This is a genomic window from Allosediminivita pacifica (assembly GCF_003054175.1).
In the GTDB taxonomy this organism is placed as follows: Bacteria; Pseudomonadota; Alphaproteobacteria; order Rhodobacterales; family Rhodobacteraceae; genus Allosediminivita; species Allosediminivita pacifica.
Window position 1 is genome coordinate 1 of the sequence record NZ_QBKN01000035.1, and the last position, 45,246, is coordinate 45,246.

Consider the following 45,246-nt stretch of genomic DNA (forward strand, 5'->3'; position numbering starts at 1 on the left):
GGACTAACCGGCGCGACCTGCTGCAATGTCCTATCGGTGCGCCAAACCTGAAGCAGCCATCTGCGCATCCGCAGCGAATGCACCCTTTGTCCCGCGATCCTGCCGCTCGTGATGGCAGCGGCGAAGGTCCCATCAACCCCGCGTGCCGACGTTCATTGTTGATAGCCTTGACGTGCCCGCAGGCGCGTCGCGCCGCGGGATAAGGGCCAAACCGAAGCTGTCACCGGCTTGCGTAAGCCTTTTCTTATTCGTGCCTGTAAGGGTGCAGGATCACCAAGTACCGCTTTCGGTACGCGCCGGTAGATGAGGGTGCCGCCTTTTTTTGTTGTCGGTTATCCCGACCAGGCCCCGCGCGCGGCACCCTCCGCTGGCACTGACGGCGTCTCCACCGACAGGCGCCAGAGCTTGATCGCGAGCTTGCGAGCGACGGCGACAATGGCCTTCTGCCCGATCCCATGCTTCGCGAAATGCTGGTTGTAGATCGCTTTGGCCTCCGGGTCGCGCCAGCTCCACTGCCATGCCGCTTCGACCAAGATGCCACGCAGGCGTTTCTGACCGACAGGCCGCAGCTTTGCGCGGGCCGGGCCGTTGCCGCTCTGGCTGACCACGGGCGCAAGGCCGAGATAGGACGTGACCTCCTCCGGTCTGTCGAACCGTTCCGGGGAGAACACTTCGGCGAGGAAGTGCGCCGCCGCCGTCTCGCCCACTCCGGCAACCGCGGTCAGGCGCTTGAACCGCTCCGAATGCATCCGCCCCGTCGCTTCTCTGATCTCGGCCCGCAGCAGCTTGTCTTCGGACAGCAGGAACAGGTACTCGCGCACCATCGAAGCGAGCGCCGTGCGATGCTCGGGCGGTATCTCGAGGGCGGAAAGGTCCTTGGACGCGGCCAGTGTCCACGAGCGGAGACTGGCAGGTTCCGTGATCCCCGACGCCAGCAGGAAGCCTTTGATCTTCTGCTTGATCTTGGCCCGGCTCTCCGCAATCCGCTTCCGCCGCCGGACAAGCGCGCGATAGCCTTCCTGCTCGACGGTCGGCACCGCGACGGGGCGCAGCAGCCCTCTGGCGAAATAGCTCGCGAGCTTCACCGCATCGAGACGATCCGTCTTTGCGGACGCGGCGTAGCCGCGCGGGATGCGCGAGGCCGCAATCACCGAGACGGCGAAACCTGCCCTTTCCAGAGCGCGGGCCAGAGCGAAGCCGGTCGGCCCGGACTCATAGACGACATGCTCTATCCGGCAGCCGAGACCCGCAAGCTGCGCGGCAAGAGCATCCTCCCCTGCCGGACAGGTCCACGTCTCGACCAGACCGTCTTGCGGCTCAAAGATCGCGACCGAGTAGGTGTTCTTGTGAACGTCGAGCCCGACGAAGACCGGGCGATTATCTACTGCCGCAATGAAGCGCGCGATGCGCGTTGCCTTCTTGACCATGCTGAACCTCCTGAGGCTGAAGAACCCCAGCATCGCAGCCCGCAAGCGCAACGCCGTCCAGCATGGTATTTTTTGTTTGGACGTGTGGGTCAGCTGGCCGTCTGGTTGGCGGGCGCGCCGATCCGTTCGGCAAAGCGCACGATAGCAGATGCAGTCAGCTCAGGCTGCTCGGTCATGACGAAGTGCCCGGCATCGGGAATGATCTCCAGTTCGAAATCTTCGAGCCGTGCACGCATTGCGTCGATCAAGCCGGTGGAACTGCCCGGAGGCAGGGGGCGCCAGCGGAATTGGCTATCGAAAGTGGTGGCCTGGATGACCATCCCGGGGACGCGACAGGCGTCCAGGGTCGCCACCGCGTGGCGGGCGTCCCAGTCAACGGAATCAAGAAAGAAATCCCGTGCCAGCGCGTCGTCGACCGAAAGGGCGCGTTGCACCAGGAAGCGTCGCTGGGTTTCGGTTGTGTGCTCGGTGAACATCCGTTCGAAGAGTGCGGTGCGGAAAGCTTCCATTCCGGGTTCGAGCGCTGCCATGGCGTTGCTCAACATCGTCTCGCGGTCGCTGACATAGAGGCTGCCGTCGATCAGGATCAGCCCGGCAATTCCCTCTGGGTCTTGCCTATAGGCTTCGCGGATGATCTTGCAGCCCAGGCTGTGGCCGATCAGGATCGCGGGCCGGGTGCCGATGGCCTGACGGACGGCATTCACCGCCGCGCCCGCAATTGCCATCGAGGTTTCCTTAGCCGGGGTCTGGCCGTGTCCCGGCAGATCCAGCGCGATGCAGCGAAACCTATCTGAAAGACGTTCGATCAAGGGCGTCCAGTCAGTGTGATCGCAGAGGTATCCGTGAACGAATACCAGGTCAGGCAGGCTGTAGGCCTGACCTGTGATATTGTAGTGTGCAGGGGGCTGCATGATAGGTCCTCCTCCCGGAATCCGGGGCGGATCCAGCGGACCGCGCCCGGTGTTACCGCAATCAGGAAATTGTCAGGCCGGCATCGACCACGATTGTCTGCCCGGTGATTTTCTTTGCCTCGTCCGAAGCCAGGAAAAGTACCGCATAGGCAATTTCGCGCGGCTGGACCGTGCCCAGCAGGCTGCGCGCGGCAGTGGACATGGGACCGGGATTCGATTCCTCTAGGCGCTTGCGGACTCTTTCGGTGGTGGTCACCCCCGGGGCGACGGCATTCACGCGGATGCTGTGTTCGGCATATTCCACCGCCATGGATCGGGTGAGCGAGATGATGCCCCCTTTCGCTGCCGTATAGGCATCGCGTCCCTTGGTCCCCATGATCGCGAGGACCGAGGTAGCATTGATGATCGCCCCGCCGCCCGCAGCGATCAGGTGCGGGATGGCATGATGGCACCCCGCCCAAACACCGAAAAGGTCGGTACCGACCTTCTTCCAGAACTCCTCATAGGGGGTTTCGTGTACCTTGCCGTCCATCAGGGACGATCCACCAGCGTTGTTGTAGATGATGTCCAACCTACCGTAGATCGATACGGCCGCATCCACTGCGGCCTTGACCGCGTCCCCGTCCGAAACATCGGTCTGCACAAAAGTGCAGGCGAACCCTCGTTCGCGCAATGCGGCTTCGGCCGCCTTACCGGTCTCGGCGTCGTATTCGGCGACAATCACCGACGCACCTTCCTCGCAGAACACTTCCGCGCAGGCCTTGCCGATCCCGGCGCCTGCGCCGGTGATCAGGGCTACCTTGCCCTTGAGCCTCATGATGGTCTCTCCCTTGATGGTTCACCGCGGATAAGCCTGACCAGTTCCGCAGGTCATTGCTGCGGGGCGGTCGGTGTCGGTCGCAGGGTGAACGGTCCCCTTATTAATGGTCATACCAAAATGAATTCGTGACATCAAGTGCACGTGGAGCATCACTGTGCCGTGTTGTGGGCCGTAGTGCTTTGCTGGGCCGAAGCGGCTGGCGAATCCGAAACGCGATTGGTGTGGCAAGGCTCTCACGATTTGGTTCAAGCCCCGGAGATTTCTTGCCGAAGGTCGATCATGAACAGGATAAAATCACCTACCAGCAATGACTTGGTGATATTTCTCGTGATCGAAATTAAAGGTCGAACCATTACTTGACAGGATCGGCTTCGCTCCCTGATACTGCCCCCACGGATCGCGGCAAAACTGCCACTTGCCGCCTGGGAGAGCGGCATGATCCACCTAGGGAGGACAATCATGAACAATGCCATCAAAGTTGTGTGCGCATCATTTTTGGGTGCTGCTACCTTTGCCAGCCAAGCACAGGCGGAGACGTTCGTCGTGACGACGAACTTGCCACCGACCCACTGGGGCTCGACCCAGGGCGGGGTGCCCTACATGGACTGCGTGACGGAAGCGACGAATGGTGAAATCACCTTCGACTACTTTCACAGCGGCCAGATCGCGAGCTTCTTCGAATCTCTTTCTGCGGTGAACAACGGACTGGCGCAGATTTCCTACATTGTGCTCAGTGCCCAGACCGACAAGCTGCCCCTGACCGGGGTGACGTTGTTGCCGGGCCTGGGCAGCGGAGCGCTGGACACGACGATGGCGACCCGCCGCGTGCTGGAGGAACCGGGCCCGATCCATGACGAATATGCGGCCAACAAAATCGTCCCGTTGATGATCAATGTTTTTCCGCCCTACCAGATGATTTCGCGCGGGGAGCCCTTCGACAGCCTGGAGGCGCTGCAGGGCAAGCGGATCAGCACAGGTGGCGGTACGCTGATGGTGACGCTGGCCGCGACCGGGGCGACGGCGATCCAATCGCCTGCAGCCGACATCTACCTGTCGCTGCAACAGGGCGCAGTTGATGGCACCATGCTCTCGACTGCAAGTGTCACTCCTTACAGCCTGCAAGAGGTTTCCAAGTCGATCAGCGGCAACGGCAGCTTTGGCGTGGCGACCGGCATCTGGTCGATCGACGCGGATGTCTACGCGGGCCTGTCGGAGGAAAAGCAGGTCGCCATGCGTGATTGCGGCCTCAAGGTGGAGGGTGAGCTGGGCGCCTGGGCCGACAGCTGGACTATCGAACAGCAACAGGAACTGCGTAACGCAGGGATGGAGGTGTTCGATTATTCGGCCGAGGAGCTTGGTAAGATCGAAGAAAAACTGGCCGCCGCCCGAGCGGACTACGTACAGAGGCTCGAAGCGCGCGGCATGCCGGCGCAGCAGGCTCTGGATGACTATCTCGGAGCGATCAAAGAGTGATGTCCGCAGCTGAAATGGAAAGGCCCGGACTATACGGAGTGCTCGACAGAGCACTCCGCGTTCCGGAACTCATCGCCGCCTGTGTCGGCGGCGTGTTCATGGTTGCCGCGATGGTCCTGACTTCGACGGACGCGATCCTGCGATACTTCTTCAATGCTCCTCTGACCTGGAACGCCTATCTGACGACCTACTATCTGATGGTTGGTATGTTCGTAATGCCGATGGCTTGGGGCTATCGGACCGGCGGCTACATCCGGATCGTTTTTCTGGCCAGCCTGCTCCCGCACGGGATGGCATTTTCGCTCCTGCGTCTCGGCAAGATTATCGGCGCAGCGTATTTCGGCACCCTCGGCTGGCTCGCCGGAGAGCACTTCTGGGAAGTCTTCCAAAGGGGCGATGTGGAAATGGGCCTGATCGATTGGCCCGTGTCCTGGTCCTGGGTCTGGATACCCATAGGGCTGGGCCTTCTCAGCCTGCGGATGCTGCTGATGGCCTTCGGTCCGTCGGAAGACCTTCACTATGCCGACTGGCTAGGTGAGAAAGACAAGCCCCAGGAGGGGGAACTATGAGCTTTGCATATGGTGTCGGCGTCCTTTTGCTGCTGATCCTGTTGGCGCTGCCGCTTGGCGTGGCGCTGGGGATGGCAGGGGTGATCAGCCTCTACTTCACGATCCCCGTCGGGTCGATCATGGCGCTGACCTCGAAGGTCGTGCACAGTACCACCGCCAGCACGCTTCTGATGACCATCCCGATGTTTGTGCTGATGTCGGAATTCCTGGCATCAAGCGGCGTCGCACAGGATCTGCTGCTGTCGTGCAACCGCGCGATGCGCAAGCTGCGCGGTGGCTTGGCCATGGCCTGTATCCTGGCCGGCACCGTGCACGCGGCCGCCACCGGATCCAGTACCGCATCGGCAGCCTCTCTGGCGCGCGCCTCCTTCCCGGCCATGACCAAGGCTGGCTATGCGCCCTCCTTCTCGGTGGGCACGATCGCCACGGCCGGGACATTGGCAATCATGGTGCCGCCCTCGGTTGCCTTCATCCTATTCGGGATCATGACGGAAACCTCGATCGGGCGGTTGTTCCTGGCCGGCGTGATCCCAGGCTTATTGACCTGCGTGGGCTACATGATCACCATCTCGATCACCCTCTGGCTGAAGCCCAGCCTGGGCCCCAGCAAAGAGCAGGAGGCGGAAGCGGCCAACTTCACCGTCGAAGAGGGTAGGGGATCGCTCTGGCCGATGCTGGCACTTATCACCGTGGTTCTGGGCGGGCTCTATACCGGGGTTGCCACCCCGACTGAGATCGCCGCCCTCGGGGCCCTGGGGGCCTTCCTGATCGCGCTCTATGGCCGCCGCATGAACACGCGCCGCTTTGCCGATGCCGTGGGCGGAACGATGCGGATCAGCTCGATGATCATCATCATTGTCTTCGGGGCCCATATCTTCGGCTATTTCATCTCATTCTCACGGATCACCGACACGCTGCTGACCTGGATCGGGCAAAGCGGCCTTCCGCCGACGGCGGTGATGCTGGGTGTGGTTTTCCTGTATCTTATCATGGGGATGATCATGGACCAGGCCGCGATCCTGATCCTGACCGCGCCGATCAGTACCGCGCTGATGGTGGGGCTGGGCTACGATCCGATCTGGTGGGGTGTCGTCATCATCAAGTCGGCCGAGATCGGAATGATCACGCCACCTTTGGGGCTGGTGACCTTCGTCACGTCCTCAGCCACGGGGACAGACCTGAAGGAAAGCTTCAAGGGTGTCATGCCTTTCGCCCTGGGGGAGCTTGTGATCCTGTCGCTACTGCTTCTCTTTCCATCGCTCTCGCTCTGGCTTGCCTACATGCAGTGACCGGTTGCGACAAGAAAAGGCGCGCGGACCGGCGAACCGGCCCGCGTTTTCGTGCAAGACAAGAGGCCTCCCGTGCTGAAGATCGATGCGCAGGTCCATATCTGGAAATCCGACCGCCCGAGCCGCCCTTGGGACCCGGAGTATCGCGCGCGCTACCGTGACCGACCTTCGTTCCTGCAACATGCGGGGCAGACCAATACCGTCGAAATGGCGCTGGAAGAGATGCAGGAGGCCGGGGTCGAGGGCGCGGTCCTCGCCACGCTCGGCGTCTACGGCCCACAGGACAATACCGAGGAGCTGGCGGCAGTGGCGCGCTGGCCCGAAAGGTTTCGCCTCACGGGGATTGTCGCGCCCGGGTCGGCGAATCTTTCCGTAGAGCTCGAGGCGCTGCGGCGAGGTGGCCTAATCGGGATCCGACTTCCCGAGCTGCGCTCGTCAGAGGCAATCCGGGCCGGCGCATTCGATCCCGTGCTGGCAGCATGCAATGACCTGGGGCTTGCGGTCATGCTGCCCTCGGTGAATGCCGCGCTGCCCGAGCTTCTGCCGCGTTTCCCGCACGTGACCTTCTTTCTCAATCACCTTGGCCTTGGCTCGGCGCCGCCGATCGTGGGCTATCGTGAAGCACACCCCTTCGCGCCCCTGCGCGAGGTGCTAGAACTGTCCGACCTGCCGAACCTGGCGCTGAAGTTGACCGGCGTTCCCGCCCATTCGACGGAAGCCTTCCCCTTCCGCGACATCTGGGCACCGATCCGTCAGGTCCTGGCCGCCTTCGGTCCGCAACGCCTGACCTGGGGCGGCGATTTTACCCGCACCAACGGTCTGCATAGCTATTGGGAGGCCGCGCATTATCTTGAAGAAATGCCGGGGCTAGGGCAGGAGGAACTGGAGCTTCTCTATGCCGGTGCCCTGTTGTCGCTTGTCGACTGGCCCGGACGCGCCTAACCGCCGCCGCCAGTCAGCGCAGTGACAGACGGCCTATTCCGCCACAGGTGGCACGACGCCGCGCTATGGCAAGCGGAGTTTGACGGAGATTGGCCACAGGCAGGCGGGGCGGCTTAATATTGGCTGAACCATTTGATTCGATGGTGACTTGCCTATAGGCTGCCCTTTCAGCGCGCCTGGGCAGAATGGCGTTGGAAGGCAACCGGAAGAGAGACTGAGACATGACGATTTCCAATGGTCTGGAACCCCTCGGGGAAGAGACGGGCGTGCGGTCTTCGGCACTTGCCCAGGCTCTCAAGGACAAGATCGTCAAAGGAGAGCTGAAGGTCGGGTCCTCTCTACCAAGCGAGCGGGAACTGATGGTTCAGTTCTCGGTCTCCCGGGCCACCATCCGCGAGGCCCTTCGTGCGCTTGGCGCCCAGGGGCTGATCGAGGTCCGCCGGGGCCGGCGCGGGGGCTCGTTCATCTGCGCGCCCAGCCACGCCCAGCTGAGCGATTCCATCGATCTTTTCATTGCCGGGCACGATATCCGCTTCGTAGATCTGCTGGCGGTGCGCGAGGCGATCGAGCCGGTGGCCGCCGCCCAAGCTGCCCTCTGCCGCACCGATGAACAGGTCGAGACCCTCGACCGGATCCACCGAGACTTCGCCGGCAGCATCGATGACCTGGCGATGTTCTCCAGCCTCAATGTCGACTGGCACTTGGCCATCGTCGAGGCGAGTGGCAACCCGCTTTTCTTGACCGTGATGCGGTCGATTTCTTCGGCGCTTTACTCTGCGACCAAGCGGGAGGAATTCGTGCGCCCTGTGCGCGAGATCGTGGTGAAGTCCCACCAAAGGATCAATGACGCGATCAGGGACAGGGACTTGGAAGGCGCGCAGCGGCGGATGTTGCGTCACGTTACCTCCTACAAGGAAAAGCTCGACTTCACCGCCGAGCACCAGCAACTGGGCATTTCCGAGTAGGCCGGGGTGTCCGGGACACCCTGGCTGGGTCCCGACGGAGCAGTCTGCTTGCCCGCAGGCACCGCCGCGCGGGCCACCGCGCGACGGACCGGCCCGCGCTCAGTTGAGGGCTGCTTCGTAGGCCCGAAGCGTTTCGCTGCCCGGCTTGCCGCGCCCGTCGAGGCGCGAGACATATGCCTCGATCACCGACCCGGTGCGCGCCTGTATGGCCGAAAGCATCTCGTTGGGGAATTCGAACAGGGTAATCCCCAATGCGGCGAACTCGGACTTCAGCTCTTCGTTCTCCTTGTCCAAGTACACGGCTGCAGCCGCCTCGATCTCGGAAGCGCAACTGTCGACGGCGGCGCGGTTATCTTCCGACAGGGTCTCGTAAGTGCCCAGATCCATGGTGAGGACCGTGCCGAACGACCCGAATGCCCCATTGGTGCTGACTGAGCGGACCTGTTCCTGCAGCGCGAAGGGCTTGACCGCGGACAGGCCGGAGAGCGCGCCATCCACGGTGCCGTTCTGCATAGCGACGTAGAGGTCGGTGATCGGGATCTCGGCCGCAGCCGCATCGAGGGCATCGATCGTCAGGGTCAGCGCCCCACCTGCCGAACGGATAACCCGGCCCGAAAGGTCCTCCATCGAGGTGATCGGATCGCCCACCAGCAGCAGTTGGTAGACCGAGAACATGCTGATCACTAGCGGATGCACGTCGTGGTCCGTGAACTCGGCCAGCATGGCGCCCTGCTGGTCGAGCACGTTACGGTAGGCGCCGGTCATCTGAACTGAGGAAGTGCCGAGCCCGGGCAACATCGGGATGCCGTTGAGCGGCATTTCGGTCGTATGGTAGCCGATGGCCACCGGAGTGATCGCGGTCAGCCCGTTGTTCAGCGCATCCAGCGCATCGGAATGACCGACAATCGTGCCGCCGGGAAAGTGGTCGAAGGTGATTGCCTTGTCGGTGCGCGTGCCGATGCAGTCCATCATCGGGCCGATAATCTGAGTATACCAGAAGTGGTTTTCGTTGAAGCCATGGGCGAAGGTCAGCGTCGTCGCCTGGGCCACCGGAGAAAGCGTCAGCGCAGAGGCGGCGGTGACTGCCGCAATCATATTTTTCATTCGGGGTCTCCTCCATGGGCCGGGCGGGGCATCCTCCTGCCGCGGGCCGGCCCGTCACGTGGTGGCGCCCGAACTGTCGAGGCAGCGGGCGCCCTGTCGTTTCAATCGTCTTCGCGTCAGTCTTCATTTTTTAAGGTCCGGCCATTTCGTCTGTCAAGCGACATTGCCGCCCGACAGTGCCTGGCCTGGCCGCGATCAGCGGTCGAGAGCCTGAAGGTAATCCTGATAGGCATCCTCGGCAGGCAGGCCGCGGGACGCAAGGCGGGCGACGTAGTTTTCCCGCGCCGCGGCAAGGTGTACGTCGATCTTCTCAAGCTCTTCCTGCGGGAAGGCGTAGACCTCGATACCCATGCCGCTCAGATCCTCCAGGGTCTTGCTGACAAGTTCGTCGACCCAGGCCGCCAGGGCCTCCTCGGTTTCCAGCCCGCAGCCCCTCAGCGCAGAGCGTTGCGACTCGGTCAGTCCGTCCCAGACGCCTTTGTCGATCGACCAGATGCCCGTTGCGATGCCAAAATTCCCGTTGGAACTGACGGATTTGATCACCTCGTGCAGGTTGTAAGGCATGATGCTGACGGTTGAGAGCATCGTGGCATCCACCGTGCCCTGCTGCATCGAGAGGTAGACGTCGCCCGTGGCGGATTCGACCGGCGCGGCGCCCAGTTCGGCCAAGGTAACCAGCAGCGCGCCCCCGCCCGAGCTGATCGGAATGTTCTGCATGGCCGACAGGCTGTCTATCGGCCCGCGCCGCGACAACATCTGATAGGATGGATAGACGTTGATCAACAGCGGGACAATGTCGTTTGCCAGGTATTCGTCGCGGATCGGGCCTTCTTCCTCGAGCACCGCACGCGTGGCCCGGGTCGATTGAACAGTCGTGGTTCCAAGGCCCGCAAGCTGGCTGATCCCGGTCAGCGGCAGCTTGTCGGTCTGGGCGGGCAGCACGATCAGCGCCATCTGGGCCAGCCCATCGTTCACCGCGTTGAGTGATTCAAAAAAGCTGGCGAGTTGGCCGCTGTGGAAATAGTCGAAGGTGATTTCGCCCTCGGTTCGCTCTGTGACGCAGGCCATGAAGGGCTCTGCGCCCATGGTCGTCCCCCAGTGATGAGGGGCGAGGTTGGTGCTGACGATCAGCTTTTCGGCCACGGCCGGCGCCGCGAGGCAAGCCAGCATTGTCGCCGACGTTGCCAAAATTGAACTGCGAAATGAAATACCCATGTAAGCCTCCCTGGGTGCTGATTTGCCGCCGCCAGCTCCTCCACCGACGGGCCACAATGGGCTGACCATTTGTGTGAGACAGGCGTTTGTCAAGATAAGGTCGAACCTTTAAGTGCAGGCCGAGGGGCATTCGGGAGTAGCCCACGCTGCTGCATTTGCCCCGCCGGCGGCAAGAATCTTGCGAAGCGCCAGCACGGCACGAAGATATCGACGGCGCCCACGCAGCTCATTCTGCGGGGTGATATTTTCGCGTGTGCGCCCCTGTCCGCGGTGCCTCACCTCGCAGAGAGGGAGGGCCATCGGGCCGGTGCGGAGAACCCAGAAACAGAGCATCTGCCAACCGAGTTTCGGAAAGTTATTGGTCCATCCATTATTTGATTCACCGTACCATCTGGTCTTGCCGATGATCGAGAGGTCGCCTGAAGGCGGCGGAAAAGGTTGGCGGCCTTTGCTGGAAAATACGGAAGTATCGGAAGGATAATGATTTGATTTCCAATGATTCTTTTGAGTTTCCCAGACTTGATTCCATTTCGCCGCAATCGCTCGCATCAGCGTAGCGATGGCGGGAAGACCCGGCCGGGGGAGGTGACCGTCGACACACTACGAGACGATGGCGGCCTGTAATCTGGCGACGTTGCCGAAACTGCTTGCAGTTTGAGGTCAGAGGAGCCGCCATCGGTTCATTTGCCCACGCGTTCGAAGCCGTAAAGCTCACCGCACCAGGACGATATTCCTCACTGCAGCGTTTTTCAGCGGCTTGATACATGTTCGACGAAGGGTCGAGCGTGGCTACTTTGATTTCGGGCTTCGGCGGCGCCATCGGGATCTGGGCGACCAACCTTGACCGGTGGAACGGCCTCACGCCCGAATAGCATTCCGCCTTGAATAGCTACGGGCGCGAAGTGGAAAAAGGGTCTCGCAGCCACGCCCTCGCGCCGGGCCTCGCCGGATTTCCAGTGCGCATGGGGCAGGTAGATCTGGCGCAGATCCTCCAGGTCACCTAAATCGGAGATCACCGGGATGCGTCCGGCCATCGCCTCAATGGCACCTTAGTCGCAGTGTTTGCTGTCCGACAAGAATTCTTCTCCGTTGCTTCCGTCACGTGAGCGTGGCCACGAAGGGCTACCTTTCGGGCCCGTAAACGATCTCGGGGGGGGCCGCCGCGAGTGCCCGTGTCGACGGCCGAAATTCGCGCCATTTCCGCATTTCTCAGCGAGAAGTCGAAGATCTCTCCATTCTCGCGGATACGGGTAGCGGTCACCGATTGCAAGATGATCGAATGATCCAGTTCGAGGTGCCATAACACGATAACCTGGGTGGCACTATTGCCGTGGGTCCACGCGATATCCAAGATCACCTGCTTCCTAAGCGGATCGCCGGTGAGTGCCCCGTCGCCCCAATAGTGCTGGATGCCGCTGATCGGCGACTAGGCTTAGGTGACGATGCCAAGCGATTCATGCGCCACATCAAGGCGAAAAAGGGATGCAGTTCGGTCTGGTTGACGGCTGGCACGATCTCATTGCCCGTCATTATCAGCCGACGCAGGCTGCTCCGGCGTGAAATTGCAGACTCCTAGGGGCCTGCACGCGGCCGTCACGCAGCAGGCCCTCGCTAACCTTCCAAGCCGCGCAGGTGATCGCGAAATGCAACGGGACGGGCCAGTGTAACGGGTAGAGGTCCAGCACCTGGATCTTAAGCTTGGACATCGACAGCTCGAATGCCGTCAAAGCCGCCTCTGGTCCATAGCTGGCGGGCTCCAGCTTGGTGGTGACGAAGACCTCGCCGCGGTCCAGCCCGCTTTTGCGCAAAGCCAGTCCAACCACTGCCTTGTTGCCATCGCTGCAGGTGGAATCGATGAGCCGGCACCCTTCGTCCAGTGCCGCGCGCACCGGCAACACCGTATCCGAGAGACTGCTCTGGTAGACGCCTAACCCAAATAGAGGCATCCGCACGCCGTTGTTCAGAGTGACATGGGGACCGATCCTTTGCGTGGAATTTTCTTCTCCAGTTGCTGAGGCGCCGTAGGGCTGGTCCGGCCGTTTCGACGGTAAAGGATCGCGGTCCTAACTATTAGGTTACGAGAGCAGGGAGGCGCGAATAATTGTTCGAGCTTTTCGCCCGTACCGCTCTCTGCGGTTGACAGGAAGGCAACGGAAAATTAAAGGTCCGACCAAATATATCAATAAGTCCATGGAGGAGGAAGGCGTGGGAGAGCCACTTGGAAAAATACTTGTGCCTGTGAAGCGCGTGATCGACTACAACGTTAAGGTTCGCGTGAAGGCGGACGGGAGCGGTGTCGATCTTGCCAACGTGAAGATGTCGATGAACCCGTTCGACGAGATCGCCGTGGAAGAAGCGATCCGCCTGAAGGAAGCCGGCAAGGCCGAAAAGGTGATCGCCGTCTCCATCGGCGTGAAACAGGCGCAGGAGACGCTGCGCACGGCGCTGGCCATGGGCGCGGACCGGGCGATCCTGGTGGTCGCCTCCGAGGACGTGCACGAGGATATCGAGCCGCTCGCCGTGGCCAAGATCCTCAAGGCCGTGATCGACGAGGAACAGCCCGGGCTGGTCATCGCCGGCAAGCAGGCGATCGACAACGACATGAACGCCACCGGCCAGATGCTGGCGGCGCTGACCGGCTATGCCCAGGCGACCTTCGCCAACAAGCTGGAGATCGAGGGCGACGCCGCCGTGGTCACCCGCGAGGTCGATGGCGGTTTGCAGACGATCAAGGTCTCCCTGCCCGCGATCGTCACCGCGGACCTGCGCCTGAACGAGCCGCGCTATGCCTCGCTGCCCAACATCATGAAGGCAAAGAAGAAACCGCTCGATGAGAAGACGCCGGCCGATTACGGCGTCGATCCCGCGCCGCGCCTGCAGGTCATCAAGACCTCCGAGCCGGAGACCCGCCAGGCGGGCGAGATGGTGGGCTCGGTCGACGAGCTGATCGCGAAACTGAAAGAAAAGGGGATCGTGTGATGGCCGTTCTTCTGCTTGCCGAGATCACCGATGGCGCGCTGGCGATGGATGCCACCGCCAAGGCCGTGTCCGCCGCCGCCAAGCTGGGCGAGGTGACCGTGCTCTGCGCCGGCGCCTCCGTCGCTGCCGCCGCAGCAGAGGCCGCCACGATCGCCGGCGTCGCCAAGGTGCTGGTCGCCGAGGATGCGCTCTACGGTCACCGCCTGGCCGAGCCCGTCTCCGTGCTGGTCGCGGGCCTGGGGGCCGATTTCGATCACATCGTGGCGCCTGCCACCACCGATGCCAAGAACATCCTGCCGCGCGTTGCCGCGCTGCTGGACGTGATGGTCCTCAGCGACGTGACCGCCGTCGTCGATGCCGACACCTTCGAGCGCCCGATCTACGCGGGCAACGCGATCCAGACGGTGAAGTCGCTGGATCCGAAGAAGGTCATCACCTTCCGGACCTCGACCTTCGAAGCCGCCGGCACCGGAGGCTCCGCCGCCGTGGAGAGCATCTCTGCCGCGGCCGATCCGGCCCTGTCGAGCTGGGTCGAGGACAAGGTGGCCGAGAGCGACCGCCCCGAGCTGACCTCTGCCGGGATCGTCGTGTCCGGCGGCCGTGGCCTGGGCTCCGAGGAGAACTTCGCGCTGATCGAGAAGCTGGCGGACAAGCTGGGCGCCGCCGTGGGTGCCTCCCGTGCCGCGGTCGATTCGGGCTTTGCCCCGAACGACTGGCAGGTGGGTCAGACCGGCAAGGTCGTGGCGCCCGAGCTCTACGTGGCCGTGGGCATCTCCGGTGCGATCCAGCACCTTGCGGGGATGAAGGATTCCAAGGTCATCGTGGCGATCAACAAGGACGAGGAAGCGCCGATCTTCCAGGTTGCCGATTACGGCTTAGTGGCTGACCTCTTCGAGGTCGTTCCCGAGCTGATCGCGAAGCTTTGAGCAGCGCAGAGAGGACATCATGACACCGCATCCCAAGTGGACACCGGCACCGCACATGGCCTCCGGTTCGCAGATAGCGCGTTTCGGCGCCTTTCTAGGCAATCGCCTTCAAGCTGAGGTTCCGGACTCCGATGGGCTTGCTGCCCTCGCGCTGGCTGAGCCTGGTCCCTTCTGGGACGCCATCTGGGACTACTTCGGTGTACTGGGAGACAAGGGAGAGGGACCGGCCATCACGGGCGACGAGATGATGGAGACGCGCTTCCTGCCGGGGACGCGGCTCAATTATGCCGAGAATTTGCTGGGTCTGAGCGGCCCGCGCGCGCCGGACGCGCCAGCGCTACTATTCCGGGGTGAGGACAAGGTGGCACTGCAATGGAGCTGGGCCGAACTCGAAGCACATGTCTCGCGGTTGCAGCAGGCCCTGCGGGCCGAGGGCGTGCAGCAGGGCGACAGGGTGGCAGGCCTACTGCCGAACCGCCCCGAGGCGATCGCCGCCATGCTTGCCACCTTGTCGATCGGTGCGGTCTGGTGCTCGGCTTCGCCCGATTTCGGGGCGCGCGCGATCCTCGACCGCTTCGGTCAGATCCGGCCCAAGGTGCTCTTTGCGACCGACGGCTACTGGTATGCGGGGCGAGCGTTCGATGTCGCGCCCACCCTGAGAGAAGTAGTGCCGCAGCTGGAGGGGCTCTCACGCACCGTGGTTATCGACTATCTCGGCACTGCAGAGGCCGTCGCCGGGACGCTGCCCCGGACGGCAAGCTTCGCCGCCTTCGAAAGCACGGCCGAGAACCGTCCGCTGGAATTCACGCGACTGCCCTTCGATCACCCTGCTTTCATCCTTTTCTCCTCAGGCACGACCGGCGCGCCGAAATGCATCCTTCATCGTGCTGGCGGCGTCCTGCTACAGCACCTGAAGGAACATGCGCTCCATGCCGAGGTCGGCCCGGGCGACCGGCTTTTCTACTTCACCACCTTGGGCTGGATGATGTGGAACTGGCTCTGTTCGGGCCTGGCCCGCGGCGCGACCCTGCTGCTTTACGACGGCTCGCCGTTTCATCCCGGCGCCGATGTGCTGTTCGACTATGCGACCGAGGCGGGCATGACCCATTTCGGCACCTCGGCCAAATACATCGACAGCCTGCGCAAGGCTGAATTCGTTCCGGCTGCGACGCATGACTTAGGCGCCCTGCGGGCCATGTTCTCGACCGGATCGCCACTTCTGGCCGAGAACTATGACTATGTCTACGAGGTGCTCAAGCCCAACCTGCACCTGGCCTCGATCTCGGGGGGGACCGATATCCTTTCCTGCTTCGTGCTGGGCGATCCGACAGCGCCGGTCTACCGGGGCGAGATCCAGCGGGCCGGATTCGGCCTCGCCGTCGAGGTCTGGACCGAAAGCGGGCGGCCCGCCGGCCCGGGCGAGAAGGGCGAACTGGTCTGCACCGCCCCCTTCCCATCGATGCCGTTGGGGTTCTGGGGCGACACAGGAGGAGCTCGCTACCACGAGACCTATTTCTCGCGTTTCCCCGGTATCTGGTGCCAGGGCGACTTCGCCGAACGCACACCTTCGGGGGGGTTCGTCATCCATGGCCGCTCGGACGCGACACTGAACCCCGGCGGGGTACGGATTGGCACTGCCGAAATCTATGCAGAGGTGGCGCGTTTCCCCGAGGTGCTTGATGCAGTGGTCGTCGGGCAGGAGACCGGCGACGACAGCCGCGTGGTGCTTTTCGTCCAGATGGCAGGGGACTTCACCCTGGACGAGACGCTGATCGCTCGGATCAAGAGCGCGGTACGGCGCGGCTCCTCGCCGCGTCATGTCCCCTCGGCGGTGTTGGCAGTGAAGGATATCCCCCGCACCAGGAGCGGCAAGATCTCCGAGCTTGCGGTGCGCGATATCGTGAATGGCATCGAGGTGCGGAATACCGATGCACTGGCGAACCCCGAAGCGCTTGTGTGCTTCCGAGACCGGCCCGAGCTAGCTTTGGAGCCCGCCCGCCCATAGCGTTTGATGCCACGGTTTGATGGTGTGATCCCCCGGCTCGCGTAGCTTTGGGCGCAAAGCGCCAGATTGACCTCAACGCAGAGAGCTTTTGCTACGGCGTTGATGATCCATTTGCCGACACCAACACAGGCCACTACCCGTTTCGCCGGAGAACGTTGCACGATTTCGCACCTCCATCTATCGAAAGTATCCCTCCGGCGGAGGCCGTCTGACGGGATTTCGGCGTCGGTGCTAAGTCCGACCTTATGGCCGACCATAAGTTCAGACCCGAGATCGAAGTCCTCTCCGCCGCGGACGTGTCGCGCCGACGACACTAGGATGATGCGAACAAGCTCCGGATCGTAGAGGAGAGCTTTCTGGGGCACCGCCAGGTCTCGGCGACGGCGCGGCGGCATGGTTTGTCGCGCTCGTTGCTGACGATATGGAGGCGGCAGTATCGGGCAAGCGAACTTGGCGTCGATAGACCACCCGCTTTCATCCCGCTGGCGGTTTCGCCCATGACATCTGCGGCAGTGCCCTCCACCTCACAGGAGGCGCCGCGCGAGACGCCTGATATCCAGCTCGAGATCGTGCTAAGGAACGAACGACGGCTTCTCGCCCCTTCGTCGCTGGACCCGGAGGTTTTGGCGCGGCTGCTTCCGGCCCTGGAAGGCCGATGATCGCCTTCCCGGCGGGGGTGCACGTGTGAATCGCAGGCGGGGTCACCGATATGCGGCGCGGCATGAACACCCTGGCGCTGACGGTGCAGCAGGGGCTCGGGCGCGACCCGCATGCCGGCGAGATCTTCTGCTTCCGAGGGCGCAAGGGCGACCTGGTCAAACTGCTGTGGCACGACGGGGTCGGCATGTCGCTCTATGCGAAGCGGCTGGAGGCGGGGAAGTTCATCTGGCCGACGAGCGGGAGCGGCGAGGCCGTGCAGATCTCCGCAGCCCAGCTCGGGTATCTCCTGGAGGGGATCGACTGGCGCAATCCGCGCTGGACCCAACGCCCTGCAAAGGCAGGATAAATCAACCTCACTGGCCTTATTTGCATGGGCTTTCTGATGGCCGCATGGTAGGTTTCACCCATGTCAGATGCCGCTTCCGAGATCGCCAAGCTCCGGCGCGAGCAATACGGCCACAGCTCGGATCGTCGCGCCCGCCTGATCGACCAGATGGAATTGCAGCTCGAGGAACTCGAGGCCGCGGCCACCGAAGACGAGATCGCCGCCAAGAAGGTGGCGAAGACCACGACCGTCGCCGGGCTCAAACGTCGCCGTCCGGCGCGCAAGCCCTTCCCGGAGCATCTGCCGCGCGAGCGCGTGGTGATCGCGGCGCCCACGGCCTGTTCCTGCTGCGGCTCGGATCGCATCGTGAAGATGGGCGAGGACATCACCGAGGCGCTCGAGGTCATTCCCTGGCAGTGGAAGGTGATCCAGACGGTGCGTGAGAAGTTCACCTGCCGCCATTGCGAGAAGATCAGCCAGCCACCGGCGCCGTTCCACCCTACGCCCCGTGGCTGGGCCGGTCCGAACCTGCTGGCGATGATCCTTTTCGAGAAGTTCGGCCAGCACCAACCCTTGAACCGTCAGGCCGAGCGCTATGCGAAGGAAGGCGTCGAGATCAGCCTTTCGACGCTGGCTGATCAGGTCGGGGCCTGCGCCGCCGCGCTCGCGCCGATCCATGCGCTGATTAGGGCCCATGTTCTTGAGGCCGAGCGGCTGCATGGCACGGGTGTCGCGGCTGGCATTCGCGGCGCACCGATTGCACAAAGCGCAGCGCGGGTGGCACTGACGGGGCAGGGGCGGCTGAGCGTCTTTTCCGACATGACCGATCTGGGCACCGGCAGCTATACCGTTCTGGCGCAGACGGCAGCAGAGATGATGGGCCTGGCGATCGATCAGATCGATGTGCACCTTGCCGATACCGATCACCCCACCTCGACCGGCTCGCTGGGCCAACGGGGGGCGATCAGTTCGGCCTCGGCGGTTTACGCGGCCTGCGACAAGCTGCGGGCGAAGATCGCCGCGCATCTGGGGCTGAACCACGATAAGATGGCCTTCGAGGACGGAGGGATTACCGTCGCAGATCGCCGGATTTCACTTGCGGACCTGCCCGTCGGCCTCGGCGCCGAGGCTGAAATGACTTACGGTGATCTCTCAGAGCAATACGCGCACCAGACCTTTGCGGCGCATTTTGCCGAGATCGCGGTGCATGAGCTGACCGGTGAGATCCGCGTGCGCCGACTCAGCAGCACCTGCGCCTGCGGGCGGATCCTCAATCCCAAGACGGCGCGCAGCCAGATCCTCGGGGCACAGATTCAGGGATTGGGGGCTGCCCTGTTCGAAGGTTTGGATGTCGATACCGGCGCAGGGTTCTTCGTCAATCATGACCTTGCCGGATACGAGGTTCCCACGCATATGGATGCACCCCTTCAGGATGTGGCTTTCATCGAAGAAGAGGATGCGACAGTCTCGGTACTCAAGGCAAAGGGTGTGGGGGAAATCGGGATTTGCGGTGTCCCTGCTGCCATTGCCAATGCGGTTTTCGACGCAACGGGCATACGGTTTCGCAGTTACCCGATCAATGTCGCGGCGGTTACCGATATGCTCTGAACGCCAGGCCGTAGCCCTTTCGCATCTGGGACGGATAGGACAGGACCGCTATGCCGGTCAGCGCGATCCAGCCGGTTCGGCAAGAGCGCCGGTCCAGTCTCGAATGAGGTTGAGCGTATCGCGCTCGGCATCGCAGCGTTGGATGAAGGCGGGCTGCAGGTCCGCATCCGGAGCCAACCTCGCAAGCGTCTCCAATGCGTCGCCCGGTCCGTAACCGCCGTGGGTAATGCAGGGAAAGACGCGTCGCCCTTTCAGATCGGTTTGGGTCAGGAATGTCCGGATCGGGGCCGGTATGTCCTCGCCCCAGATTGGAAACGCCAGGAAAACGGTGCCATAACGGTCCGGGGTCTCGACCTCGGCCGTCAGGCGAGGGGTCGCTTTTGCATCCCGCTGTCGTTGCGCAAGGGCAACGTGCTCTTCGTAATCAGCGGGGTAGGGGGCTGCCGTGCGGATTTCAAATAAGTCTGCCTGAAAGTCCCGCGCAAGGGTTTCGGCCACAACTCGCGTGTTCCCGCTGCGGGTCGTATAGGCGACCAGAATGTCGGCCCCGGCGCCTGCTGTCCGCGCAGCCCGCACCTGACCGGCCACGACTGCAGGTGCAAGCAGCCCCATGAGCGTCTCTCGTCTGTTGAGATCATGGAAGGATGTCATTACCCGTCCTCCATCGGTCGCAACACGCCCTCGGGCAGATGACGCTGCCAGAAGGCCGCGGCCTCGGTGATCCATCCGTCAGCGCGAGTTCCCTGGCCCGCACCGAAGCCGTGCGCCACATCCTGTACGATGTGGAGTTCAACATCCGTTCCCAATGCACGAAGGGCCTCAACCCGTGGGCGCATATTGCCCGGCGGCGCGATCCCGTCTCGGGCGCCGACGATCGCATAGGTGGGCGGCTCTCGGTCGCCGAGGTCGCTGTGCGAGGTGTAGGCCATGACGACCGCTGCCGGGCGCTGCGTGGTCCGGGCGCCGAACCCATCCGGTCCGTGAGAGCCGATGAAGGCGGCCATGCGGGCTCCGGCGGAGCTGCCCCAGACCGAATAGCCTTCGCGCGCCACCTGAAACTCATCGGCGGCGTCCATGATCAGATCTATCGCCCGCGCCATGTCCGTTGTGGCAACGCGGCCGCCTTGCCCCGTGCGATAGGTCACGACGAAAGCATTGAAGCCCTGATCGGCAAGGGCCATCGCATAGGGGAAGCCTTCGTGAACCGAGCCGACATAGGAAAAGCCGCCACCCGGAGCGATCAGCGCGAAGGGCGCGCCCGGTTGCCCCGGAAAAAAGAACAGCCCCGCCTCGTTCAGCGATGGTGTCTCGGTCCGCTCGGCCTCGGTGTAGATCTCATGAAAGACCGGCACACCTGCCTGCTGCGCCGCCAGGATGCGATTGAGCCCCGCCAGCACGACATCGCTGCGCACCTCGCTGTGATAGGGCAGGAGCTGCGCCATCCTGCTTATCGGCATATCCGCATCATAAGCCCGGTCTGCCCAGGGCAACAGGCGGCGCGCATAGCCTGCGAATTCGGGCCGTGTCAGAATATCGCCAACACCATCGCCGAGAGTGAACGGTGCAGCTGCCTGCACGCTCCGCGCGACGGGGGCGCGTTCCGCCAAAGCCGTCGCAGCCTGAGACTGAGCCTCGGCTGCACCCGCCGAAAGGCAGAATGCCAGAGCCGTCAAATTGCGCCACGCGGGACGAGGGCGGGTCGGTACCATATCGGCCTCCGCTGTCAAATGATCAGGTGTCATTGCAGGAAAATAGGGGAACACAGGCCAAATGATTAGCGCGCGCGTCCCGCTAGGCACGATAAGCCTGCCCGAATAATGCACCTGGCGAACGGCTCCACTCATCGATGCAGGTGATAAAGCCAATCGAGACGAGCCACCTAATGGGCGGGGCTGCAAACAGCCACCTTCGTTGCACATATCGCAACAAGGGAAGACACATGACCCTCCACACCCTCCTCCTGACCGCCACTGCAAGCCTCGGGCTGGCTGCGCAAGCGTATGCCTTCGAGCCGTTGACGATCATCGATCAGGGCAGTTTCAGCGCGGGCGGCACGGTTCTGAGCGAACCTGGCACCTTCGACACCAAGAACCCGATGTCGACCGCCGGTCAGACTTTCCACGGCGATCATGCCTATGCGTTCTATCAGGTTCCCGAAGCGCCGCGTTCCCTACCGCTGGTGCTGTGGCACGGCGCCTTCCAGTCGGGCAAGAGCTGGGAGACCACCGCCGATGGCCGCGAAGGGTTCCAGACCCTCATGCTGCGTCGCCATTTCCCGGTCTACACCATCGATCAACCGCGCCGTGGCCGAGCGGGTAACAGCACTGCCCCGGCCGAGGTGTCGCCCACGAACTTCGACCAGCTCTATTTCGACATGTTCCGCATCGGCCAGTGGCCGAACTACTTCGACGGGGTGCAGTTCGATGAGAGCGAGGCAACGCTGGACGAATTCCTGCGCTCCGTGACGCCGAACACAGGTGCCTTCGACGTGGATGTGGTCAGCGATGGTGTCTCGGCGCTGGTGGAGGAGATCGGCCCCTCGATCCTCGTGACCCATTCGCAGGCGGGTGGCCCCGGTTGGCTGACCGCGATCAAGAACCCGAATGTGAAAGCCGTGATCTCCTATGAGCCGGGCAGCGGATATGTCTTCCCCGAGGACGAGATGCCCGAGCCGATGACCGGATCTGCAGGCACTCTGGAGCCTGTCGCGATCGCGGACGAGGATTTTGCGAAGCTGACGCAGATCCCGATCGTGGTCTACTACGGCGACAACATCCCCGAAGAGCCGACGGAGGATTTCGGTCTCGACAACTGGCGCACCCGCCTGGCGATGGCGCGTCTGTGGGTGGATGCCATCAATGATCACGGCGGCGACGCGACGCTGGTGCACCTGCCCCAGATCGGCATCACCGGCAACACCCACTTCATCTTCTCGGATACTAACAATGCGCAGATCGCCGATCTGGCGGCGGAGTGGATCGAGGAGAAGGGGCTTGGCGATCTGGCCGACTAAGCCCGCCGCCTGCGCCGCAGATCAGACCCTGTGGCGCAGGTGATCAATCAGCAGACGGAAGGCCGGGCTCATCTGGCGTCTATTGGGGTAATAAAGGTGATAGCCCTCCCAAATGGGCCACCAGTCTTCCAGAACCGGGACAAGCTGCCCGGCTTTCAGATAGGGCTCGACGCGATCAAAAGGCAGATAGCCGATGCCGATGCCATCGAGCGCCGAGGCAAGCCGCAGCGGCAGATTGTTGAAGGTCGCGGGGCCTTCGACACGCACGCGCGTTTCCTCGCCATCCTTCTCCAACTCCCATGCGAACACCCCGTTATGGGTGGGCAGGCGCGTGTTGATGCAGCGATGATCGGTCAGATCTTCCGGCGCTTTCGGTGTTCCGTGCCTTTCGAGGTAGCCGGGCGTTGCGATCATGCACATGCGGATATCGGCACTGATGCGCACCGCGATCATGTCCTTGGCGACCTGCTGACCCAGCCGCACGCCCGCATCAAAGCTCTCGGCCACGATGTCGATCATCCCGCCATCGACGCCGATTTCCACGGTGATATCGGGGTATGTTTCGAGAAAATCCGCCAGTTTCGGTTGCAGCACCGCGATGGCCGGGTGTTCTCCCGCACTGATGCGGATCGTCCCGCGTGGGGTCTGACGATCTGAATTCAGGGCCTCCAACGCATCTTCCATTTCGTCGAACTGCGGTCCAAGTCGCGACAGCAGCCGTTCGCCGGCCTCGGTCGGCGACACGCTGCGAGTCGAGCGCGTCAAAAGCCGCACGCCCAGATTTTCCTCAAGGTTCTTGACGGTTTGCGACAACGCCGATTGCGACATGCCCAGATGCGCCGCTGCGCGCGTGAAGCTGCGGTGCCGGGCTACCACGGTAAAGGCATAAAGCTCGTTGAAGGTTCGGCGCATTGATTATGCCTTTCCGCTTATGTCGGCATTCGTCTTTATCGACCTAATCGATCAAATGGTGCGGGTCTAGATAAAGCGCAACCCCGGCGAATGGCCGGGCGATCAAATCACGCGCAGATTTCATATCCGGACGCCCATGACACAGATATCCTCCACACACCGAAAGGCCGTGCTCGCACTGATCGTGTTGAGCTACGCCATGATCGTGCTCGACATTTCGATCGTGCTGACGGCCCTGCCGCGCCTCCAGTCGGACCTAGGCTTTACCGACGCAGGACTTTCCTGGGTCTCTTCCATCTACACGCTTTTCTTTGGCGGTTTCCTTCTGCTGGGCGGCAAGCTTGGCGACCTGTTCGGTCGCCGCCGCATGTACATGACGGGCCTTGGCATCTTTGCCGTGGCCTCGCTGGCCATCGGTCTTGCGCAAAGTGCAGGATTCATTGTCGCTGCACGGGCGGTGCAGGGCCTTGGCGCTGCCATTCTCGCGCCCTCCACACTGGCGCTGCTGCAGGTCACTTTTGACGCGGGCGAAGAACGCAACAAGGCCGTCGCCTGGTATTCCGCCGCGGCGGGTGTTTCGGCCAGCTTCGGCATGGTGCTGGGCGGGCTGCTGGCCGATCTGGTATCCTGGCGTGCCGGGTTCTTCCTGAACATTCCGGTTAGCCTTGGCCTGATGATCGTGGCGCTGCGCTTCGTCCAGGAAACGGAGACCTTCAAGGGCAAGGTCGACTTCGGCGGCGCGGTCCTGTCTACGCTGGGTCTGGGCGGGCTGGTCTTTGCCTCCGTGCACGCGGCGGAAACCGGCTGGGGCAACTGGGGCTCCATCGGGGTTCTGGGGGCGGGGGCCACACTTCTTGCGGCCTTTCTGCTGGTCGAAGCTCGGGTTCGCGAACCGCTGCTGCCACTGCGCCTGCTGGCCCATGCCGAACGCAGCGGGGCCTATGGCGCGCGCGTGCTGTTCCTTGGAGCCAATGTCGCCTTCTACTTTTTCGTCGCGCAATACATGCAGGAGGTGCTTGGCCTGTCTGCCGCGATGACCGGTCTTGCCTTCCTGCCCGCCACCTTCGTGAACTTCCTCGCCGCCATGAACGTGACCCGGATGATCGCGCGGATCGGGCGCGGGCCGGTGCTGGTTCTCAGCCTCGTGACCTGCGGCTGTGGCCTTGCATGGCTTTCATTGCTGGGCACGGACAGCAACCTCTGGACGCAAATCATGCTGCCGATGATCTTCGTGGGCTTCGGGCAGGGGGCTGCCATGGCCCCGCTGACCTCCGCCGGTATCGCAGAGGTCGAGCCCCGTGATGTCGGCGCGGCCTCCGGCACCGTCAACGTCGCGCACCAGATGGGATCGTCGCTCGGCCTCGCGCTTCTGGTCGCGCTGGCAACGCTGACCTCGGCCTCTGGCACCTCGGCTGCCGCCGTCGCGGAGCGCACCTCTCATGCGCTTCTGGGCGGGGCCGTTCTTGTCCTGCTGGCGCTGGTCATCTCCAAACTCTTCATCCTCCGGCGCCTCAACTAAACGATCGAATCGAAAGGAACTTTCCAATGCAACATCGTAAACTCGGCACGCTTGACGTATCCGCCATCGGCCTCGGCTGCATGTCCATGACCTCGGTCTACGGGCCCGCAGCCGATCACGGCCAGATGGTCCACCTGATCCGCGGCGCCGTCGACCGCGGCGTGACCCTCTTTGACACGGCCGAAGCCTATGGCCCCTTTGCCAACGAGATCCTTGTGGGCGAGGCGCTGGCGCCGGTCCGGGATCAGGTGAAGATTGCCACCAAGTTCGGCTTCGACATCAATCCCGAAACCGGGGAACGCGGCGCGGGCACCAACAGCCGCCCTGCCCATATCAAGCAGGCCGTCGACGCCATGCTGAAGCGTCTGGGTACCGACCGGATCGACCTGCTCTACCAGCACCGCGTCGACCGCGATGTGCCGATCGAGGACGTGGCCGGCGCCGTCGCCGAGTTGATCGACGAGGGCAAGGTGCTGCATTGGGGCCTGTCCGAAGCGGGCCTTGATACCATCCGCCGCGCCCATGCCGTGAAGCCGCTGAGCGCCGTGCAAAGCGAATACTCGCTCTTCTGGCGTGGGCCAGAGGCCGGGCTTCTGGATCTGCTGGATGAGCTGCACATCGGCTTTGTCCCGTTCAGCCCGCTTGGCGCCGGGTTCCTGACGGGGCAGATCACCATGGATACCGTCTTTGCCGAAGATGACTTCCGCAACTTCGTGCCCCGTTTCGCCCCCGAGGCGCGCGCCGCGAACATGGCGCTGGTCGATCTGGTCCGCACCGTGGCCGAGGAAAAAGGCGCAACGCCCGCGCAGGTCGCGCTGGCCTGGCTTCTGGCTCAGCGCCCCTCCGTCGTCCCGATCCCCGGTACGACCAAGGCACATCGGCTTGAGGAAAACCTCGGAGCGGCCGCGCTTGAACTCACGGCGGATGATCTCGCGCGCATCAAGACCGCTGCCGACGCGATCTCCGTCGAAGGCGATCGCCTGCCCGCGGCTGCGATGGAAATGACCGGTCACTGATCACGATGGCCCGGCCGTTGGTCGGGCCATTTTCGTTGCGATGCGACTTGCGATGCGACCTGCCGGGCATTTCTCACTTAATGTCCCGGAGCGCGGCGCAAGATTCCGCAAAACCCACCGGCACAATCGTCGCTCTCAGGCGCGAACTCTGCGATATGGTTCATCAATCATGCACCGCTGTTCTTTCGAACAGCCGTTTGCATGCAGAGTGACCCAGGAGACTTCCGTTGCCGAAACCAGAGTTTGCGAAGCTCAATGCCTTCATCACCGTCGCGGAGATCGGCAGTTTTCGTGGCGCGGCCAAGCAGTTGGGTCTATCGCCCTCCGCGCTCAGCCACGCGATCCGGACGCTTGAAGAAGATCTCAAACTGCGGCTCTTCAACCGAACGACGCGCTCGGTTGCGCTGACCGAGGCCGGCCAAGAGCTGCTGCAGCGCATCTCTCCGGCTCTGGACGATCTGGGACAGGCGCTGGACGACGCCAGCTCCAATGCGCGGCGTCCGAGAGGGCACATTCGGATCAGCGCGTCCGAGGAATCCGTGCAGATCCTGATGCAGGATGTCATTCCGGCGTTTCTGGCACAGCACCCGGACATCCATCTGGAATTCGCGACGGAAACGCGCATGGTCGACATCGTCAAGGACGGCTTCGATGCGGGCGTCAGGCTGCATGAGGACGTGCCGCTCGACATGGTTGCCGTGCCATTCGGGCCGCCGATGCGCATGGTCGCTGTTGCCACACCAGCCTATCTTGCCGCCGCGGGCACGCCCAAGGGGCCGCAGGATCTGTCTGCACACAGGTGCGTTCGCTATCGGTTTGAAAGCGGTGCGCTGGTCAAATGGGAGATGGTGCAGGGGCCAAGCAGCTATTCGCTGGATGTCACGGGTCCGCTGACGCTCGGCAATACCAACCTCATGCTGTCTGCCGCGCTGCAATCCATCGCAATTGCCTGGGTTCCTTACCTGAGCGCTGCACCGCATCTGGCAGAAGGCCGGCTGATCCACGTCTTGCCGGACTGGGCCCCGACCTACACAAGCGCGGCCTTGTACTACCCAAAGAACCGTCACCCGCCACTGGCCCTGCGGCTGTTTGCCGAAGCTGTGCGACACCGGTCCGATAAGCGCACCGATTGATAAGCCATATCGAACAAGCCGTGCGATATTCGGGATATTGTTCGGAATCATAGCCTGAAATATTTTATGTCCAACACGCCGATCCGCGCTTTTGCCGACCGGCGAGACTTAAAAGGACATGAAATTTGACTGAGGGTATCACCGGCAAAGTGGTCGCAATCACCGGCGCCAGTTCGGGTCTGGGCGCGGAAACGGCGCGGCATTTGGTTGCGGCAGGCGCCAAGGTTGTGCTGGGGGCGCGGCGGGTTGATCGGCTCGAAGCCCTCGCGGATGAACTGGGTCGTGAAAATGCAGCGCCGTTCCAACTGGACGTGACCGATGCGGCGCAGCTTCGGGCCTTCACCGCCTTTGCCGTCGAGACCTTCGGCAAGATCGACGTCATGATCAACAACGCTGGCCTGATGCCGCTGTCTCCGCTGGAGATGGGCCGTGTCGAAGAATGGGACCAGGCGATTGATGTCAACATCAAGGGTGTCCTCTACGGCATCCACGCGGCGCTGCCCTATTTCCGGGAACAGAGGAGCGGCCATTTCATCAATGTCTCGTCTGTCGCAGGCCACGTGATCAGCCCCGGCGGCGCGGTGTATTCCGCAACGAAATACGCCGTTCGCGCCCTGACCGAGGCGTTCCGCAAGGAGGCGAAGCCCTACAACATCCGAAACACCATTCTGTCACCCGGCGCAGTCGATACCGAGCTGCCTCAGTCGGTCAAGGCACCGGGCGTGTCGGAGTTCGTGGCCAAGTTCTACGAAGACGCGGCCATATCCGCCTCCAGCTTTGCGCGTTGCGTGGTCTTCGCCTTGTCGCAGCCGGAAGACATGGATGTGAACGAGATCCTCTTCCGTCCGACCTCTCAGGAACTCTGAGCCATTAGCGGCCTTGCGCCTTCGGCGCAGGGCCGACGCGCCATCCCCAAACAAGGATCTGTTACATGACCAATTCTCCGCTTTCCATCGCCCGCCGCTCAGTGCTCGCTGCGGCTGGCGGGCTGGCCCTGTCGCAACTGGCCCGCCCCACTCAGGCCACCGCTCAGACGCAAAACGTCACGCGTGCAGGGGACTTGCCCAAGCGCAAGCTTGGTCAGCTTGAGGTCTCTGCCATCGGGTTGGGCGTGCAGAACATGCACCGCACCTATACGACCCTCATCCCCAACCGGAACGAGATGGTCGGCCTGATCCGCGAAGCGCATGATCGCGGGGTGACCTTCTTCGATACGGCCGAAGCATACGGCCCGCATGAGTGCGAGCGCATTCTAGGCGAGGCGATCAAGGGTTTCCGAGACGAGGTTGTCATCACCTCGAAGTTCGGCTTCGACATCGATTTCGAGACTGGCGAGCGGCGCGGGGGCCGCAACAGCCGACCCGAGCACATCAAGCGCGCAGTCGAGGGAATGCTGGAACGGCTCGGGACGGATCGCATCGACCTGCTCTATCAGCACCGCGTCGATCCTGAAGTGCCGATCGAAGATGTCGCCGGCGCCGTGAAGGATCTGATGGATGAGGGCAAGGTCCTGCATTGGGGCATGTCGGAAATGGGACTGCAAACGCTTCGCCGCGCCCACGCGGTCCTGCCGGTCACGGCCGTGCAAAGCGAATACTCCATGCTCTGGCGCGGCCCCGAAGGCGATGTCCTGGCCACCTGCGAAGAGCTGGGCATCGGCTTCGTCCCGTGGAGCCCGCTTGCCGTCGGTTTCCTCGCCGGTGCCATCGACGAACAGACCCGCTTTGCCGAAGGGGATTTCCGCGGCAACACCACCCGTTTTTCGCCGGAAAATCTGCCGCAGAACATGGCGCTGGTCGACGTGGTGCGCGACTGGGCGGGCCGCAAAGGGGCCGAGCCCGGCCAGATCGCCCTGGCGTGGCTGATGGCGCAGAAGCCTTGGATCGTTCCGATCCCCGGCACGACGCAGACGAACCATCTGGTGCAGAACATCGGAGCGACCGAGGTCTCTTTTTCAGCCGCCGAACTGGACGAATTGAATGCCGCCGTCCGGCAGATCGAGATGGCCGGCGCACGGTTGCCGAACGCGGTTCAGGTGATGTCCGGCGTTGAGGCGCCTACGAAGATCTAAGCTTTCACCCTGAAGCGGCCCGGTGAAACCACTGGGCCAACGCACCTCGAAATGATGACGAGAAAGTCCCAAATGTCCCAGCACCGCACCCTGACAACCGCCTCGGTGCTTGCGCTGATCCTCTCGATCTCGCCTGCTCTGTCGGATGCCCATACCGAGGACGGCGCCCTGTCAGCCCGCGAGCAGCAGGTTGTCGCCCTACTGAAATCTCTCGAAACCGTAGACGCGGCACCCGTCGCAGTCATCAGCCCGGAGACTTACATCCAACACAATCCCAGCGTGCCGGACGGTGTGGAGTCCTTCCGCGCCCTGCAATCCATCGTCGCCAATGGACTGTCTAAAGTGGACACGGTGAGGGTGTTCGAGGACGGCGATCATGTTTTTGCGCATACCGCCTATACCTTCGATGGCCCCATGGCGGGCTTTGACATCTTCCGTTTCGAGGGCGACCAGATCGTCGAGCACTGGGACAACCTTCAGCCGTTGGCGGACCCCAACCCTTCGGGTTACACGATGGTGGATGGCGCGACCGATCTGGCGGAACGGACCAGCAAAGACGCCAACAAGTCGCTTGTTCGTAGCTTCGTCGAGCAGTTTCTGGTCGACCAGAACTTCGATGCGCTGCTCGGCTTCTTTGACGGTGACACCTACGTCCAGCACAACCCGCAGGTGACCGACGGCCTATCAGGGGTGGAAAGTGCCTTCGCAGCGCTACCCGCTGCTGGCATCGAGCTGTCCTATGACACAGTCCACTACGTGCTGGGTGAAGGGAATTTTGTCTTGGTGGTAAGCGAGGGCAGCATTAACGGGCAGCCGACCGCGTTCTACGACATGTTCCGCACCCAAAATGGCAAGATCGAGGAACATTGGGACACGGTCGCGCCAATCCCGCCAGAAGGCGACTGGCAGAACGAGAACGGCAAGTTCTGAAGCCGCTCTCGCAGCAGGCCGAACACCTTCATTGCATTTTCAAGAACACGCGGCGGGGCGATCCAAAGGCCCTGCCCTTGCTTCGCACGACCAAAAAAAACAAGATAGGATCAAGATATGCGATCAACCAGAACTGCGGCTTTGGCACTGGCCATGGCCATCTTTGCCGCCGCAGCCCAGGCCGAAAACGACACGCTTCTTGCGGGGCCGGGCGTGGCAATTGCCCAAACCGAAAACGGCAAGGTTCAGGGTTTTGTCCGCGACGGGATCTTCACCTATCGCGGCATCCCTTACGCTACGGCCGCGCGTTTTCACGATCCCAAGCCGGTGTCGGACTGGGGCGGCACCCGCCCCGCGATGACCTATGGTGACATCTGTCCGCAAACGGCAGTCAATCCCTTGCGGAACTTCATGTTCTCCGGCCCGCATCTGACCCAGAGCGATGACTGCCTGAACTTGAATGTCTGGACGCCCTCGATTTCCGACGAGCAGAAGCGACCCGTCATGGTCTGGCTGCACGGCGGCGGCTTCTCGGGGGGCTCATCGATTGAAAGCTATGCCTATGATGGCGAGAACCTCAGCCGGACGGGTGATGTCGTCGTCGTGTCGGTCAACCACCGCCTGAACGTCATGGGGCATCTGGACCTATCGGCCTATGGCGAGGAATATGCGCGCTCCGCGAATGCGGGTGTCGAAGATCTGGTGGCCGCGCTTGAATGGGTGGAGGCGAATGCTGCCTCCTTCGGTGGCGACCCTGAGAACGTGACGATCTTCGGTGAATCCGGTGGCGGCGCAAAGGTGCTGACCTTGATGGCCACGCCTGCGGCTGAGGGGCTGTTCGACAAGGCCATTGTCGAAAGCGGCACCGTTGTGGGTATGGGGATGACCCTGCTTCCGCCCGCGGCGACGAAACGGGTCGGTGAGCTGACGCTGGAGAACCTCGAAATCGGGGCGAACAACCTCCAAAAGCTGAACACGTTGCCCTATCAGGCGATCGCGGAGGCCAGTCAGAAGGCGCTCGACCAAACCGCGCAGGAACAGCAGATCCAATCCGTCATGGGAATGGGCATCGGCCTTGCCTGGGCGCCCAGCACTGATGGCAGCTATATTCCTGCCGAACCCGTGGGGGAGGGCTTTCCCGGCCTCGCCAAGGATATCCCCCTGCTGATCGGCAGCAACATGACCGAATGGAACACGGTTTTCTCTCTGTTCGGCGATATCTACGGCGCGCAGACCGACAACCGGAACACATGGTTCGCCGAACAGATCGCCGAGAAACTGCAGGCGCAATACGGAGACGCGACCGGCGCCGTGACGGCCGCATTCGCCTCCGCCTATCCCGATCGCAATCCGGCTGATGCGCTTTATGTCGACAGCTTCCTGCGTGCACCCACGCTGAAGACCGCGAGCCTGAAAGCGGATCAGGGCGGTGTCCCGGTCTATAACTACCTGTTCGCATGGGACACGCCTGTCCTTGGCGGGTTTGCCATGTCCTATCACACCTCGGAAATTCCCTTCGTGATGAACAGCCTCACGCTCACCGAAACGGCCCACGGCAATGGCGACGAGGCACGGGCCCTGGCCAACAAGATGAGCGGCGCATGGGTCGCCTTTGCGCGAACAGGCAATCCGAACGTGTCCGACCTGCCTGACTGGCCCGCCTATACCCGTGCCAATGGGGCGACGATGATCTTCAGCAACCAGCCGGAGGTGAGAGAGCATCATGACGCCGACCTGATGCAGTTGCTGAACCCGGCCACCGAGTTCTGAACATCAGACCGGGGCCCTTCTCGTCTTGACGCAAAGTCCCGGTCCCATTTATCGCCCTGGCTAATGATGGCTATCCCGATTGCAGGTCTAATCGGATGACCGACCATGGCCCATTTTTATCTTTCACCTGCAACTCTCTCGGCCTTCGCCTGAGACCAATGACACCAAGGGATGTTCTCGATGAACAGATCAGCACTCACCCTTTCTGCCGGCCTCGGGCTTGCCGGAGCTTTCGCCATCGCCGCCTGGGCCGAACCCAACGAGGTCCGCTTTCCGACCGATGAGATGATCGCGGAGCTGGAGCACTACACCACCGTCACCCGCGGCAACGTGACCGAATATATGTACACCTCGCCCGAGGCGCTGGCCGCGCTGAACGCCGGCGAAGAGGTGCCCGATGGCACGCAGGTGATCTTGCAGGACTGGCGCGAGGGTGAGGTTTACCGGCTATTCGTCATGGAAAAGGGCGAAGGTTTCGGCGACGCATACACTGACGGCACGCGCACCGGAGACTGGCAGTTCCAATGGTACTGGCCCACCGGAGAGATCAACATGGACGAAGACACCGCCCGCTGCCGCTCCTGCCACATGTCGCGCGAAAGCCGCAGCTACATGTACACCTTCAATGACGCACGCCAGTACGAATGATGCCGTTCCGCTGGATTCGCCCCCTGCCGCGGCTGCTCCTCGATGGTGCGATGCTGATCTGCCTTGTGCTGGCTTTCGCCTACTGGTGGCTGGGCAACGGCGCGCATGAGGCCATCGGGACCGTCTTCCTGCTCGCCGTGCTGCGTCATGTGGCCAACAATCTCTTCTGGTGGAAGGGGTTGCGCCGGGGGCGGATGACGGTCCAGCGGGGGCTAAACGCGGTCCTCGGAGGGATGCTCGCGCTGGCGATCGTGGCGCTGCTGCTCACCAGCGTCGTCGTGTCGCGTACGCTGGCGCAATGGCTGCCTATGCCGCGTATCTTCGTACTGCAGGAAATTCACTGGTTTGCAGCCTACTGGGCTATCGCACTGGCAGCGCTGCACCTCGGCGTGAACTGGAACCGTATCTCGGCGCTGGTCCGCAAACTCTCGGGTCGTGCATTGCCAAAATGGAGCGGTCCGCTGCTCTGGGTCGTCGCGCTGGCCATCGCGGTGCAGGGCATGTTCAGCGGCACCATCCTCGGCTTCTGGCCCCGGCTGCGGTTCAGCTATTCCCTGTCCATGTGGGACTTTAACGCATCCGTGCTGCCGTTCTTCCTGCATTGGGCGGCGTCACTCCTCACGCTCGCAGTCGCAGCGCATGTTCTGTTGTCCATTGCGACCCGAAATCTGCAAATTCTTCCTGAGAAGAACAGTCGCTGATCCTGACAAAATAGACACCCGCAAGCTCTGCTACGGGCGTTTTGGTTCACCCAACTGGCGTGGTCGATAATCCAAAAAGAGTTCGCCTGTTTCTTTCATTGCGACAATCGGTGGTTGAAACCCATCGTCACCCAGATCAACCTCACCCGGTTCCGTCGTCTCCAGCACATGCTGATAATCGTAGGCTGCATTTCGCGCATCTTCCCTGATCCGGCCTGACGTTTCGTTCAGACAGTTCAGGTAGTCTTCGACCTCGCTGAAGTAGCGTCGAAACTCCGTCCGGACCTCGCCTCCGGAAAACCCAGCATCGAGAAGGTATGCAGCCTCTGGCCTGATGGGCTCGATACACAGCTCTTGGGCCGCCCCAGGAACCGTGAGGACCGCCACAATAGCCCCGGCTAAGATGAGTGGTTTCAATGGCGCCTCCTACTCCGCTCGTTCAGCCCGATCAGGCTTCCCATGATGTTCAGAGAACCAGTCCGCTGAGCCGCACCATCCCGCGCAGATAGGCCCCTGCGGAAAGGATGGTGACCTCCGGATCTGCAACCTTTGCATCGGTGATCAGCACGCAAAGCATCGCGGCATCCTCATCCAGCAGGCCTACCGCCTCCTCCCAGGCAGATGGGTGTATGCCCAGCTCAGGCAGACGTTTCTGCCCGGCGATTACGAAGGAATGGAAATCCAGCCTCCCCCGCTTTTGTCGCTCGATGTCGAGCCACATCTTCATCTCTTCGGAACAGAGGCCATATAAGCGATCACTGCCCAGGTTCTGAATGAATTTCGACTTGTGCGCCTCGCTGGCCGCCTCATCCTGTTTTTCCATGCAATGGACGCTGCCGTCAGGCTGCGGCTTATCAGTGATCATACGCGTGGGCTTGCCCACGCTCCGCGTATCGACGGGGTCGTTACAGATTACTTGGTTAGAATCTTGAGTTGTATCTTGTATATGGGACCGCTCGTTTTCGAGCGGTCGATCATGCATTTCATGCAGCAACTGAGACGCCGAAATCGTCAGCGCCTCGGCTTCAGCCTCATGGTTCTGAAGCTCTTCGAGCGACATCCGATGAAGCGCCTGGCCTGACGGCCACTCCACGAACGTCTGATAGATGCGCTCGACCGCTGCTGTCTGGCCCTGACATTCGATCAGCTCGCACAGGATGCCTTTCAGGTGCCGCTTGTGCGAACTGCGTTGGCCCCGGAGGCGGGCATGTGCCCTGCGATCTGCCTCGATCTCGTCGCGCAGAGACAGAAACTCGTCGACGCGCTTGATCGCCACGCCGAAGAAGACGCCGCAGCCGGAAAAGCCGGACCGCGCGCCATTCGCCATCGTCCGCTTCTCGATGAGCCCCGCGCGGACGAGCGCCGCTTCATGCTCTCGGATGCGGCAAGCAGTGACCCCACGCTTGTGCGCGATCTCGTTCTGGCTGAGGTAACAGCAGGGTTCATCCGGACCGCGCTTGAACGCGCTCGGCCTGGTCGCCGCGATCATGGTGCGAAAGGTCATCATCGCGGCAGCACCGATGCCAAGGCTGGACGCAACCGCATCGACAAGCGCAACGAAACCGTCGCGCTCCATGCCTCGTGGAAGCGTTGGCTTGACGGCCTCACACCGTCGGACAGGCAAGGCTTGGGGTACATGCATCTATTCGTTCCTCGTTCGGTTGAAGCGAGGCGGCGGCAGGCAAACGTCGACAGGTCGCACAAATGCGTTTTGACTTGCCTGCAAGGTTGGGAAGCTGATAGGCTAATTCCCGGTTACGGATGATTACGGGCTTGCCGGCCCTAAGTCCCTCAGCCCCCGTGGAAGGTTGCCGCCTTCGCGGGGGTTTTAATTTCTTAAGTCCTTGCTGCTCCTCTTCGTCACGGCTTTCGTGGCCGCATTCTTGTGCCCTTGGCGTACCGGGCATCGGTGATGCCGGTACCTGCGGTGATCAGTAATCCACCTGCTCGAACCCATAGTTGCCCTGGTAGTCGGTCCAATCGATGAAGACGGCCCTCCGGTAGAGGCTCGGGCAACCCTCGCCCCAACCGGCGAGACCTTTGAACGCGTCCGGCAATGATGCCACCGAACTGCCGGACCAGCTGAAGTCGCCCTGCACGCCATAGGTGCCGACACGGACCTTTTCGCTTCGGCGACAGTCGCCATCGCCGCTTTCTCGCTGCCGGGCATACTCGACGTTGTAGACTCGGATGGATCGGACGAAGTCATACTCGGCCCCGCTGATATCGACGTCGGCCACGCCATTGTCATCGGCATAATCCGCGATCAGGGACAGCATCTCATCCTTCTCGGGCCTCGGGATAAGCACCTCCTCCAGGACGGCCGGAAAAGGCCGCGGAACCGTGGGTCTAGGCCTACTGACCGCCTCATACAGGAGCGACAAAGCGTTCTCATCTTCAGGCGGGCGGTAGGTTACGCCCAAGGGGCAATTCCAGATCTGCAAGGGAGGCTCCACCGGCCAGGGCGTGATCCTGCTGATGAAAACGGATCGCGCCTCGTTGCACTCAGTGCTGCCGGGCCAGCCTCCCGCCAGACAGATCAGGATCGCGCAGTCTACTTGGTAGGCTTGGGCAACAGGAGGTGCCGCCAGGAGTAGGCCCGCACAGGTCAGGGCAGTCGCGGCACCGCGCTTCATTGCATGTCCAAAAAATAACATAGCTTCTGACACCCTCGGAACTTCACTCGGCATGTCCCCGCCGGCGCTCCGCTCTCAGGATGGTCACAGCAGGGTGATCATCCTATAGCCGAGGACGACGAGGATAGCGCCAAACTTCCAGAATAAGCGCTATTTGTCAAATGCGCTTGATGTCATCTAGGCGCTTGTATCGGATATAGGCGGGTTTATGTCTTTTGGCGCTTTTTTCAAATTTAGGCTTTAACGTTGAAAAAAGTCGTGATTCAAGGATACGCAGCACCTGTCCAGAAATTCCCAACGACAGGTGTCAGCCAATGTGGAACCCACGCGTGATTACGACTGATGCAGTGCAAAACTTCCTCGAGAAGGGTGGCAAGCTCGACTACCGCCCGATTCACACGCCAAAAGGATGGAACTGGGAGCTCTGGGCTGTTCAGCCGAACGGCGCGGCCAGCCCGGTCATTTCCTCGAAGACTGGTGAAGCCCGCGTTTTCAAGTCTTCCGACGCGCTGGTCAGCTTCCACATGCGCATTTTCCCCGACGCCGAAGGCGTTTGGGTGCCTGCACCGAAATCTGGACAAGACGAAGACACCGAGTGATCACCTCGGCGCTGCGCGCTGTCTGATCCTCCGGCCGCTCTGCGGTCCCCTCCTCTCCCTCTCGATCCTTTCCGCATTCACCGGCGGCTCACCGCGCCTCGCGCAGGCTGAGCCCATGAATGCCTCCGCGTTCCGGGCCGTCGCTGAGAACTGCGCGCCCGGTGTCGCCCCCTCCATCATGGAAAAGCTCGTCGCCGCCGAGAGTGGCTTCAACCCGTTCGCCATCGGCGTGAACGGCCCGGATCGTGCATCCTATGCGCCGCGCTCCGCCAATGAGGCCGCGCAGATCGCCGGCCGCCTGATCGCCGAGGGCAAGTCCATCGACATGGGCCTCGGACAGATCAACAGCGCCAACCTGTCCTGGCTCGGGTTGACGCCTGCCACGGTGTTCGATGCCTGCCGCAATCTTTCGGCGGCGGAAACCGTGCTGCGCGACGGCTATGACCGGGCGCGCGATGCCGGAGCAGACCGGACGCAGGCCCTGCATCAGGCACTTTCCTCCTACAACACCGGCTCTTTCACGCGTGGCTTCCACAACGGCTATGTGGCCCGCGTGCTGGGAGAGGGGTCCGTGACCGCCCCCTCAATAGAAAAGCGGTCATCCTCCCTGAGCGACGACAAGGACAGCGCGAAACGATGGGACGTGTTCGGCGCGACCACCGGATCGAACGCCTTGGTTTTCCAATAGAAGGACGCAACCATGAAGACCTTTCTGACCCGCCACCGGAGCATCGGCGCCCCGATGTTTCTAGCTGCGGTCCTGACCGCAGCGGCACAGCCCGCCGCCGCCGCAGGCTTCACCGACTTCCTGAACAACATCCTCGACGAGTTCGAAAGCGCCAGGCAACCCATTGCCCTGATCGCCCTCATGTTCATCGGCGCGGGCTGGCTCTTCAACTTCGTCGACCTGCGCCGGGCCGCGTGGGCCGTTGGCGGTGTCGTCCTGATCTACGCCTCCTCCGAGGTGCTGAGCATGATCACCGGCTGATCGGTAGGGAGGGCACCGCATGGAAAAGGTGAAGATGAACGAGGACGTGCTGTTCCTCGCCCTCACGCGCCCGGCGATGATCTTCGGCATCCCCGTCGAAGCCTTTGCCATGTGCTGCGGCATCGGCGGTCTGGCGATGATCGCCGCGGACTCGATCTTCTACCTGCCCATTGCGATCCCCCTGCTCGGCGTCTCTCGCCTGATCGTCGAGCACGATCAGAATGCTTTCCAAATCCTGTTTCGCTGGCTGGACACAAATGCCCGGTGCCGAAACCGGAGCCTCTGGGGGGGATCATCGACATCTCCCCTGCGTCTCCGCCGCCTCTACAAGATCGAGGAGGTCGACTGATGGGCCTGCTCGACAAGATCAAGACGGAGAACACGGCCGACCGCTACCTTCCCTTCATCCGCCATTCGGACGCGCACACGATCATCACGCGCAACCGGGGTGCCTTCCAGATGCTGAAGCTGGAGGGCGTCTCCTTTCGCACGGCGGATACCCAGCTCATCAACACGTTGCACAACCAGCTCAGCCATGCCCTGCGCAACATCGCGGACGACACAGTCATGGCCTATGTCCACGTGGTCCGGGCCACCGATGACGACTATCCGCCCGGCACCTTTGTCACCGACCTCGCCCGCTGGATCGACGAGAGCTACCGCCGCCGCATCGAAGCCAAGCGTCTGTTCCGCAACGATCTGTATCTGACCGTCTACATGCAGCCCCGCAGCCTGCCCGGTGGTCGGCTGGCACAGGGCGTCCGTCGCGCCCGCACCAGCCAGATCGAGGTGGACCAGGATCTTCTGGACGATCTCGACGACAAGACCACTCAACTGACCCGCAACCTCAGCCGCTTCCGTCCCCGGAAGCTCTCGATCATCCGGGACCACCGCGACCTGCTGATCTCCGAGCCTGCCAGTGTCCTGAAGCAATTGATCTCTGGCCGGTATGAGCCGGTTCCGCTGGTTCACGGGACCATCGGCAATGCGATCTACACCGACCGGGTGATCTTCGGGCGGGAGGCGCTGGAAATCCGCCATGCCGCCGCCAGCACCTATGGCGCGATGTTCGGCATCAAGGAATACCACGCCCGCACGCGCCCGAACATGTTCGACAACCTGCTGACGGCCCCCTTCCGCTTCGTTCTGACCCAGTCCTTCCGCTGCACGGCGAAGAACGAGGCCATGCGCCAGATGACCCTCAAGGAAGGGCGGCTGCGCAACGCGAATGACCCCGCCCTGTCCCAGGCGGACGGGCTGCGCGACGCCCGCGACGACCTGATGTCGGGCGAGTTCGTGATGGGCGAGCATAACCTGTCCCTGACCGTCCTGACCGAGGACGCCAAGGAGCTGAAAGCCCGCGCCGCCGATGCGCATAACCTGTTGTCGGAATCCGGGGCTGTCGTCGCCCGCGAGGACATGGGGCTTGAGCCGCAATTCTGGGCGCAGCTTCCCGGCAACCATGCGCATCGAGCGCGGGTCGCGATGGTGACCAGCCGCAACTACACGGCCATGTCACCGCTGCACAATTACCCGACCGGCCACCGGCACGGCAACGAATGGGGCGATGCGGTCAGCAAGCTCCAGACCAGCGCCGGAAGCCCCTTCTACTTCAACTTCCATGTCGGCGATCTCGGTCACACCTTCATCTGCGGCCCCTCCGGCTCCGGCAAGACGGTGGTGCAGACCTTCCTGCTGTCTCAGCTGGAAAAGTTCGGGGCGAAGCGCGTCCTCTTCGACAAGGATTACGGGGCCGAGATCTTCGTCCGCGCCTCGGGCGGCTCCTATCTCGATTTCCAGTCCGGTCGCCCGACCGGCTGCGCGCCGTTCATGGCAATCGAGCTTGATGCGGACGGCCAGGCCTTCATGGTCGAACTGGTGAAATCCATGCTGGGCGGCGAACGCGCCACCTTCTCGGCCGAGGATATCCGGCGGATCGAGATGGCCGTCGCGGGTCTCGCCAACCTGCCGCGCACTGGCCGCACCGTCTCTGCCCTGCGCGAGTTGCTGGGGTTCGGCGGTGGTGCCGAAGACATCGGCAACCGGCTGGACCGCTGGCTGAGCAACGAACGGCTCGGCTGGGTCTTTGACAATTCTGAAGACACCATCGCCTTCGATGCCGATCTGGTGGGCTTCGACATCACTGCCTTCCTCGACGATCCGGAAATCCGCAACCCGATCATGATGTATCTCATGCGCCGGGTCGAAAACCTGATCATCGGCCAGCGCATCGCGATCTTCATCGACGAGTTTTGGAAGGCCCTGTCCGACCCCTACTTCTCGGACTTCGTGAAGAACAAGCTCAAGGTCATCCGCAAGCAGAACGGCATCATCGTGGCCGGGACGCAGTCGGCATCCGACGTGGTACACAGCCCCATTGCCCGCACGATCATCGAGCAATGCGCCAGCCAGATCTTCTTTGGCTCCGAACGTGCCAGTCGCAAAGACCTGGTCGACGAGTTCGGCCTGTCCGAGCGCGAGTTCCATATCGTGCGCGACGAGCTGCCCCTCGGCCACTTCCTGATCAAGCAGGCGCAGAACTCGGCGGTCTGCGACCTCGACCTGTCGGGCCTCGATGACGTGCTGACCGTCCTGTCGGGCCGCACCGCCACCAACGCCATCATGCACACGCTGATGCAGGACCACCCTGCCCCGAAAGACTGGCTCCCCCGCCTGTTTCAGAAAAGGAAGGATCTCCGATGACAGAGCTTCTCATGTCCGCCGCTGCGCTGGCGCTGTCCCTTTCCACCACGGCCCATGCCCAAGGCGTGCCCGTGGTAGACACGGCGGCCATCGCCAACGCCAAGGCCGAGTTCGTCAAGGAAATCGCCCAGATGGTCGAAGAGCTGGAACAGGCCAAGGCGCTCTATGCCTCGATCAACGGCCTGACCGACATGGACTCCATCGTCAGCGCTCTGAACTCGCCCGATGTCCGCGAGCTTCTCGGGCCGGATGCCATGCAGATTGCCAGCGACTTCGACATTGATCTCGATGACCTGGGCGATCTGGCAGGCAAGGCGCGGGACGCGGCCGACTTCTCCGCGCTGGATGGGGCCAACATCGACGCTGACGATTTTTACCAGAGCGAACTGGACCGAATCCGCAACCAGTCGGCCCGCGACACCGCTGTCGGGGATCGGATCGTGTCGCTCTCCGATGACCGGCTGGCGGGGCTTGAGCAGCTGCGCAGCAAGATCGGCTCCGTCTCCACCCAGAAGGAGGTGGACGCACTGAACGCCCGGATCGCGGTGGAACAGGCCATGCTCCAGAACGACACCAACCGCATTCAGGGCCTCGCCATGCTCCAGCAGGCCCAGGCCAAGGTGGAAGAGCAGCGTCAGACCGAAGTTGCCGCACAACGCCGCGCCAAGGAAAGCGCGGCCTTCATCAGCATCTACGGCGACGACAGCTTCTGAGGAGACACTATGCACCTGCCCCTTCCCCTGATCATCACCCTTGCGGCTTCCGCGTTTCTCGCGGGCTGCAAGGAAGAGGCCGAGAACCACACGGTCGACTACTTCACCGCCAATCCCGCCGAGCGGGCCGCGATGCTGGAAACCTGCGAGGTGGCCGACCGCGCGATGGATGACGCCAACTGCGTGAACGCCCGCAAATCCGCCCAGAAAACCCAGACGCAGAAGGACCGTGAAGGTTCTTACCGTCTCTTCGGAGACCCGTCCTTCAACTGATCATCGCCGCCACCCGGAAAGGGCCGTCCCATGCTGCAAGCGCTCTACGACAATTTTGCTGACAGTCTCACCGACAAGATGAACGACATCAGCAGCACCATCTCTTCCGAGCTGACTGCACCGCTGACGGCGGCCCTAACGATCTACCTGTTTCTCTATGGCTGGGCGATCATCCGTGGTTCCATCCACGAACCGCTGATGGATTTCACTCTGCGCGGCGTGAAACTGGCGATCATCTGGACCCTCGTGTCCAGCGCCGGCGATTACTCGTCCTGGGTCGGGGACACGATCCTCAACGGCATCCCCGATTTCGTGGAAACGCTGACCGGCGGCTCGACCGACCTGCCCTCCGATCCCGTCATGGCGATGGCGGGCCGGATCAGCGCCGAGGTGCAGGATCAGTACGGCTCGGGCATCGCGGGCTCGATCTATGGCTATGTCCTGTCGATCGTCGTGATCATCGCCGCCGTACCCTTTGCCGCGATTGCCTTCGTGATCAGCCTTCTTGTCCATTTCGGACTGGCGCTCATGGCCGCGATCGGCCCGCTTTTCGTCGCCTTCGCCCTCTTTGATGTCACGCGCGGCTGGTTCTTCGCCTGGCTGGGTCAGGCCCTGAATTTCGCCCTGCTGAAGCTTCTGGTCATCGTCCTCATGCTGGTGGTGACCTCCTTCATCGGTGACGTCTATTCGAGCTTCAGCATCGAGGACGGCGCGGCGGCAGTCTCTGCATTCCTCGTCGCAATGGCCTGCGGCACGATCTTCTTTTTTCTGCTTCCCTCCATTGCGGCGGCGCTGAGCGCCGGGGCCGGTGCCTCGACCGGTGCCGCGCAGCGCTTCGTGGAGCGGAAGCTTCTGGGAAATGCGGCACCCCGGCAGGGAGGCAGCACGCCCCCTTCCGGCGGCTCCGCGACACGACAGAGCTGAGGCGGACAAATCCACCTCTTCCACGATTAGACTCCAAGGTTACGCGATGAAGAAACTTGTCCTCCTGATGGCCGTCCTCAGCATTTCGGCCTGCGCCACGACGACGCCGCTGCCGGATGTGAAGGGCTCGGTCGTCCGGCCCCTGAACCCGACCAAATGGGACTATCAGGCCGCTGTCCTCGAAAAGCAGAAGGAAATCGGCGTCACGCCCCGGATCGCGGACACGCGGGAGGGAGGCGACGCATGACGGTATCGCAGGACAAGGACCTTGCCGCCTATCTGAAGGAGGCCCGCAGCTTCGATTATGACAGCCGCCTCGCCGCCGAACGCTCCAAGCGGACGGCTTGGATCATCGCCGGGGCCGCCAGCGTCATGGCGCTGACCAGCGTGGCCGCTGTTGGCTTCATGGCTCCGCTCAAGGAAGTGGTGCCCTTCGTCATCCGAGTCGATCAGGCCAGCGGTGTGCCCGAGGTCATGACCCGGCTGAGTGACGGCGAAACCACCTATGACGAGGCTGTCACCCGCTATTTCCTCGCCCGCTATGTCCGTGAACGCGAGGGCTACACCTATGCCGAACGGGAGGCGATCTTCCACGAGGTGACGCTGATGTCCTCGCCCGAGGAACAGGCGCGCTTCTCCACCTATTATAACGGCTCCAACCCCAAGAGCCCGCAATACGCCTATGGCACCGACACCAAGGCCGAGATCAAGATCCGTTCGATCTCCTTCTTGAACGACGGACTGGCACAGGTCCGGTTCTACAAGACCGAGATCAACGAGCGGGAAAACCTGACGACGCAAAGCCTCTGGGTCTCGACCATCGGCTTCGATTTCGACGCCGATGCGGAGATCAGCACCGAAGATCGCACGATCAACCCTCTGGGCTTCATCGTCAGCACCTATCGGGCCGACCCGGAGGTGACGGAATGATCCTGCGCACAGCCCTTATCACCTGTCTGGCGCTCAGCGCCGCCGCGCCTGCCTTGGCGCTCGACATCCCGAACCCGTCGCGTTCCGACAGCCGCGTCCGGTCTGTCAGCTACAACGAATGGGACGTGGTCCGTGTCGTCGGCACCCTGCGGACCTCCGTGCAGGTCGTCTTCGCCCAGACCGAGGAAATCATCGACGTGGGCAGCGGCGACACCGTCGCCTGGGAGATCGTGCCACGCGGCAATATCCTCTACCTCAAGCCGCGCGAGGCCAACCCGCCGACCAACCTCCAGATCGCGACTATGCGTGAGGACGGCACCACCCGGACCTATTCTTTCGAACTGATCGTCCGGGACGGCGCGATCACCAACAACTCCAAGGATGTCTATTTCCAGATCAGGTTCGCCTACCCGACCGACGAGGCCAACCGCCGCCGAACTGAGGCCGCAGACCAGAAAGCACGGGCGCAGGAAGAGGCAGCCAAGGCAAGGCTGGCCGAATCCGTGGCAACCTCTGGCTCGAAGAACTGGCGCTATCTGGTCGCCGGATCGCATGACCTCCAGCCGTCGCAAGCCTACGACAACGGGGAAATGACGGTTCTGACCTTCTCGCGCATGAACCGGATGCCATCGGTCTTTGTCGTGGACAGCACCGGCACCGAGCGCATGGCAAACACCACGGTCCGCAAGAACCAGATCATCGTGCATGACGTGGCTCCCGAGATGCGCCTGCGCCTCGGGAACCAGGTCACCGCAATCTACAACATTGGGCTGGGATCTTCGTCTGGTGGCTACACCGGCACCGGCACCACCAGCCGCTCCGTGCAGCGCGAAATCATCGGACAGTGATCATGACGACTGAAGAGCAAGCACCGCAGGACGGTGCACCCGAACCCATTGAGAACGGCATCGAGGGCGAGCGCGGCATCTCCTCGATCACCAGCGCGAAATCCGCCGGGCTGAACGAGAAGAACAAGAAATTCCTCGTCGCTGCTGGCTTGGTCTTTCTTGGCACGATGGCCTTCCTCCAATGGCCGTCCGACGAAGAGCCTGCGCCGCCCGAAGAAACCGAGCGCCAGCAGACCACGATCCGGCCCGGGCAGAATTTCGAGCCTGCGGAACTGCCCCGAGAGCAGGAGCAGCAAGCCGAGCCAGAGGTGGCAGACCCTGAACCCGAAGCGCCGGTTGGCCCGATCGAGCGGGTCCGCCGGGAAGAACAACTGGCCCCTGCGGAACCGAGCGCGGCCGAACAGCTTTACGAGTCCTCAAAACGCGCGCCTGTCATGGCCTATCAGGGGAACCTGACGGGCCTTGCCGGATCGGCGGCCCAGGCAGGCACCGATGCCGGGGCCAATCTCTTCGGCGGCTCGGCCGAGGGCGCGGGCGGCAAGCTGACGGGACTGGCGGCTGAGCTTGTCACCAGCGACCGGCAATCGGAAAAGGCCACCGTTCTCGCCCATCCGAACCTGACCGTGACGCAGGGCACGACCATCCCCTGTTCGCTCGACACGGCGATGGACTCGACGGCCCCCGGCATGGTCCGCTGCACTGTGACCGACGATGTCTATTCGACCACTGGCGCGGTGATCCTGATGGATCGCGGCACCCGCATCGTTGGCGAGTACAAGGGCGGGATGCAGCGGGGCCGCAAGCGCCTCTTCGTGATCTGGACCCGTGCCGAAACACCGAACGGCGTGATCGTGAACCTGGGCTCGCCGGGTGCCGATGCCCTTGGTCGTACCGGTTTCGATGGCGACATCGACACCCAGTTGTGGACCCGTTTCGGCGGCACGATGATGCTGTCGATCATCGACGATGCCCTGATCGTCGCCACCACCTCCGGCGACGACGAGGATGACTCCTATGAAAACTCCCGCGCGGCGGCGCGCAGCCTCGCCCAGACGGAGCTGGAAAACACCATCGACGTGCCCGTGATCCTGCGGAAGAACCAGGGCGAAGAGGTGTCGGTCATGGTGGCCCGCGATCTCGATTTCTCCGGCGTCTACCGGCTGAAATGATGGAGAGGCCCATCCCGCCCCAAGACAGGCCCGTGCCCCCGGCACTGGCCTCTCACATGGCCCCGCTGTCGCCCTTCTTAGAGCGCCACGACGTTCTGGAAATCTGCATCAACCGCCCCGGCGAGGTCTTCGTCGAATATGCCCAAGGGACATGGGAGCGGGTCGAACTGCCCGACCTGACCTACGCCTTCCTGACCGGCCTCGTCGCGACCGTGGGCACCTTCTCCCGACAGAAGGTCAACGAGACGACGCCGCTCCTCTCCGGCTCCCTGCCGCAGGGCGAACGCATCCAGATCGTGCTGCCGCCTGCCGTACCGGCGGGCACAGTCAGCATCACTATCCGCAAACCGGCGCAGCGGACCTTCACGCTCGACGAACTATTGGGTCAGGGCATGTTCGAAGGCGTCACCAACGCCCCCTCTGCCTTGTCTGGCGAGGATGAAGCCCTTCTCGACCATCACCGCAAGGGCGACTGGAAGACCTTCCTGAACGCCGCCGTGCTGGCAAAGAAGAACATCCTTGTCTCTGGCTC

The 45,246-nt window shown here is 62.5% G+C and carries 45 protein-coding genes and 3 pseudogenes; 35 read left to right on the plus strand and 13 right to left on the minus strand.

The features are described from left to right. Positions 1-332: 332 nt before the first annotated feature. The 3 genes from C8N44_RS20080 to C8N44_RS20090 form a co-directional block, all read right to left on the minus strand. The gene (locus tag C8N44_RS20080) at positions 333-1,427 is read right to left on the minus strand and encodes an IS110 family RNA-guided transposase (protein WP_107978553.1); all 1,095 of its coding nucleotides are present in this window, start codon (positions 1,425-1,427) and stop codon (positions 333-335) included. A gap of 89 nt (positions 1,428-1,516) precedes the next feature. Next, the gene (locus C8N44_RS20085) at positions 1,517-2,338 is read right to left on the minus strand and encodes an alpha/beta fold hydrolase (RefSeq protein ID WP_107978554.1); all 822 of its coding nucleotides are present in this window, start codon (positions 2,336-2,338) and stop codon (positions 1,517-1,519) included. A 61-nt stretch (positions 2,339-2,399) separates the two neighbouring features. Further along, a complete protein-coding gene (locus tag C8N44_RS20090) occupies positions 2,400-3,155 on the minus strand; it encodes an SDR family NAD(P)-dependent oxidoreductase (RefSeq protein ID WP_210204197.1) in 756 nt (251 codons plus the stop codon). Between the two features lie 462 nt (positions 3,156-3,617). Here C8N44_RS20090 and C8N44_RS20095 point away from each other — a divergent pair, with 462 nt between their 5' ends. The 5 genes from C8N44_RS20095 (at position 3,618) to C8N44_RS20115 (ending at position 8,396) form a co-directional block, all read left to right on the plus strand. Continuing rightward, positions 3,618-4,631 carry a TRAP transporter substrate-binding protein gene (locus tag C8N44_RS20095; RefSeq protein ID WP_158274105.1) on the plus strand — a complete coding sequence of 338 codons (1,014 nt, stop codon included), beginning with the start codon at positions 3,618-3,620 and terminating at the stop codon, positions 4,629-4,631. A gap of 38 nt (positions 4,632-4,669) precedes the next feature. Then, the gene (locus tag C8N44_RS20100) at positions 4,670-5,200 is read left to right on the plus strand and encodes a TRAP transporter small permease (protein WP_158274106.1); all 531 of its coding nucleotides are present in this window, start codon (positions 4,670-4,672) and stop codon (positions 5,198-5,200) included. Further along, the gene (locus C8N44_RS20105) at positions 5,197-6,489 is read left to right on the plus strand and encodes a TRAP transporter large permease (RefSeq protein ID WP_107978558.1); all 1,293 of its coding nucleotides are present in this window, start codon (positions 5,197-5,199) and stop codon (positions 6,487-6,489) included. The genes C8N44_RS20100 and C8N44_RS20105 overlap by 4 nt, the downstream gene beginning before the upstream one ends. Before the next feature lie 72 nt (positions 6,490-6,561). Then, entirely contained in the window at positions 6,562-7,431 is an 870-nt protein-coding gene (locus tag C8N44_RS20110; RefSeq protein WP_158274107.1) for an amidohydrolase family protein, read from the plus strand. 221 nt (positions 7,432-7,652) lie between these two features. Next, a complete protein-coding gene (locus tag C8N44_RS20115; RefSeq protein WP_107978560.1) occupies positions 7,653-8,396 on the plus strand; it encodes a FadR/GntR family transcriptional regulator in 744 nt (247 codons plus the stop codon). A 99-nt stretch (positions 8,397-8,495) separates the two neighbouring features. Here the strand turns inward: C8N44_RS20115 and C8N44_RS20120 are convergent, their stop codons facing one another. The 4 genes from C8N44_RS20120 to C8N44_RS20130 form a co-directional block, all read right to left on the minus strand. Beyond that, positions 8,496-9,500, minus strand: a complete 1,005-nt coding sequence (locus tag C8N44_RS20120) for a TRAP transporter substrate-binding protein (RefSeq protein WP_107978561.1) — start codon at positions 9,498-9,500, stop codon at positions 8,496-8,498. A gap of 195 nt (positions 9,501-9,695) precedes the next feature. Further along, positions 9,696-10,715, minus strand: coding sequence for a TRAP transporter substrate-binding protein DctP (gene dctP, locus C8N44_RS20125; RefSeq protein WP_158274108.1), 1,020 nt, complete (start codon positions 10,713-10,715; stop codon positions 9,696-9,698). Positions 10,716-11,464: 749 nt separating this feature from the next. After that, entirely contained in the window at positions 11,465-11,749 is a 285-nt protein-coding gene (locus C8N44_RS23205; protein WP_146178883.1) for a hypothetical protein, read from the minus strand. 498 nt (positions 11,750-12,247) lie between these two features. Then, the gene (locus C8N44_RS20130) at positions 12,248-12,604 is read right to left on the minus strand and encodes an aldo/keto reductase (RefSeq protein WP_245413000.1); all 357 of its coding nucleotides are present in this window, start codon (positions 12,602-12,604) and stop codon (positions 12,248-12,250) included. A 316-nt stretch (positions 12,605-12,920) separates the two neighbouring features. On the opposite strand from C8N44_RS20130, the gene C8N44_RS20135 reads away from it, so the two are divergent. From C8N44_RS20135 to C8N44_RS23910, 7 genes and pseudogenes are all read left to right on the plus strand, one after another. After that, positions 12,921-13,694, plus strand: coding sequence for an electron transfer flavoprotein subunit beta/FixA family protein (locus C8N44_RS20135; protein ID WP_244641149.1), 774 nt, complete (start codon positions 12,921-12,923; stop codon positions 13,692-13,694). Further along, complete coding sequence (locus tag C8N44_RS20140) at positions 13,694-14,620, plus strand: electron transfer flavoprotein subunit alpha/FixB family protein (RefSeq protein ID WP_107978565.1); 927 nt, start codon at positions 13,694-13,696, stop codon at positions 14,618-14,620. Before C8N44_RS20135 ends, C8N44_RS20140 begins: the two co-directional genes overlap by 1 nt. Positions 14,621-14,639: 19 nt before the next feature. After that, entirely contained in the window at positions 14,640-16,625 is a 1,986-nt protein-coding gene (locus C8N44_RS20145; RefSeq protein ID WP_107978566.1) for an acetoacetate--CoA ligase, read from the plus strand. A gap of 329 nt (positions 16,626-16,954) precedes the next feature. Beyond that, a pseudogene (gene tnpA, locus C8N44_RS24205) lies at positions 16,955-17,284 on the plus strand (IS66-like element accessory protein TnpA); the annotation flags it as partial. Between the two features lie 29 nt (positions 17,285-17,313). Then, positions 17,314-17,631 (plus strand): IS66 family insertion sequence element accessory protein TnpB, encoded by a 318-nt coding sequence (tnpB, locus tag C8N44_RS20155; RefSeq protein WP_308421249.1) that lies wholly within the window; start codon positions 17,314-17,316, stop codon positions 17,629-17,631. Positions 17,632-17,709: 78 nt separating this feature from the next. Further along, positions 17,710-18,333: pseudogene (locus C8N44_RS23905) on the plus strand (IS66 family transposase); the annotation flags it as partial. Next, positions 18,334-19,218: pseudogene (locus C8N44_RS23910) on the plus strand (molybdopterin cofactor-binding domain-containing protein); the annotation flags it as partial. A gap of 57 nt (positions 19,219-19,275) precedes the next feature. On the opposite strand, the gene C8N44_RS20165 reads toward C8N44_RS23910, so the two are convergent. Then, positions 19,276-19,869: a flavodoxin gene (locus tag C8N44_RS20165; protein ID WP_107978567.1), complete on the minus strand. Its 594-nt coding sequence runs from the start codon at positions 19,867-19,869 to the stop codon at positions 19,276-19,278. Continuing rightward, the gene (locus C8N44_RS20170) at positions 19,869-20,927 is read right to left on the minus strand and encodes an alpha/beta hydrolase (protein WP_107978568.1); all 1,059 of its coding nucleotides are present in this window, start codon (positions 20,925-20,927) and stop codon (positions 19,869-19,871) included. The genes C8N44_RS20165 and C8N44_RS20170 overlap by 1 nt, the downstream gene beginning before the upstream one ends. A gap of 230 nt (positions 20,928-21,157) precedes the next feature. On the opposite strand from C8N44_RS20170, the gene C8N44_RS20175 reads away from it, so the two are divergent. Then, the gene (locus C8N44_RS20175) at positions 21,158-22,231 is read left to right on the plus strand and encodes an alpha/beta hydrolase (RefSeq protein ID WP_107978569.1); all 1,074 of its coding nucleotides are present in this window, start codon (positions 21,158-21,160) and stop codon (positions 22,229-22,231) included. 21 nt (positions 22,232-22,252) lie between these two features. Here C8N44_RS20175 and C8N44_RS20180 read toward each other — a convergent pair whose 3' ends face one another. Continuing rightward, on the minus strand, positions 22,253-23,143 hold the full coding sequence (locus tag C8N44_RS20180; protein WP_107978570.1) for a LysR family transcriptional regulator: 891 nt from the start codon (positions 23,141-23,143) through the stop codon (positions 22,253-22,255). Positions 23,144-23,279: 136 nt separating this feature from the next. On the opposite strand from C8N44_RS20180, the gene C8N44_RS20185 reads away from it, so the two are divergent. The 9 genes from C8N44_RS20185 to C8N44_RS20225 all read left to right on the plus strand — a co-directional run bounded on the left by C8N44_RS20185 (position 23,280) and on the right by C8N44_RS20225 (position 32,931). Continuing rightward, a complete protein-coding gene (locus C8N44_RS20185) occupies positions 23,280-24,662 on the plus strand; it encodes an MFS transporter (RefSeq protein ID WP_107978571.1) in 1,383 nt (460 codons plus the stop codon). A gap of 26 nt (positions 24,663-24,688) precedes the next feature. After that, the gene (locus C8N44_RS20190) at positions 24,689-25,678 is read left to right on the plus strand and encodes an aldo/keto reductase (RefSeq protein WP_107978572.1); all 990 of its coding nucleotides are present in this window, start codon (positions 24,689-24,691) and stop codon (positions 25,676-25,678) included. Positions 25,679-25,905: 227 nt separating this feature from the next. Further along, a complete protein-coding gene (locus C8N44_RS20195; RefSeq protein WP_107978573.1) occupies positions 25,906-26,811 on the plus strand; it encodes a LysR family transcriptional regulator in 906 nt (301 codons plus the stop codon). Positions 26,812-26,936: 125 nt separating this feature from the next. Continuing rightward, complete coding sequence (locus C8N44_RS20200; RefSeq protein WP_107978574.1) at positions 26,937-27,677, plus strand: SDR family oxidoreductase; 741 nt, start codon at positions 26,937-26,939, stop codon at positions 27,675-27,677. A gap of 65 nt (positions 27,678-27,742) precedes the next feature. Further along, complete coding sequence (locus tag C8N44_RS20205) at positions 27,743-28,882, plus strand: aldo/keto reductase (RefSeq protein WP_107978575.1); 1,140 nt, start codon at positions 27,743-27,745, stop codon at positions 28,880-28,882. A 72-nt stretch (positions 28,883-28,954) separates the two neighbouring features. Further along, positions 28,955-29,812, plus strand: coding sequence for a nuclear transport factor 2 family protein (locus C8N44_RS20210; protein ID WP_107978576.1), 858 nt, complete (start codon positions 28,955-28,957; stop codon positions 29,810-29,812). A 153-nt stretch (positions 29,813-29,965) separates the two neighbouring features. Beyond that, a complete protein-coding gene (locus C8N44_RS20215; protein WP_210204198.1) occupies positions 29,966-31,582 on the plus strand; it encodes a carboxylesterase/lipase family protein in 1,617 nt (538 codons plus the stop codon). Positions 31,583-31,762: 180 nt separating this feature from the next. Beyond that, entirely contained in the window at positions 31,763-32,230 is a 468-nt protein-coding gene (locus C8N44_RS20220; protein ID WP_107978592.1) for a cytochrome P460 family protein, read from the plus strand. After that, complete coding sequence (locus C8N44_RS20225) at positions 32,227-32,931, plus strand: DUF4405 domain-containing protein (protein WP_107978578.1); 705 nt, start codon at positions 32,227-32,229, stop codon at positions 32,929-32,931. The genes C8N44_RS20220 and C8N44_RS20225 overlap by 4 nt, the downstream gene beginning before the upstream one ends. Before the next feature lie 30 nt (positions 32,932-32,961). On the opposite strand, the gene C8N44_RS23210 is transcribed toward C8N44_RS20225, so the two are convergent. The 3 genes from C8N44_RS23210 to C8N44_RS23915 all read right to left on the minus strand — a co-directional run bounded on the left by C8N44_RS23210 (position 32,962) and on the right by C8N44_RS23915 (position 35,210). Continuing rightward, on the minus strand, positions 32,962-33,348 hold the full coding sequence (locus C8N44_RS23210; RefSeq protein ID WP_146178885.1) for a hypothetical protein: 387 nt from the start codon (positions 33,346-33,348) through the stop codon (positions 32,962-32,964). A gap of 49 nt (positions 33,349-33,397) precedes the next feature. After that, on the minus strand, positions 33,398-34,507 hold the full coding sequence (locus C8N44_RS20230) for a helix-turn-helix domain-containing protein (protein WP_158274110.1): 1,110 nt from the start codon (positions 34,505-34,507) through the stop codon (positions 33,398-33,400). Between the two features lie 355 nt (positions 34,508-34,862). After that, the gene (locus tag C8N44_RS23915; RefSeq protein ID WP_244641152.1) at positions 34,863-35,210 is read right to left on the minus strand and encodes a hypothetical protein; all 348 of its coding nucleotides are present in this window, start codon (positions 35,208-35,210) and stop codon (positions 34,863-34,865) included. 671 nt (positions 35,211-35,881) lie between these two features. Between C8N44_RS23915 and C8N44_RS20240 the strand changes: the two genes are divergently transcribed. The 13 genes from C8N44_RS20240 to C8N44_RS20300 all read left to right on the plus strand — a co-directional run. Continuing rightward, positions 35,882-36,166 carry a hypothetical protein gene (locus C8N44_RS20240; RefSeq protein ID WP_107978580.1) on the plus strand — a complete coding sequence of 95 codons (285 nt, stop codon included), beginning with the start codon at positions 35,882-35,884 and terminating at the stop codon, positions 36,164-36,166. Positions 36,167-36,281: 115 nt separating this feature from the next. Further along, positions 36,282-36,854, plus strand: a complete 573-nt coding sequence (locus C8N44_RS20245; protein ID WP_107978581.1) for a lytic transglycosylase domain-containing protein — start codon at positions 36,282-36,284, stop codon at positions 36,852-36,854. 12 nt (positions 36,855-36,866) lie between these two features. Continuing rightward, positions 36,867-37,154, plus strand: coding sequence for a TrbC/VirB2 family protein (locus C8N44_RS20250; RefSeq protein ID WP_107978582.1), 288 nt, complete (start codon positions 36,867-36,869; stop codon positions 37,152-37,154). Between the two features lie 19 nt (positions 37,155-37,173). Beyond that, a complete protein-coding gene (locus tag C8N44_RS20255; RefSeq protein WP_107978583.1) occupies positions 37,174-37,503 on the plus strand; it encodes a VirB3 family type IV secretion system protein in 330 nt (109 codons plus the stop codon). Next, positions 37,503-39,857 carry a VirB4 family type IV secretion/conjugal transfer ATPase gene (locus C8N44_RS20260; protein WP_107978584.1) on the plus strand — a complete coding sequence of 785 codons (2,355 nt, stop codon included), beginning with the start codon at positions 37,503-37,505 and terminating at the stop codon, positions 39,855-39,857. The genes C8N44_RS20255 and C8N44_RS20260 overlap by 1 nt, the downstream gene beginning before the upstream one ends. After that, entirely contained in the window at positions 39,854-40,570 is a 717-nt protein-coding gene (locus C8N44_RS20265) for a type IV secretion system protein (RefSeq protein WP_107978585.1), read from the plus strand. The genes C8N44_RS20260 and C8N44_RS20265 overlap by 4 nt, the downstream gene beginning before the upstream one ends. Positions 40,571-40,579: 9 nt before the next feature. Beyond that, positions 40,580-40,843, plus strand: coding sequence for an EexN family lipoprotein (locus C8N44_RS20270; protein WP_107978586.1), 264 nt, complete (start codon positions 40,580-40,582; stop codon positions 40,841-40,843). A gap of 30 nt (positions 40,844-40,873) precedes the next feature. Further along, a complete protein-coding gene (locus C8N44_RS20275; RefSeq protein ID WP_107978587.1) occupies positions 40,874-41,767 on the plus strand; it encodes a TrbL/VirB6 family protein in 894 nt (297 codons plus the stop codon). A 46-nt stretch (positions 41,768-41,813) separates the two neighbouring features. Beyond that, on the plus strand, positions 41,814-42,014 hold the full coding sequence (locus C8N44_RS20280) for a hypothetical protein (RefSeq protein ID WP_107978588.1): 201 nt from the start codon (positions 41,814-41,816) through the stop codon (positions 42,012-42,014). After that, the gene (locus C8N44_RS20285) at positions 42,011-42,697 is read left to right on the plus strand and encodes a VirB8 family type IV secretion system protein (protein ID WP_107978589.1); all 687 of its coding nucleotides are present in this window, start codon (positions 42,011-42,013) and stop codon (positions 42,695-42,697) included. The genes C8N44_RS20280 and C8N44_RS20285 overlap by 4 nt, the downstream gene beginning before the upstream one ends. Further along, positions 42,694-43,545, plus strand: coding sequence for a P-type conjugative transfer protein VirB9 (gene virB9, locus C8N44_RS20290; RefSeq protein WP_107978590.1), 852 nt, complete (start codon positions 42,694-42,696; stop codon positions 43,543-43,545). The genes C8N44_RS20285 and virB9 overlap by 4 nt, the downstream gene beginning before the upstream one ends. A gap of 2 nt (positions 43,546-43,547) precedes the next feature. Beyond that, complete coding sequence (gene virB10, locus C8N44_RS23920) at positions 43,548-44,714, plus strand: type IV secretion system protein VirB10 (RefSeq protein WP_107978591.1); 1,167 nt, start codon at positions 43,548-43,550, stop codon at positions 44,712-44,714. A gap of 32 nt (positions 44,715-44,746) precedes the next feature. After that, on the plus strand, positions 44,747-45,246 hold a 500-nt coding region (locus C8N44_RS20300; RefSeq protein ID WP_170121109.1), incomplete at its 3' end, for a P-loop NTPase family protein.

What these genes read in the sequence shown, in the direction of transcription:
- C8N44_RS20080 (WP_107978553.1), bottom strand. Translation starts at nt 1,427, where the DNA reads ATGGTCAAGAAGGCAACGCGCATCGCGCGCTTCATTGCGGCAGTAGAT.
- C8N44_RS20085 (WP_107978554.1), bottom strand. Translation starts at nt 2,338, where the DNA reads ATGCAGCCCCCTGCACACTACAATATCACAGGTCAGGCCTACAGCCTG.
- C8N44_RS20090 (WP_210204197.1), bottom strand. Translation starts at nt 3,155, where the DNA reads ATGAGGCTCAAGGGCAAGGTAGCCCTGATCACCGGCGCAGGCGCCGGG.
- C8N44_RS20095 (WP_158274105.1), top strand. Translation starts at nt 3,618, where the DNA reads ATGAACAATGCCATCAAAGTTGTGTGCGCATCATTTTTGGGTGCTGCT.
- C8N44_RS20105 (WP_107978558.1), top strand. Translation starts at nt 5,197, where the DNA reads ATGAGCTTTGCATATGGTGTCGGCGTCCTTTTGCTGCTGATCCTGTTG.
- C8N44_RS20115 (WP_107978560.1), top strand. Translation starts at nt 7,653, where the DNA reads ATGACGATTTCCAATGGTCTGGAACCCCTCGGGGAAGAGACGGGCGTG.
- C8N44_RS20120 (WP_107978561.1), bottom strand. Translation starts at nt 9,500, where the DNA reads ATGAAAAATATGATTGCGGCAGTCACCGCCGCCTCTGCGCTGACGCTT.
- dctP (WP_158274108.1), bottom strand. Translation starts at nt 10,715, where the DNA reads ATGGGTATTTCATTTCGCAGTTCAATTTTGGCAACGTCGGCGACAATG.
- C8N44_RS23205 (WP_146178883.1), bottom strand. Translation starts at nt 11,749, where the DNA reads ATGGCCGGACGCATCCCGGTGATCTCCGATTTAGGTGACCTGGAGGAT.
- C8N44_RS20140 (WP_107978565.1), top strand. Translation starts at nt 13,694, where the DNA reads ATGGCCGTTCTTCTGCTTGCCGAGATCACCGATGGCGCGCTGGCGATG.
- C8N44_RS20145 (WP_107978566.1), top strand. Translation starts at nt 14,640, where the DNA reads ATGACACCGCATCCCAAGTGGACACCGGCACCGCACATGGCCTCCGGT.
- C8N44_RS20165 (WP_107978567.1), bottom strand. Translation starts at nt 19,869, where the DNA reads ATGACATCCTTCCATGATCTCAACAGACGAGAGACGCTCATGGGGCTG.
- C8N44_RS20170 (WP_107978568.1), bottom strand. Translation starts at nt 20,927, where the DNA reads ATGGTACCGACCCGCCCTCGTCCCGCGTGGCGCAATTTGACGGCTCTG.
- C8N44_RS20175 (WP_107978569.1), top strand. Translation starts at nt 21,158, where the DNA reads ATGACCCTCCACACCCTCCTCCTGACCGCCACTGCAAGCCTCGGGCTG.
- C8N44_RS20180 (WP_107978570.1), bottom strand. Translation starts at nt 23,143, where the DNA reads ATGCGCCGAACCTTCAACGAGCTTTATGCCTTTACCGTGGTAGCCCGG.
- C8N44_RS20185 (WP_107978571.1), top strand. Translation starts at nt 23,280, where the DNA reads ATGACACAGATATCCTCCACACACCGAAAGGCCGTGCTCGCACTGATC.
- C8N44_RS20190 (WP_107978572.1), top strand. Translation starts at nt 24,689, where the DNA reads ATGCAACATCGTAAACTCGGCACGCTTGACGTATCCGCCATCGGCCTC.
- C8N44_RS20205 (WP_107978575.1), top strand. Translation starts at nt 27,743, where the DNA reads ATGACCAATTCTCCGCTTTCCATCGCCCGCCGCTCAGTGCTCGCTGCG.
- C8N44_RS20210 (WP_107978576.1), top strand. Translation starts at nt 28,955, where the DNA reads ATGTCCCAGCACCGCACCCTGACAACCGCCTCGGTGCTTGCGCTGATC.
- C8N44_RS20215 (WP_210204198.1), top strand. Translation starts at nt 29,966, where the DNA reads ATGGCCATCTTTGCCGCCGCAGCCCAGGCCGAAAACGACACGCTTCTT.
- C8N44_RS20220 (WP_107978592.1), top strand. Translation starts at nt 31,763, where the DNA reads ATGAACAGATCAGCACTCACCCTTTCTGCCGGCCTCGGGCTTGCCGGA.
- C8N44_RS20225 (WP_107978578.1), top strand. Translation starts at nt 32,227, where the DNA reads ATGATGCCGTTCCGCTGGATTCGCCCCCTGCCGCGGCTGCTCCTCGAT.
- C8N44_RS20230 (WP_158274110.1), bottom strand. Translation starts at nt 34,507, where the DNA reads ATGGAGCGCGACGGTTTCGTTGCGCTTGTCGATGCGGTTGCGTCCAGC.
- C8N44_RS23915 (WP_244641152.1), bottom strand. Translation starts at nt 35,210, where the DNA reads ATGCTGTCCCTGATCGCGGATTATGCCGATGACAATGGCGTGGCCGAC.
- C8N44_RS20240 (WP_107978580.1), top strand. Translation starts at nt 35,882, where the DNA reads ATGTGGAACCCACGCGTGATTACGACTGATGCAGTGCAAAACTTCCTC.
- C8N44_RS20245 (WP_107978581.1), top strand. Translation starts at nt 36,282, where the DNA reads ATGAATGCCTCCGCGTTCCGGGCCGTCGCTGAGAACTGCGCGCCCGGT.
- C8N44_RS20250 (WP_107978582.1), top strand. Translation starts at nt 36,867, where the DNA reads ATGAAGACCTTTCTGACCCGCCACCGGAGCATCGGCGCCCCGATGTTT.
- C8N44_RS20255 (WP_107978583.1), top strand. Translation starts at nt 37,174, where the DNA reads ATGGAAAAGGTGAAGATGAACGAGGACGTGCTGTTCCTCGCCCTCACG.
- C8N44_RS20260 (WP_107978584.1), top strand. Translation starts at nt 37,503, where the DNA reads ATGGGCCTGCTCGACAAGATCAAGACGGAGAACACGGCCGACCGCTAC.
- C8N44_RS20265 (WP_107978585.1), top strand. Translation starts at nt 39,854, where the DNA reads ATGACAGAGCTTCTCATGTCCGCCGCTGCGCTGGCGCTGTCCCTTTCC.
- C8N44_RS20270 (WP_107978586.1), top strand. Translation starts at nt 40,580, where the DNA reads ATGCACCTGCCCCTTCCCCTGATCATCACCCTTGCGGCTTCCGCGTTT.
- C8N44_RS20275 (WP_107978587.1), top strand. Translation starts at nt 40,874, where the DNA reads ATGCTGCAAGCGCTCTACGACAATTTTGCTGACAGTCTCACCGACAAG.
- C8N44_RS20280 (WP_107978588.1), top strand. Translation starts at nt 41,814, where the DNA reads ATGAAGAAACTTGTCCTCCTGATGGCCGTCCTCAGCATTTCGGCCTGC.
- C8N44_RS20285 (WP_107978589.1), top strand. Translation starts at nt 42,011, where the DNA reads ATGACGGTATCGCAGGACAAGGACCTTGCCGCCTATCTGAAGGAGGCC.
- virB9 (WP_107978590.1), top strand. Translation starts at nt 42,694, where the DNA reads ATGATCCTGCGCACAGCCCTTATCACCTGTCTGGCGCTCAGCGCCGCC.
- virB10 (WP_107978591.1), top strand. Translation starts at nt 43,548, where the DNA reads ATGACGACTGAAGAGCAAGCACCGCAGGACGGTGCACCCGAACCCATT.